Genomic DNA, 42,288 nt, shown 5'->3' on the forward strand with positions numbered 1-42,288 from the left:
CACGCAGCAGGATTTGTCCATGAAAGTTAAACGTTCTTTTTTGCATCTTGTAGGGCTTTTTGTCTGTGCGGTTTATGGTTCTGCGAACGCAGCGACAAGTAATCCGATATTGCAACAATCAAATATGTCACTTGCCTTGGCCAATCAATTAATCAATGCCACTTTAGCAGCCTGTCATGCCGACAATCGCTCTGCAGTCGTAACGGTGGTTGATCGTGGAGGTAATTTAATTGCAGTACAACGAGATGATCAAGTCGGTCCGCATAACACTGGAGCAGCACAGCTCAAAGCCTTTACGGCCTTGTCGACTAAAACACCAACTCGCCTACTGGCGGAGCGGGCACGCACTACACCGGACTCACAAAATCTAGCAACTCTGGATAGTCTCTTATTGATCGGTGGTGGCGTACCAGTCTTTAGCGGTAAAGAGATCATTGGCGCAATTGGCGTCGGCGGTGCAGGTGGTGCAGCTCAAGATGAAAGTTGTGCACTTCAAGCGATTCAACAAATTTTACCCACCTCTAACTGAACCAGGAAAAATCATGACTAAAATGAAATCAATATTAACTGGCATAATTTTTAGTAGCTTGTCGACTCTAGCTATGGCTGCAGCAAATCCACTAAGTGTGCACGTGCTTAATCTACAAGATGGATTACCCTCGGCTGGAGTCACAGTAAAACTTGAAAAGCAAGATGGTAAAAATTGGACTGCTCTCAATAGCGGCACTACGAACGAGCAAGGCCGGATTCCGGCGCTGTATCCCAACGACAAGAAATTAGAAAAAGGCATATATCGCGTTACTTTTCAAACAGGAGAATGGTTTGCTAAGCAAAATGCATCTAGCTTCTTTCCAGAAATTCCTGTGATTTTTACAGTCGATGCTGCGGTACAACACTACCATATTCCACTTCTGCTAAGTCCATATGGTTTTTCAACTTATCGCGGCAATTAATATAATTTAGATTTCATTTTATTAATTTAAGATCTGTATTTATGGGGCTATAGATAGAGATTTAAGTTTGATAACCAAAGGTCGTAACTCCATTAGATTACGGCCTTTGGGTATTCACACGCGAATGTGGTCAACTACTAGCCACCGCCAGGGTAATTCTCCCATATTTAAGCTCACTCAAAAGTAGAGCCTAGGCATGTAATGCCAGTTTTTGTTTCGGGGTGATGCCGCCCAATCCCATATTCGGGCGTTCGTTATTGTAAGTCCAAAGCCATTGTGTTGCAGTTTCTTGTACTTCAGCAAGGCTTTCAAAATCATCGCATGCCAGCCATTCATATCGCACGGTGCGATTATAACGCTCAATATATGCGTTTTGCTGTGGATTGCCAGGCTGAATATTGGCCAATTCAATCGATTGTTGTTCTGCCCAATTCTTTAATATGTGACTAATGTATTCAGGCCCATTATCTGATCGAATACGCTTTGGTTTGCCGCGCCATTCAATGATTTGATTCAGGCTGCGTATGACGCGCTCTGCTGGCAAAGAGAAATCAACTTCAATACCTAATCCTTCCCGATTAAAATCATCAATCACATGAAATAAGCGAATGCTGCGGCCGTCGGCCAATTGATCGTGCATAAAATCCCTCGACCACGTTTCATTTTTTGTCTCTGGCACCGCTAATGGCGCTGGCGTTTCACGATCTAAACGTTTTTTAGGCTTAATCCGCAAATTTAACTCTAAATCACAGTAAATCCGGTAAACGCGTTCATGGTTCCAGTGTTTTTTCCTGACATTGCGCAGATGCAAAAAGCAGAGGCCAAAGCCCCAGTTGCGATGCGTTTCCGTGAGCTGGACCAATCATCCGTTAAAATTAAGTTTTAACAGGCTCTAGGAGCTTGCATGTTTAAGAAAACTTTACTAGCAGCGCTACTCCTGGCTGCGGCGCCTGCCAGCTATGCGGCTGAGAGTGTTAAAACCGCAGCAGTGCGAAAAATTGATAACCGTTTAATCGAGCGCCTGTCGGCCGATGGCTCGGTACTGCTGGTGCGTAAAAATGGTGCGGAATTACAGCAGAGCGACGCAGAGATTCTGGAGCAGCTGACTACCCGGATGCCGGATACTTCTTTCTGGGCTTTGCAGCCTGCAAGGGGGCTGGCGCTCTATAACGGCGGCAAAGAAACCCCGCTGCCGCTACCGGCAGGAGCCTATTTCACCGCCGATGCCACGCGTTTATCGGCCGATGGCCAGGTTGTGGCGCTGGGCGCCGGGGTGGGCGGCAGCATGGAGGCCCTGCGCTGGCAGGCGGGCGGGCAATTGGAGCGGCTGGTGCCAAAGGCATGGCGCTCGGGCGTGGCGGATATGAGCGACGATGGTAATACCATTGTGGGCTGGCTGCTGGCCGATGAACAAGCGCTGCCACAAAGCTTTATCTGGACCGCCAGCTCGGGGTTTTCCCTGCTGCCAGAGGGCATGAGCACGCCACGAGCCATCTCAGCCGATGGCAAGCAGGTGCTGGGCGACCGTTATCGCGGCAGCATGAAGCAATTAATCCAGCGCGCTGCCCATACTTTTTTTGAGCAACAAACCCCGTTTGAAGATTTAGAAAATGCCGGCAGCTGGGAAGTAGTCGGGATCAGTGCTGACGCCCGTCAGCTGGCTGGTTTTATTGAAGTGAAGGGAGGAGATACGCCACTGAGGCAGAGCTTTCTATGGGATAAAGAAGCCGGTTTTGTAGAAGAAAACCCGCCGCTGCTGCTACGGGGCGGGAAGCCGGATTTGGATGCTTTTCGCCAGGCTATTCTGAGCAAAAACAAAATGGGAGAAGCGGAGCGCTTTAGCTTTATGCAAAACGATGCTGTGCTGTGGAAGGCAGATCAAGGGCTGGCAGTACTTCAGGCCGAAACCAATGCCACCGGCATGTCCCGCGATGGATCCACGCTGTTTGTATCGGGTGGCGGCTGGCCAACTCAGTTATGGCAGATCAATGCGGCGGGTAAAACTAATCCTCAAGGCAGAAGATAACTATCTGGGCCTATTGGCGGTTTCCGCTGATGGCAGCCGGGTCTGGTTGCTTTCCAATAATCCGGCAGAGATGTCAGGAAATGTCATGCTGCTGGCCAACGGAGTGCGTCAGCCTTTAAGTCAGGTGCATGCCGCCAGCTCACCACAGGCGTTTAGTGCCGATGGCCGCACCATTGCAGGGATCAGCGCCGATGAGAAGATTGCGGCAGGTTATCCGGCCACGGTCTGGAAGGAAAAAAACAAAAAGAATGTGATTTATCGCTGCCCGGGAGACATTCAAAGCAGCAGTAAAATGATTTTATCGGCGGACGGCAAAGTATTGGCAGCGGGCCAGGCCAACAGTAAAAAAAGCCTGATCTGTCTGAACCGGCTGGAGCCTTAAACCCGCTCTTTCGGGCGTTTATATCTGCAGCTTCAATTTCATACTGCACCCCGGCCTGCAAATCCTCATGCAGGCCGCCTTATCCAAGCTGTCCTTGCGTGTACTCCTGCCCCATTGCCATGTTTATCATCTTATGCTGAGCTAAACTGCCAGGCATAAAACACCTGTTCAATTTGCTGTCAGCCAGGGAGTGGCACTATGCACGTAATCAATATGCGCTCAGATTCACAAAGTATATGTATAGCGGCAACCCCGGCTCAGGTCTTTGCTGCGATAAACGATCCTGCCCGGCTTGCCCTTTGGTGGGGGCCGGAAGGCTTTAGTAATACAATTCACCAGTTTGATTTCCAGCCTGGCGGCAGCTGGCTGCTCACCATGCATGGCCCACAGGGTGAGGATTACCCAAACGAAAGCCGCTTCACCCGTATCGTACCGGACGGGCTGGTCGAGATAGAGCACTTGTCTGGCCATCACTTCATTTTAACGATTGAACTCAGCCCTGTTGAGGGCGGCACCCAGGTACATTGGCTTCAAACCTTCGATACAGTTGAACACTACGAACCCATCGCACAATTTATTTCTACCGCCAATAAACAGAATTTACAGCGGCTGGATGCTGAGGTGTTACGTTCAAAAAATACAAGCCAGTTAAGCTATAACTAAGCGGGGGTCAGAACAAACTTAAATGCTGCTATGCTTTAGTAATCATCGGGCATTGATGAATGAGTGGAGTCCAGATACCACTTTAAAAAACGGGGCGTAGCCGAAAAGCCTTACGAGTAGGACATGACAAGGAGATTTTTATGAGTGATGCCGCAATAGAAAGCTCGTCAGCTGAATATGAAGTCACAGTATCAAAACCCGCAACCACTGAGCAGGTTATTGACTACTTAAGATCTAAAGGCTTTACTGGAAATGTTGGCGTTAATCCCAATTATCCAGGCGTGATTTGGTTTGGTTCTTAAGGACTAAGCCATATATAGATATCAAAGCCCACTTTAGTGGGCTTTTTTGTCAGGGCGATTCACAAGATTAATGATATTGCCAGCAACGCAGCACAAACTGGATTACCGCCCGCATTACCCGGCCTGAATCGCCGGTGCCCCTGCCGTTATCAATCACTGCAACGCTTAGCTTTTGCGTTACTCCTGCCTTACGTCATCGCCGCCCCAACCGCCTGCCGCACCGGCACCCCGGCTGGATCAAAGCCTTCAAGGCAATGGACATTGATGCCAAAGTTGTCCGGGGTGACGCGTTTGCGGTGAAAGGGGTAGATGCCGCAGACCTTGCAAAAGAAATGGCGCGCAGTTTTGGTGTGAAATTGGTATTCAGTCAGCGCCTCTTCCCCGGCAATCAGCCGGAACTGGCTTTCATGCACTTTTACCATCAGCGCGTTTTTCTTGCGGCAGATTGAGCAATCGCACATGGTCAGCTCGGGGAAATCGGTTTCAATCTCAAAGCGAACAGCACCACAGTGGCAACTGCCGGCATATTTTTGCATTGGACGGGCAGACATAGATTCTCCGCAGTAAATGCCCACAGGATAACAACAGGCGGAATAAGGACCGAGTATTGCAGAAAGCCAGGAATAATAGACCCGAATGTATAAGTCTTAGCATCAGTTTGCAGCTCCCTCCTTTTACAAAGAGGGGGCCAGCGCTAGCTGGTTTAAATAATCAATGAAACTGACGAACTTCTACTGGTGCCCGGCAGGCTACTGCGGCTTTGCGGCCCCAGGCCATAGCTTCTTCAAGATTTGCCACTTGCAACACCCAAAAGCCGCCAACATGTTCTGTGGTATTCAGGTATGGCCCTTCGCTGACCTGCAGCTGGCCATTAGCCTGCATCCTGATTGATTTTGCGTGCTCTGCCGGATGCAAACCACCAACAAAAACCCTGACACCCGCGGCCACCATTTCATCATTCAGCGCGTCGATGGCAAGGCCCATGGCCGGGTCTTCTGAAACAGATGGATTGTAGCCACTGGGATGGTGAATAGATAAGCAATACATTGCCATAAGACCTCCTGCTGGTGATTGAGAAAAACGCTGATTGTTTCAGCTCAGTCATTTCTGCGCAGGCGGTAACTCCTGCTCAAAACCATTTTGAAAAAGCAACCCAGCCTGATCAGGCTGCACACTAAAGCCGAAATAATGATCAAGAATGTTTTGCAACTCATCAGAGGTCTGAATTATTTTAACGCTGCTATCCATTTTGCTGCGGACACTCAATTGCCGGTTATGCAACACCAGGCGTTGCATACCGTCGATACGTGTAACCATCAGATCATGCAAAAAAATGGATTCATTTGCAGTTGCAGCAAAATGATTACCAACATGGCAATCCGGCGGATAAGCAATGGCTAAATCAAACCAATATAAATTATTCCACTCGCCTTTTATTTCACGCTGCAAATACCAGCCTGCAGGCGTTTGCTCAGGCAATAAGCGATATTGATCAATGTCCTGATCAAACACAGTGCCTGCTTGCAATGGTACAGGCTCGCAAATCCCACCTCCGCCAAAGCCCGCGTCTAATAACCACCTTTGCCCATCTGGCTCTGCAGTCAAAACTAAGTGCGATCTGGGCCGCTCATGCACCCGCTCTTTATTCAGTAATACCCGCGCCATATGCAATGTGGTTTTCAAACCAAGGTGATTTAATAATGATGCAAACAGCGTATTAATTTCGTAGCAATATCCGGGGCGGCCTTGAATTAATAATTTTTCAACTAATGCATCATGATTCAGCTTAGGGGGGGTGCCCAGTAAGAGATCAACATTACCAAAAGCAATTGATTCAACATGCCGCCGGTGCAAAAAAGCCAGCCCTGCCTGATCAGGCGTTGGCCAGCTTGTCAGCGAAAGGCGTTTTAAATAGTGATCAAGCCAAGTCATAGCAATATCTTTTCAGGCGGCAGATGCCAAGGATTGTACTGATGAGTCAGTGCTTTGTAATTACATGGATTAACCCTCACTAAAGAATTCTCCCTGCCTGCAAATGAATAAAAGCATCCGCCTTAAATAAAATCAGCACATTGCAAAGCCACCGGCCCGCAAGCACAGGTGCAACTTCTACCACTAAATAGTCTTGAACCCTGAGCCGCGATTCTGGTCTATTTTCTTTTTCCAAACGCTGCACGCAAGAGGAATATTTTGCCTGATTACCCCCCAAGCTCCGCCCCTGCCAGCGATCCGGCCAGCTGGATGCTTATTTTTATTGCCTGGCTGATTGCCGCCAGCGGCACACTCGGTGCTTTATTTTTTGGCGAAGTGATGGGGCTTCCACCCTGCACCCTGTGCTGGTATCAGCGGATTTTTATGTTTCCACTAGCCATCTTCCTGCCGCTGGCGCTGTTTCCTCTCGATACTAAAGTCGCCCGCTATGCCCTGCCTTTGGCGCTGACCGGTCTTGGATTTGCAGTTTTCCACTGGTTTTTACAAATGGGCCTGATTTCGCCCGCCGCCAGCCCCTGCGCCCAAGGCTCATCGTGCTCTGAAATCGAAGCCAAATGGCTGGGTTTTCTGACTATTCCACTCATGTCGGTCTGCGCCTTTGCGCTGATCAGCATTTCTTTATTCGCTACATTGATTCAGGGTAAGAAATGAAGCAAAAAATCATTTTTATCATCGCAGCACTGATTTTATTCGTGCTGTTTATTGTCGGAACGCTGGCCTTTAAAAACAATCAGCAATCTGCCGCTCAAGCCAATATCCAGGTCAATCAGGAAGCCTTAATGCGCATGCATTCGCCCATCATTGGCGCGCAAAATGCAAAGGTGACGATTGTTGAATTTATTGATCCCGCTTGCGAAGCGTGTGCAGCGTTTTACCCTTTTGTAAAAGAGCTGATGGCCAAAAACCCGGAGCAAATTCGCCTCGTGATGCGTTACGCCCCATTGCATCAGGGCGCAGACCAGGTCATTGCCGTATTAGAAGCCGCACGCAAGCAAGGAAAATACTGGCCCGCACTAGAAATTGTGCTTGCTGCGCAAGATAAATGGACCCAAAACCACCAGGCCAATGCCAGCCTAGTGCTACCGCTGCTCGCCCCGCTGGGGCTGGATATGGCGCAATTACAAGCTGATATGCAATCAGACAGCATTCAAATGCTGATCCAGCAAGAAAAGGCCGACGCACAGGCGCTGGGCGTCAATAAAACACCAAGCTATTTTGTAAATGGCAAACCGCTGCTCAGTTTTGGCTATCAGCAATTAAGTGATTTAGTGAATGAAGCACTAAATCAGTAAGCAAACCGCAACAAAAAAACAGCCCCTGTGCTTACACAGGGGCTGTTTTTATGCCTTTTTGAGCCGCCAAACGGAGGCAGAGCACTGGCCTTTCCAATGAAACGAGCTAAAGTAAATAAAAATATGCTCAGGAGATGGCGATGCTAAAACCACTGCAAGAATGGATTTGCGATTGCTGCGACAAAACAATTACATCCCCTGACGAAGGCTATGTAATTTGGCAGCACGATAGCAATCAGCGTGACTTTGATTTCAAAATCATCCATAAATTTGTCTGCGAGCCGCCCTCCTATCCCTCATCTGTGCCCCTGAATGATTTCCTTGGCACCAAAGGCAGCACCTATCTGCTCTCATTTATCAGCCTTGGCAAAATCAAAGCACGCGGCCAGTACCGCAATTACTGCCATGTGCTCGATTTCGATGAATTTGTCGACCTGTACCGCCGCGTGCAAATTCCCTATTACGAAGAAGCACGCAGAAAATTCAACAATCCTCAATTACTTTCCGATATGGAAGACGCCAGCGAAGTACACCCTTATCAGGAAGATGTTCTGAAGCAGATAATTGAAAAATACTGAAGAATTTTTAATATAATTAAATTGGTAAACTAAAAAAATATGCAATAAGCTCCCCTTGCCAGCTGGTTTTCCCCAGGTGTGCAAGTGGGAGTTTTGATATACACAATTTATTTAATATTTTATACCCATAAAAAACAACCAAACCATTCAGTATAAATTACCCTGCAGTTAATAGTCTAAAAACTACCGTAGCCTAAACCAAATAAAACAAACCATGAGCAGGGTTAACCTTAAAAGTCATAATCAAAACAAGGTAAATAGCAATAGCTACAATGCTAATACAAGTTCCCCATGCAATCATGCTTGCTGATCTCCCGCTCTTCATATAATGTGTTTCAAGGACAATAATATTGGCGGCAGGAGGGAGAAGACAAATCAAATATAAAGTAAGAATATTTTCTTCAACTAATTTTACTTCGTAATATGTACATATTTGTATAAATAAATTTATTAAAATAAAAAACAAAGAAGATCTGGCAAAAAAATGTAATAATGAATTTTTGAAGTCTGCTTTTTCAAATGATGTTTCAGCCAGCCATACACCCAATATAACCATACCTAAAAAACTCATTATAAATTTAATTACTTCATAGCTTGGCTTACCATAATGCATAATTTGAATACTCAATGGAGACAGAGCCAGCCCAATAACTAAAGCCAAAACGGGAGGAGCTTTGAAAATTTTAATTATTCTAGCTCGCATATTTTCCCCTTGGGCCATCAACCCTAAACCCACTGAATTCCCAAATAAAGAGCTGCCTATATATGCAGCAATAACGATCATCGCTGCCCCGCCGCCAAAAAATGAGCTTGCAATCGGCAGGCCAAGCCAGCCAATATTTAAGTAGCAGAAACATAAATTTTTAACCGGGTCTTTATTAACAATTCGGATCATCACCAGCATCATCAGCATGATGATAACAATGCCAGCCATGATAATAAAAACACCAGACTGATATGTGGCAATATTAAAAACAATGACGAAAGGAATTATTGCCTTTGTAAGAAATGCAGATGCGCGGTCTTTTACGTCAAATGAAAACCGCCCAAGAATGAATCCTACCATTAAATATACAAAGGGGAACAAAATAGAAATTGGCATATTAATAAAAAAATTAGACAATATTTATATAAAAAGACTTTTCATCTTTCGCATTTTAATTTTCAAAAACACAGCTCTTGCAAGCTCTTAATGGCTGTAAGTTTAGAACAAACAAAGAAATTTATTTCCACAACTTAACAAAATAAAACTATATTCTTTCTTTTTGCTTTTTTGTATTGCCACTATCCATTATGCCAACAATAAGTTTATTTTGCGGGCATGTATGTTCAAGACTCCAAAAGATGCCCGCTTTACTGAATTCCACATACAAGAATGTGCGCTCGCTGAGCATTGCAAACATCGTACGCAGCGCGTATTAGGGCACTGCAACATCCAGCTTAATTTCATATAGTTTTAGATCAAGAAACAAGCCACGATGACTCGCTCATTTGGCCATCGCCCGCTCCCATAGTCCTAACGCCCACAAACCTCAAAAACCACGCCCCGCAGCCAGCGATGTGCGAGGTCGGCTTCCATTCGGGGGTGCCATAGCATAGAGATGGTGATTTCCGGGGCGGGGAAAGGCAGGGGGAAGCGGTGCATTCCGGCGCTCAACGCTTGGGTGTGGCGTTCTGGCACGGTGGCGATCAGATCTGTGGATCTGGCGAGTGCCAGCGCGGCAGAAAAATCGCTGACGATGGTGGTGATTGTCCGCGTGAGGCCCAGTGGCTGTAAGGCTTCGTCGATCAGCCCCCTGTCCAGCCCGCGCCTTGAAACCAGCACATGTGGGCTGGCGGCAAATCGCCCGGGGGTGATTTCCTGCTGGCTAAGCGCATGCCCCATCCGCACCACGCCGATAAAGTGATCCCTGAATAAGGCCCGGGTGCGCACCTCGGGGCCGGTGGTTTCGCTGATCACGCCGGTTTCTAAATCAACCAGGCCATCCCTTAGCGAAGTGCTGTCTTTATTCAGCTTTTGCACAAAGCGCAGCCGCACGCCAGGTGCTTCTGCGCTGATGCGGGCGATCAGCGCAGGGCCGAAGTTCTCTACAAAGCCGTCGCTGCTTCTCAGGGTGAATGTTCTGGCCAGCTGCTTAAGATCGAGTTGTCCGGCAGGGCGAAGCACAGCTTCTGTATCGTGAACGAGCTGGCTGACTTGCTCCCGCAGCTCAAGTGCGCGCGGCGTAGGCACTAGGCCGCGCCCGGCTCTGACCAGCAGCGGGTCGCCCATCGTTCCCCGCAAACGCGCCAAAGCGCGGCTCATCGCCGATGGGCTAAGCCCCAGTCTTTTGGCAGCTTTCGCAACACTGCCCTCGGCCAGCACGGCATTAAGGGTGATAAGCAGATTGAAGTCTGGTGTCGTCATTACTGGATATTAGCCTAGTTTGCCATGGCGTTAAACGCATGAATAAAGTGTATACCACGCGTCTTCCGCCATGACACGCAAGGGGCTATCTTGCTAGCCATAAGTATCGACACAACTTCTTGCCATCATTCCGTGCCACACCTCCCCCCTTGTAAAAGGGGGAACGCGCATATCAACTTGTGAAGATCCTTATGCCCACAGGGTGACTTAGGCTAGGCATGCATTAAAGAGGGTTGGTTCATTGTCGCCCTCTTTTTATCAGCGCCAGTGAGGGTTACGTCCGATACGAGCTCATCCTGAATAAAGTTACAGCGCGGCCTGAGCCACCCTGCGATATATAAATTGCCCTGTCTTTTTAGCACTCACTATGGAGCTTATTTTGAAACCAGGCCTATCCACACCACAGCGCACAGCCTCAGCGCGCCGGATACTCGCCAGCCTGTCGCTGGCTATTTTGCTGTCATCGCTGGGCACCAGCATCGCCAATGTAGGCTTGCCTGCTTTGGCGCAGGCGTTTAACGCGACTTTTCAGCAGGTGCAATGGGTGGTGATCGCTTACTTACTGGCGATGGCCACTTTGATTGTCAGCGTGGGCAGGCTGGGCGACCTGACTGGGCGCAGACGGCTGCTACTGGCGGGGATTTTGCTGTTTACGCTGGCCTCCATCCTGTGCGCCATCGCACCCACGCTCTATTGGCTGATTGCCGCCCGCGCACTTCAGGGTCTGGGGGCGGCCATGATGATGAGCTTAGCCATGGCTTTTGTGGGTGAGGTGATTCCAAAAGAAAAAACCGGCAGCGCCATGGGGCTGCTTGGCAGTATGTCGGCCGTGGGCACTGCGCTGGGGCCATCGCTGGGCGGGGTGTTGATTGCGGGGCCGGGCTGGCAGGCTATTTTCTTAATAAATATTCCGCTTGGCATTTTGGTTTTTGTACTGGCGCAGCGCTATTTGCCACTTGACCGGCCTGCTGCGCAGCGCCCTCGTTTCGATCACCTTGGCACGCTCTCGCTGGCCTTCACGCTTGCGGCTTATGCGCTGGCTATGACAATAGGGCGAGGCCATTGGGGGTTGCTGAATGTGGTCTTATTATTGGCTGCGGCTTGCGGAATCGGCCTGTTTGTACTTGTCGAAAAGAGTGCTGTATCTCCTTTGATCCGCTTAGATTTATTACATAACACCGCAGCAGGGCTTGCCATGAGCGCGCTGGTTGCCAGCGTAATCATGGCCACACTGGTGGTCGGGCCATTTTATCTGTCCCGCGCATTCGGGCTAAGCGCGGCGCATATCGGGCTGGTGCTCTCTGTTGGCCCTGTCGCCGCTGCTCTGACGGGTATGCCTGCTGGCAAAATCACCGATTATCTGGGCGCACAAGCCTCTACCCTGATCGGGCTATCTGGTATGGTAAGCGGCACTTTCTTGCTAACCCTGCTGCCCGTTTCGGTTGGCTTGGCGGGTTATATCGCCCCCATGGTCATCATCACCAGCTGCTATGCCTTGTTCCAAACAGCAAACAACACTGCGGTCATGGATAAGATTGCCAGTGATCAGCGCGGCATGATTTCCGGCCTGCTAAATCTGAGCCGTAACCTCGGCCTGATCACCGGCGCATCCCTGATGGGCGCGGTGTTTGCCCTGGCAGCAGGTACTAACGCCCTGAACACCGCCACTACTGAAGCAGTGGCTCAAGGCTTGAAAATCACATTCACCCTTGCCTCCCTGCTGATAGTGCTGGCGCTTGCCATTGCAATAAAAGATAAACGCAGCAATCGCGCAGCGTCTGCCCAACCCCGTACCCGCGCGGGCTGAGCAAGCTGGCCCGCCGGCAGTTTTAATGTTCAGACAAACTCTAAAACCCCGGCCAGGGGCTTTCTGGGTTTTTGCGGCCAGTTTGGCCCGGCCGCTTTTCCCACGGCAATCAGCATCACGGGGATATCTGCAGCACCAAGGCCAAAATGCCGTGTCAGCTCTGCTGCATCAAAACCAATCATCGCATACCCTGGGCTGCCAGCATCAGCGTCATACCCGCCAAAGATGCAGAGCGTATCGCTTCGTCCCGCTGCAAACCGGGCTGATCCTGATAAGCCTCTGTTGCGTAATGCACCATGGTTTGCAGCAAATCCGGCGTTAAAATCCCAGCAGCGCAGCTGGGGGCCAGGGTCTGGGCCAGCTGAGAATGCAAATCCAACCGCCCGCACACCACAAAACACACGGCCGCATCGGCCACTTTTTGCTGGCCACAGGCAATCTGTACCATAGCCTGCCTGGCTTCAGGAGTGCGCACCGCAATAAACCGCCAGTTCTGGCCGTTATATGCACTGGGTGCCCGCGTGGCCAGGCTGACTAATTCAGCGATTTGCTGATCGCTGAGGCTAAAGCTGGCATCAAAGTAATTGCAGGATATGCGTTGTTCAATCAGTGCTTTAATACTCATTGTTTACTCCCTGTTGAAGCCAGGTATGCATCCGCAGCCGGCTTTGTTGAATATGGCGCTCAATATCGGCCAAGGTTTTTCCAGCAACACATTCCAGATACATTGGCCCGCGAAAGTCATGCTGCTGCAGGCCGTGCAGCAAGCCAGCAAAATCGACCCAGCCATCACCGGGATTTATCTCCACACTTGGGCCGGATGGGCCAGGCACGAAGTCTTTCACAATAAAGTGGGCACAATGCGGGGCCAGCGCCTCCAAATGCGCCTCTGCTTTGATTTCACCCCGGCTGTAATAAAGTAAATTGCCCGGATCAAAGCTCAGCCTGAATACATCCGATGCCAGCCTTTGCTTTAAAGCGAGTAAATCCAACGCACTCGCCGTTATGCCGCCATGCGGTTTGATCGTGATCGTGATTCTGGCTTCGCTTGCAACAGGCTCAATCGCCTGCATCAATGCCAGATAATCGGCCAGCAAATCCACCTGCCCGCAGCCCAGATCCAGCAGCGTGCTGCAGCCTAATTGCCTGGCGTGCTCAATTAATCGCGCGTAATCACCAATGGCCGCAGCCAGCCCTTTTTCGGCCAAATCAACCCCGGCCAGCAGCAAAGAAGGCTGCAACCCCGCCGCCGCGCAAGCCTGCTTAAGCGCTGCAATTTGCCGTGGCGTGCTCGCCGCTGTAACCGGGATACATGGCCCGGCCTGGCTGTGGCTGTAAAACAGCGCCACATCACTAAACCCAGCCCCGGCAATCACCGCACAAGCATGGCTAAACTCCAGAAACTGCAGCGGGCGGGTGGCGCAGCCTAATTGCATGGTTTTCTCCTGATTCAGAACAGCACTGATTCAAAACAAATCCATTGTTATGTAAATCGATTATTCAATAAACCCCGCTATAATTTATTCATTGCATACTATTAGTTAGTAATCATGGATAAATTTCGTGCTATGCAGGTGTTTGTTGCCGTGGTGGAACAGGGCAGCCTGAGTGCCGCCGCTAATGAGCTGGGTATTTCGGCAGTGATGGTGGGCAAGCATATTCAGCAGTTAGAAAGCCTGCTTAACACCCGCCTGATTGAGCGCACCACACGCAGGCAAAGTGTGAGCCGCGCCGGAGCCAGTTATTTTGAAAATTGTAAAAAAGTACTGGAGCAGGTGCGCTGGGCAGAAAGCTCGGTGGAAAGCCTGCAGTTGCAGCCCAGAGGGCTGCTGCGGGTCAGCGCCCCGATCAACCTTGGCTCTATGCTGATTGCCCCGCTTATTGCCCGCTATCTGGCCCAATATCCGAAAGTCCGTCTGGAGCTGATTTTAAGCAATAGCCGGGTGGATTTAATTGAAGACGGCTTTGATCTGGCGATCCGTACAGGGGATTTAGGCGAGGCCCATTTTGTAGCCAAACCTATTGGCCAGTATCAGTTACAGCTTTGCGCTTCACCACAGTATCTGCAGCAATACGGCACACCACTCAGCCCGGCAGATTTATCCCGGCACCACGGCTTAACGCATCTGGTTTGGGGCAATGAGTGGCCCAGTCTGGTTTTGCAGGATGATCAGATCTGGCCCATTAAAAGCCGCTTTGCCAGCAATGACAGTCAGGCCTTAAGGCAGGCAGCATTAAATGGTGCTGGAATTATTTTGCAGCCCCAGGCGCTGCTGGCTGAGGATATTGCGGCGGGGCGGCTGATTCCTCTCTTACAAGAGCACCTGCCGGTCGCTAAACCTGTGCACCTGATTTATCTGCCCGATACCCGGCCAAGGCCAAAGCTGTCCAGCCTGCTGGATTTCTTACTCGCAGAGCTGCCCGCAAAGAAATAGCCACTAAATTTTCCCGTGCCCAAAGAAGGGTAAAACCCGCGTATTTCTCAATATGATCCCGCCGGTTTTACCCTTACTCATCAGCATTTAAGATAGACAGGCCTTACTTCACCAACACCTGCCCCATCATGCCCTGCCCTTCATGCTCCAGAATATGGCAGTGGTACATACGCAGGCCCAGGTGTTTTTGGGTGATTAAAATACGGGCGCTTTGATAGGGCTTCAGATTAAAGGTGTCTTTTTGTGCCCGCCACGGCGCAGGCGTGGTTTTACCTTTGAGCGTGGTATCCAACACCTCAAACTGCGTGCCATGAATATGGAAAGGATGATCCATATGTGAATCATTCACAATCTCCCATAGCTCGGTATCGCCAAGGCGGCTGGTCAAATCCACCCGCTGCATATCGTAGCTTTTGCCATTCACTAAGAATTGCATGCTGTGCTGGCCACCTTCCATACTCATGATCTCGCTAAACACTACACGTTTTTTTGCCACGGGCTTGATCCTGGGCGGCAGGGTGCGTAAGCGCTCTGGCAGTTTGGCTGCGCTATCCTGGCTAAATTGAATGCTGGCCAGCCTGATATCTTGCTCAGGCGCTACCTTGCCCATTTTGCTTCTGTCGTAAGCCAGCGCCATCAGGCTGACGGCACCCGCTGGCCCTGCCACTATCCATTCAGCCCGCTCGCCGGGCGCAAGCAGCAGCTCGCTCACTTCTTGCGCCCGCTCTAAAAGACCACCGTCGCTGCCTGCCAGGATGATTTTTCTGCCAAGAATAGCCAGCCGTAAATAACGGGCGCTGCAAGCGTTCCAGATGCGCCAGCGCTGCGCTTCACCCACTGTAATCACAGGCTCACGCTGGCCGTTTACCAAGGCAAACTGCCCTTCGCGGCCATTCATCCAGTCGTTCATATTGTTGTCCGGAATACTGGCATCACTTGCGAGGCGCAAATCAGAAATCACCAGATGCTGTTCAGGCAGATGTGCCAGCACATCGTTTTTAGCCCGTACAATAAAGAGGCCCGCTAAGCCGCGATACACCTGCTCGGATGTATCGCCATGCGGATGCGGGTGATACCAGTAAGTGCCTGCCGAACCGACAGGCAGGGTAAAGCGATAAAGCCGCTCACCCCCCGCTGGTACAGCATCCTGCGGATTGCCATCCTGATCGGCGGGCACGGGCATGCCGTGCCAGTGCACAGTTGAAGCCTGCGTCAGCTTGTTTACAAAGCGAATTTCTACCGTGTCGCCTTCAAAAGCCTCAATCAGCGGGCCGGGAATACTGCGGTTATACGCCCAGACCACAGTTTTTTTGCCAGGGATCAGCTCTGCCTCATAGGGCTCGGCGGTAATGGTGGCCGCAACCACGGCAGGTTTAGAGCTGAGATTAGGCAGGCGGAACAAAATAGCGTGCGGCTGACCGGCTGGCAGGGCATTGACTGGCAATAAGCTGATATTTTCTGGCGCCATTTTAAGCGGCATGGCTGGCGAGCCAGAGGCGTGTCCGGCGTGCCCGCCATGATTTATCGCCGCCCAAAGCGGATTTGAAGCCAAAGCCAGGCCCGCCGAGCCTAATGCTGCATGTAAGAAGTGTCTGCGATTCATGATGCTTAGCCCTTATTCAACAGAAAATAGCTTAGGCACGGCAGCATCGCCCAGCTGATAAATCTTTAAAGTGCCTTTAATTTCCGGCCCCATGCCAGGTGCGTTTTGCGGCATACCCGGCGCGCTAATCCCCACAATGGCGGGCTTTTCACGCAGCAATTTTTGAATCGCCGCCACCGGCACATGGCCCTCTGCTGTGTAATTGCCTATACGGGTGGTGTGGCAGCTTGCCAGACTGGACGAGCCATACTGCGCTTTAATCGCCGGCATATCGTTGCTGTTAATGGCTTTGACTTTAAAACCGTTTTTTTCCAGATACTTCACATATTCTTCGCAGCAGCCGCAAGCCGGGCTTTTATACAAAGTGGCGTTAATGGCGGCCAGCGCAGGCTGCGCCAATAAAGTTAATGCAAGGATAGATAATAATTTTTTCATGACGGATTTCCCATAAGCCAGCCAGCCGCAAGCGGCCTGCAATGGCAGGTTATTCAATAAATTGAGGCTTAATCAGCGATCAGGCTGATTTGGGCGGCTTATCGGGGGATTTAAGCAGAGGATCTGGCAGGTGCAGCTCCGCCACGGCATTGAATACCGGCGGCAATAGGATTGGAGGAGCAAAACTAAAAGCGACGGGTAAACCCGTGTAATGGCTCATGCAAGATTGCAGGCAATCGCCCATTAACAAAGACTGATCCATCTGGCATTTTTCAGCGGATGGCATTTGCATCATGTGGCAAGCCTTGCCGGGCGGAGGCGCAAGCCAACCCGCCATGGCTGTATTCAAGGCCAGGAAGGACAGCAACAAAAAGAAAAGCCACACTTTTTTCATGGCTTTGATTGTATCACCACAAGATTTGATCGCTAGTTTTAAAAGTAACGCTGAACTTACATTTAAAAAACAAGCAAGACTGGATCGGCTTCAGCTAATTTCAGCGCTTTCCACCCGAAACAACTCACAAGCACCCGCGCCAGTATCATCACGCGTCAGCGAAGACTGCCAGCGCCAGCCATCGGGCGCACTCACTTCAACAAGCTTGCCGTGTAAACGAATGATTTGACCTGGCCTGACCGCTTTCAATGTTTTCTCGATCTGAGCATCCGCCGGGATCATATGCATATTAGCGCTGTGACGGGCGATCTCCTCTGGCGGGCGTGGCGGCTGGTTTTCCCAACGATAAAAATAAAAACGATTGCTCTGCGAAATACTTAATTCAGACAAGACTTCAGAATCGGACATTGGCCCCCAGCCTAAAGCCAGATCGACCGGGGACAAATCAGCTTCGCGCCCACTGGAGTACGTTTCTTTAGACAATACACGGGCTTCAATATCAAAATCCGCCAGGGCTCTGATGGTGTAATCATCTTTCTGCCATACCTCACCACGATCAAGCATGCTTTGCACAGGGTCACCCTGCACCAAAACGCCATTGGCCTGATGAACCGGCTTCTGCGCTCGATGCTGGCATTGATACCAAGCCCCCAATACAAGTACCACAACAAAAAACCAGCGCCAGGAAAACATTTGAGTTCTCTTTAAACCAAATCACTCATCATACCAAAGCCATAGATCACTTTCGCTAAGTGTCTCTGAAACCCCGCCTGCAAGTAAGTTACTATGATCAAAGCCTGATAAAAATTCTCAGCAGCATCAATTTGATGTACTTGCCCCCCTTTTTTAAAGGAGAGAAACATCAAACTGATGCTGATACTTATCAGCCAAGGGGATTTTTGCACAACCCGGGCGGTGGTTGTCGTTTCAACCTCCTCTTTTATCCGTAAAACTCCACGTTCTCTGCAAGCTCCGTGGATCAGGGTTCAGGCTTCCACTACATAAATTACTTACTAAAACTGGCACTCACGCTTAAAGCCGAATACGCGGCGTAGCCGTAGATGCTTAAGTAATATTTACCGGCAGCGGGCTGATTAAGGCTGCATGTTTCATTGCTGGTGCTGCCATCCGATTTACAAAGGTAGCTCGTCGCCGTAGCGCGAGCGCCCAGCTGGGCATAAAGATCTGCATCGCCATTGCCCCCGGCAATACTGAACTGCAGCTTAGCCATACCTGTCGGCACATCGATTACATAATGCTTCCAGCCGCCCGTTGCTCCTGTCTGCCCCGTCAGCGGCACGCCACTACTTAATACAGGATCCGTATCAGCCACCTTACCCAGCAAAGAGCCTTTGATGGCGTAATAGCCCAGGGACGAATAGTTCGAAAAACCATTTTGTGGCGTACCCTCGGCACCGCCTTTAATCACCAGGCGATAATTGCCCGCAGCTAAAATCAGATTATTAAATTCAGCCGAGCGATTTACCGCTAAATTACTCCTGGCCACCACTTTATCGCCGCTGTCATAAACCAGCGCCTCAACATCAAGCATCCGCAAATATTCAATCGGATCAATTCTTGCGTTCAAAGTACCCGCCGAACTCAAACTAAACATAAAACTATCGCTGTCTGTATTTCGCTCAATCTGGCCAAAATTGCGCTGTGGATTAATATCCCCATTTGCCTCCAGCAATAAAGGCTTGCCACTTGGATTATCATCTGTGGCATAGGGTACTGATTCGCCAGAATTCATAATATTTAAATCATCTTCAAAATTAGTTGCAGTGTTATATTCGCCCTTGCTCCAGGTAAATAATTGATTAGCCCAGCTGCCCCCCATCCAGTAATTGCCCATAATCGGCCCCCACTGAAATGCTGCAATTCCTTCAAAATATTCACCGCCTTTACCACCATGGTCATGCTGCATACCCATCTGATGCCCTATTTCATGCGCTGCCGTCATCCCGATACCATAGCCATAATCAAAACCCGCCGAAGGATTACGATATAAAGTACCCGCAGCCGTCGTGCCAAATGAATGGACCGGTGCATTAGATCTGCCATCCTGATTGACATAATTAATCACCCCGGTACGAAGCACATTACTGGCCTTGGCCGCGTTATAAACAGCCAGATTAGTGGTGATATTCATATTGAGCATTGAATACTGATCAGCAACCGATTGCCATGTGCGATACATTTGTTCTTTCGTTACGCCATTTAAGGGTGTTGATCCATTCATCACAGAGGCTGTATTTAAATAAAACACATAGGAGCTGCCCGGTTTACTTTCTAATTTAGTAACATCTTCATTCTGATATGGGCCGATATGCGGGGCCTGGCGCAGAGCCATAGTGCTATATTGAGGATGAGCCACAGTAAGATTGGCAAACGCTTGGGTTTGCATAGGAAAACGCTCATCCAGATCAGGATATATTTTGCTAAGAGGCACTTCTGTTACAGATACAATGCCCTTGCTGTTGGTGGTATATTCAAATGCTTTTTTACTATCGTGTAAAACCAAATAGCCATATAATTTTTGCTTGCTGCCCTTTAATACAAACACAGAATTTTTAGAATCAATCGCCGTACCCGTTACCGAAATCAAACCATTTTTATAAAAGTAGTCGCTGACATTAGTGCCTAAATTAACCCCGCCCAATGATCGGCTCAATACAGACTGAGGATTAATATTCTGTGCAATAAAATGATTAATCAGCATTTCTGTACTGCCAATATCAAGGCTGGCCCCTTCCTGGGCAGATACGCCAATACTTGCAAAGGTCGTGGCGATTAGTATGGCAAGCTTGCTCATTGCAATTCCTTTTAAAGAAAGTGGACTGATACTTCAGCGCTGCTGTTTATTGATGTATGGTTAAGATTCCATCAATAGTAATTAGCAATTAACCCTAGCAGAACGCACTCTCTAAGCAAGAATTCCCCTGACACACAAACCCCAGGCCGCACTTATTCTCTAAAAAAATATTTACATTAAAATCAATAGCTTGCTCTTAAAAAAAATCAATCAAACGATTTACTTACAATATCTTCAGCCATTTAAATGACAAACTAAAAGAATATTTAGCATTCAATATTTATTCATTATCCATTTAAGATTTTTTATGCTATCACAATCAATTACACCGAAACATTTCCCCGTACAGACACACGTTCAGAATGGCAGTTTTTTGAGATGATGATGAGAAGATAAACACAAGAGCCTGCCAGCCAGGAAACACTGACTTTTTCATCGCAAATTTAAGCAGAAGATCTATATGCAACTCTTTGGCAGCACCGATTCCGGCCATTCTTACAAAATCAGATCATTTCTTCTTTTAACCAACACGGCCCATGATTACCAATGGGTTGATTTAAGCAATAAGCCCACCGCATTTTTAGCCATCAGCCCTTTTGGCGAAGTGCCCGTACTGCTTGATCAGGGGCAGGTGTTTTGCCAATCGAATGCCATTCTTATTTATCTGGCACAAAGAAGCAGGCAATTCACAGGCGGGGAAGAATGGCAAGCTGCGCTGGAATGGCTGTCATGGGAGGCCAACCGGATTGGCTTTAGCCTGCCCAATTACCGCTTTGCCCTGCATTGGCAGCCCCAGCCGCCGGAAGTGATGCGCTATTTGCAGCAGCGCCTATTAGCTGATTTAAATACGCTGAATGAAAAACTGGCGGCGCGGGAATTTCTTTTGAAATCAGGGCCAAGTATTGCAGATATCAGCTGCTCGGCTTATTTATTCTGGCTGGATCAGACAGGCATAGCCGTAACTGATTATCCCAATATTCAACGCTGGCTGGCGGCTATTTGCCTGCTGCCCGGCTGGTGCCATCCTGATCAGGCGATGAAAAGCATGCCAGGCCCTGATTAAATTTAACTCTATATGGAAAAAACAGCTAAATAAGTGTTTTAGCTGTGGTGGCTTTAGCCGCGAAAGCGCCGCCTGTAACAGTCGCGGCTAAAGCCACGGCTACGGTTTTAAATAACCTGCAGCAGCACTTTGCCAATATTTTGATTATCTGCAATATATTGATGGGCTATCGCCGCTTCCTGCCAATTAAAAACACGATCAACCGTTACTTTTAATTGCCCGGCTGCAATAGCGGGTGCAATTTTATCTCTGAGTGCTGCGGCTAGTCTTGCTTTTACATTTAATGGCTGGGCTCTGAGCGTTGATCCGGTGAGGCGCTGGCGTTTCATTAAAAGCTGGCCCAGATTAATTTCTGTGCTGATGCCCCTTAATAAGCCAATCAATACAATTTGCCCGTCGGTATTCAGGCAGGCCTGATTTTTTGCAAGGTAATCCCCGCCTACCCCATCCAGAATCAAATCCACACCGCCCGCTTCTTTGATCAAGGCGGCAAAATCTTGCTGCTTATAATCCACCACCAAATCTGCCCCCAGCTGGCGGCAAAATTCCGTTTTCTTTGCCCCGCCTGCGGTAGTGGCTACCCACGCGCCCAGATATTTGGCCAGCTGAATGCTGGCCGCGCCCACGCCGCTTGCCCCGGCATGGATCAACACCCGCTGGCCTGCTGCCAGCTTGCCGATTTCGACCAGATTAAACCATGCCGTCATCCACACTTCTGGCAGGCTGGCGGCATCAGTAAATGACAAATTTGCTGGCTTTTTGATCGCCAGCGCGGATTCCAGCAGGCAAAGCTCTGCATAGGCACCACCGCCCACCAAACCCAAAACCTCATCGCCCACGGCAAAACCGGCTACGCCCTCGCCCAGCGCCTCTACTACACCGGCCACTTCCAGCCCCAGAATATTTGAATCGCCAGATGGTGGCGGATAGCGGCCTGCAGCTTGGGCTAAATCGGCGCGATTAATCCCGGCGGCGTGTACACGAATGAGCAATTGCCCGGCTGCAGCTTTTGGCAATGCCGCGTCCCCCAGCAATAAAGTTTGATTTTCTTGAATGACAGCGCGCATAGCAACCTGCTTGTTAAGGAAGGAAAAGAGAGAGATCGCTGACCTCTGCCTCAAAGATGGCGACGAAAATCTGAAAATCAATTGCCAGCACCCTGTCAGTTTTTCATTACAAAATAATTGCTGTTTTAAATGGGATTAATTTAAAAAATATTCTATGACGTAAGCAAGCAGATAAAACACACGTTTAACTCTGTTTTAAACGCGCCGCTCCGGCGCCCCGGTACGCTCCATATCATGAGGATTTTAGAATGAAATTTGTGCTGAAATGCTTCGCGCTGATGTTCTCTCTTGCTATGCCAGCCCTTGCAACGGGCTACACCGAAACACGCTATCCCATCGTTTTAGTCCATGGTTTATTTGGTTTTGATCAGCTGCTGGGGGTCGATTATTTTTATAAAGTGCCGCAAGCCTTACAAGCTGATGGCGCCAAAGTATATGTAGCGCAAGTTTCAGCAACGAACTCCAGCGAATTACGCGGTGAGCAGCTTTTAGCACAGGTGAAGCAAATTTTAGCCATCACAGGAGCCAGTAAAGTAAACCTGATTGGCCACAGCCACGGCGGGCCAACCACACGTTATGTGGCTTCGGTAAGACCTGATCTAGTGGCATCAGTTACCAATATTGCAGGGGTAAACAAGGGCTCTAAAGTGGCGGATGTCGTCAGAAAAACCGCAGCACCCGGTACGGTCAGCGAATCGGTAGCTATATTAATTGCCGAAGGCCTGGCCAAACTCATCGGTCTGGCCTCAAAAGATGGCTCCCTCCCCCAAAATGCCAATGCAGCGCTTGATGCACTGACTACCCAGGGCTCCGCAAAATTCAACGCAAAATTCCCCGAAGGCCTGCCGCAAGGGGCTTGTAATGAAGGTGCTTATCAGGTGAATGGCGTGCGCTATTACTCCTGGAGCGGTGCCAGCCCGGTCACAAATATTGTTGATGTCAGCGATGCCGCCATGGGGTTGACTTCACTGGCTTTTAAAGAAAAAAATGACGGGCTGGTTTCATCCTGCTCCAGCCATTTGGGCCAGGTGCTGCGAGATGATTACCAGATGAATCACCTGGATGAAGTAAATCAATTTGTGGGCATCGTCAGCCTGTTTGAAACCAACCCGGTCAGCGTCTTCCGCCAGCACGCCAACCGCCTGAAAAACGCAGGCCTCTGATGCTGCGCTGGCTCTTTGCAGGCATGGCCGCCACCGTTATTCTGGTGGCGGCTGCGGCCTGGTCACTCAAACCCGCCCCGGCCAGCCTCACCGCGCTGCCACCAGCAAAGCCATCGATTGCCTTTGCGCCTTCTTTATCCGGCACCGCGGCCGATGGAGAAATCGCGCAGGGCAAGGGTGATTTGCAGCTGAATCAGGCGCTGTTAATGCGCTTTGATTATTATCTGTCCGCCACAGGAGAGCGCCCGCTGGCCGACATCATGGCCCAGATCAGCCGGGATTTAGACCATGAGTTAAATCCCGGAGCCGCCAAAGAAGCACGGCGGATTCTGGCGCAATATCTGCAATTTAAGCGGGCCTTAGCCGAGCTGGCTAAAAACCCTGCGCTGGACGGGCAAGCCTTAGACACCATTCGTTTGCGTCTTACCGCCATCCAAGACACGCGCAGCCGCTTTTTTAGCCGCCAGGAAATCGCAGCCTTATTTGGTGAAGACGATCAGCAGGATAATCTGCTGCTGGAGCGCTTAGCCATCAGCCAGAATACACGGCTAAGCACAGCGCAAAGAGCACAAAAACTTGCAGCACTCGACGCCCAACTCAGCCCGGCCGCGCAGCAAGCAAGGGCAGAACTGGTGCAGCACCTCACGCTGGCCGCACGCATTGACACGGCCAGGCAAGCAGGTGCCAGCGCCGGACAACTGCATCAAATACGCAGCCAAAGCCTAGGGGAGGATGCCGCAAACCGCCTTGCCGCTTTAGACAAGGAAGAAAGCCAGTGGCAAAGCAAAATAGAAACTTACCTGGCCGCCAGAAATAACGCCCTCAGCACCCTGCCTCTGGCTGATCAAAACACCGCCATCCAAAAACTGCGTGATCAGTACTTCTCGGTGCAGGAGCAAAAACGTTTGGGAGCGTTTGAGTAGGGGCATTGGATAACGAAGGTGGCATAACCCAGTTTTTTAAAATTATGTCTGTATTAACAGTTAACAACTGAAATCAAGGTTTGTTATTAGCAAACAGCGGTGAATGGGATAAACGCGCTCTTTGCACGGGGCTTTAGGGTCCCCTTGAAGCACGCCGAAGCGAGGAACAAGCGGGGCGGGGTTTCGGCGAGGATGTTTGAGCGAGCGAAGCGAGTGAGTCCCGCAGCAGCCGCCTCGATTGTCCGCAGTGAGGGGCCTTCGTGCTGGTCGGGGCGGCCTTCTTTGGCTTCGTTTCTTGGCCGTTCAAGAAAGGAAGGCCCCCGCGGTGGCTACCGCCCCAAAAACCATGTGCCGAAGGCACTAAAAAGGCCTTTTTGTTTTTTGCTTAGTGGCAATGCCCCTTTACGGCAAAAGCGGAGCGAAGAAAAACGACTTACCCCCTAAGTCTCACTAATCCCCGTCAGCTGCGCCGCAATCGACTGATGCGGCAGGGCCAGATATTCCTCAGCCTGCATTTCAGTCAAACGGCTGGCCGTGCGGAAAAATTCACTGGCCTGCACGCCATCCTGGTAAAGATCATCTGCAGGCACTTCCGCTGAGATAATCAGCTTCACGCGGTGGTCGTAAAACACATCCACCAGCCAGGTGAAGCGCCGCGCTTCGGATGCCTGATTACTGGCCAGTTTAGGAATATCAGACACAATCACGGTGTGATAGGTATGCGCTATTTGCAAGTAATCGGCCTGCCCGCGGGTATCGCCACAAATTGCAAAAAAATCAAACCACACCACGCCTGCCGCTACTCGCTTAGCTTTAATGGTACGGCCTTCAATTTTTAGCTGAGGGGCCCCGTCTTTGCTAGTGGCCATCGCCGAAAACAAGGCATCCAGCTCTGCGCTGCTTTCTGCCGTATTGGGCGTGAGATAGGTTCTGGCTTGGGTGAGCGTACGCATACGGTAGTCATGACCGCCATCCAGATTAAACACATCCAGCGTGCTGTTGAGTAAGGCAATCGTTGGCAAAAAATTATTACGCTGCAGGCCATGCGGATACAGGCCATCAGGCGGGTAATTAGAGGTGGTCACCAGCACCACGCCGCGCTTAAATAAATGCTCCATCAGGCGGCCCAGAATCATGGCGTCAGCAATATCAGAAACATGAAATTCATCAAAACACAGCACACGCACCGATTTGGCAATCTTACTGGCCACCGCCGCAAGCGGATCTGTTTCGCTTTTTAGCTGACGCAATTCATGATGAACTTCTTGCATAAACTGATGAAAATGCAGCCTTTTCTTACGCTTATAAGGCAGAGCCGCATAAAACGCATCCATCAAAAAGCTTTTGCCCCGCCCCACTCCACCCCAGAAATACAGGCCACGTGGTAAATCAGGCTGCGGCAGCAATGATTTACCAAACAAGCGGCTGCGCTTGGTTTTGAAAAGTAATAGCTGATGGTAAAGCGCATCCAGCCGCTCAATGGCTTCAGCCTGAGCCGGGTCTGGTATAAAACTGGGGCTGGCGCTCAGGCCCTGATACCAGGCCTTTGGGCTGGTGCCTTGCGCGGGCGGGGCAATCACATGCTGGGACATTACTAAAACCTGTCAGAGAACAAGCCTCGATTATAAAGCCAGCGCGTTATTTAGCCATTTGATTCTGTCTTTAAAAACTGGTTGCTTTTCACTCTTTCAGCTCAAAAAGCGCATGCAGTTTTATCAGCAGCCGGGTACTGAGGTGAAATGGCCCAACAACACAGCACTTCTGTAATGCATTTCGGCTGTGCTCATTTACACCGGGTGACGTATCCTCACCCGGCCACTTCAATAATTACGCTGCATCACGATACTTTGCCATCAGGCGCACATAATGCGCGGCTGAATAATTAAAATTGGCCAGCTCTGCATCATTTAACAAGCGTTTTTTCTCTGCCGGGCGGCCCATATATAACCAGCCCGATTCTAAAACACGATTAGGCGGCACCAGTGATCCGGCTCCAATCATTACTCTGTCTTCAATCACCACCCTGTCCAGCACAATGGTGCCCATACCAATCAGGCATTCATTGCCAATCGTGCAGCCATGCAGCATCACCCCATGACCAATCGTCACCCGATCGCCAATCACCAATGGCGCGCCTTCCGGATCATCGGCGCGTTTATGGGTAACATGCAAAACGGCACAATCCTGCACATTGCTGTCTTTGCCGATGCGGATCGCATTTACATCGCCCCTAATCACCGCGCCCGGCCATACCGAAGCGTTTTCACCCAGCACCACATCGCCAATTACTTGCGCCGAATCATGCACCCAAGCACCCGCTTTTACTTCGGGCCTGATGCCATCGAATAAGCCTATTGCCATGATTTTTATCCCCTGAAAACGCTTATTGTAAGTGATCATTCACAATATATTTTTAATAATGTATTGCATACATCATAAGAATCATTATCATTCAATTTTTATGCCATCTGCCTGAGCTTATTAAATGAAACGATTGAATCAGATTCTTTGCGGCGTCATTGCTGCGGGCCTTTTTGCAATGCCTGTTACCTCCCAGGCCGCAGACATTACAAGCAGTGCCGTACTCGAACACTATTCAAGCGTGGTTTATGCCAGTTACAGCGATAGCATTGCTGCAGCCCGTGAAATGCAAACTGTAATTGACGCCTTTTTAGCCGCACCAAGTGAAGAAAGCCTTGCTGCCGCACGCAAAGCCTGGCTGGCCGCCCGTGAATTCTATTTGCCAACCGAAGCCTACCGCTTTTATTCCGGCCCGATTGATGATGCCCAGGGCCCGGAAGCGCGGATCAATGCCTGGCCAATCGATGAAAGCTATATTGATTATGTGAAAGGCAAAGCCAAAGCAGGGATTATCAACAATCCTAAAGTGGCCATCACCAAAGAAAAGCTGAAATCTCTGAATGAAAAAGGCGGCGAAGAAAACGTATCCACCGGCTGGCACGCGATTGAGTTTTTACTCTGGGGCCAGGATTTTAATGCCAAAGGCCCAGGTGACCGTCAGTTTACTGACTTTGTTGACGGTAAAGCCCCCAATGCAGACCGCCGCCGTCAGTACATGAAAGTAGTTACCAGCTTAATGATCGAAGACCTGGAAAACGTGGCCAAGCAATGGGCCCCTGCGGAGCAAAACTACCGCAGCAAGTTTGTAGCCGGTGATAAAGAAAGCCTGAAAAAAGCCCTCACTGGCCTTGGCGTGCTCACCCGTGGCGAGCTGGCTGGCCAGCGCATGGAAGTGGCAATGGATACCCAAAACCAGGAAGACGAGCACTCCTGCTTCTCTGACAACACCCACCGTGACGTTGTGGGCGATGTCATCGGCATGCAAAATGTGTGGGAAGGCCGCTACACCACAAAAGAGGGTAAAACTCTGGAAGGAGCCAGCCTGAAAGCACTGGTCGCACAAAAGAACCCTGCTGTTGCCGATCTGGTGAGTGCAGATATTGCACAAAGCTTAAAACTCGCCAATGAAATTCAGGCTCCATTTGATCAGGAAATCATCGGCAAAAAAGATGCGCCAGGCCGTAAACGCGTGCAAGCCGTGATTGATGCGCTTAAAAAACAGGGTAAAGATCTGGTGGCTGCAGCTGAAACACTGGGAATTAAACGCTTAACGACCAAGCAGCCTTAAGCAAGTACCTCGCAGAAAGTCCCTTGCAAAAACCTAAACCTTAAACCACAAAATGAAGGTGAACACGGAGAAAAACATCAGTACAGGGTTTTTATCCGTGAAACGCCGTGTTGTGTGATTTCGGTTTTGCATGAACAGATGCGCAAACAGATCCTCTAATTCAGCCCTGCCAACGATCACTCGTGGCAGGGCCTTTGCCATTCATGAGCCGACTATGATTTTCAAGACCACCCCCATTCGCCTTGCTGCTTTTTGCAGCACGCTGTTTGCAACGGCCGCCATTGCTTATGGCACAGCTCCCCTTGCCCTGTTTGAAGCAGGCGAAGACCGCCCGGGCGGTGAGAATGCAACCAGCGAAGACCATGGACGCAATGCTTTTTCGCTGGATGCAGAGGCGCTGAGCGAGCAGCAAAAAACAGACTTTGCCATAGGCAATTCATTCTTTAAAAAACCTTGGGTGGCATCCCCATCGTCCACCACGGCCAGAGATGGCCTCGGCCCGCACTTTGTCGCCCGCTCCTGTGGCGCCTGTCATACCGAAGATGGCCGTGGCTCGCCGCCCAGCTTCAGTAATGGCGTACAGGATGAGCAGCCGCTCTCACTGCTGCTGCGCCTGTCTGTCCCCGGCAATAAGCCCGATCCGCGCTATGGCGGCCAGTTTAATAATGATGCGGTGGATGGCGTAAAGCCTGAGGGAAAAGTTCAAATCACTTACCGTGAAATCGCCGGGCAATTTGCTGACGGCGAAAAATACAGCCTGCGGGCCCCCACTTACACGCTGACAGATCTGGCCTATGGCAAAACCCACCCTAAGCTGATGATCTCGCCCCGCGTAGCCCCGCAAATGATCGGCCTTGGCTTACTTGAAGCCATCAGCGAAAAAGATATTCTGGCTAATGCGGCAAAGCAAAAAGCAGAAGGCTTGGGCATTAAGGGCCAGCCCAATTATGTGCATGATGTTTACGCCAATAAAACCATGCTGGGCCGCTTTGGCTGGAAAGCCAATGTCGCCACCGTGGCACACCAGTCTGCAGGCGCTTTTAATGGTGATATTGGCATTACTTCCAGGCATTTTCCTAAGGAAGAATGCATGCCAGCCCAAAAAGACTGCCTGCGTGCACCCAATGGGGGCAACCCTGAAATCAGTGAAAAAACGCTGGATAAAGTAATTTTATACAGCCGCACTTTAGCCGTGCCCTCGCGCCGTGATCCGCAAAACCCGGATGTGCTGCGCGGCAAGCAAATCTTTAAAGAAAGCAACTGCGTAAGCTGCCATACGCCCAGCTATACCACAGGCAACTTTAAACCTGTGCCCGTCTTATCTGCACAGAAAATCTGGCCCTATACAGACTTGCTTTTGCATGACATGGGCACTGGCTTAGCCGATGGCCGCCCTGACGGCAAAGCCAATGGCCAGCAGTGGAAAACCCCGCCGCTCTGGGGGCTGGGGCTGGTGCCTGCAGTGAATGAGCACAGCAATTATCTGCACGATGGCCGTGCGCGCAATTTGATGGAAGCGGTGCTTTGGCATGGTGGAGAAGCCGAAAATGCCAAACAGGCCGTGTTGAAATTATCCAGTGCCGACAGAGACCATTTGCTGAAGTTTTTACAGTCGCTGTAAAGCGCACAAAAACCTGAATATTGAACCACGGAGGACATAAAGAACGCGGAAGTTGCACGGAGAAAACCTGTGTGTTTGCGTCTTTTATGTTGTCCATGGAGCAAGTTTAATTTAGAAATAAGTTTACCTTACACTGGGTACCCCCATGCAACTTAAACAATGCATCACTGCCGCCCTGATGATTTGCGTGACTCAAGCCTATGCAGAGCCTGTTCTGCCCTCGCCTGAATTCAGCGTACGCTGGCTGGATGAAGCCTATTTGCCGCGCCATCAGGCATTGGTAAAAGCCAGCCATGCTTTTGCTACAGAGAGCAAAGCCTTTTGCGCGGCCCCAACAGAAAAAAACCTCATCAGCACCCGTAATACCTGGAAAAAAACGGCCTTAGCCTGGCATGCCATGGACGCAGCCCCGGGCGGGCCGATTATTTTAGAAAGAACCGGCCGTAAGATCGACTTCTGGCCAACCCGGCCGGATGATATTGAAGCCATGATCCCCAAGGGTTTGGACGAGAGAAATGTAGGGGCACGCGGCCTGCCCGCCGCCGAATACCTGCTCTGGGGGAATAATGAGCCTAAAGCGCAACTGGCAAAGCTGAAAGAAAAACAGCGCTGCCTTTATCTTGTGGGTATCAGTGAGCGCATTGTCAGCGACATCGCACTGCTCAACGATGGCTGGGGCTATTACCGCGAGCAATTGGGCGCTGAAAACCCATTTTTCCGCCAGAATTTACTGCCAGAAACACTCAACCTGATGCTGGGCGCGCTGGACAGCCAGGCTAAACGCCTGCCCAAAGAAGCACAACGGACCGCCTTTGCCGAATGGCGCAGCGGCACAGGCAAAGCAAGCTCTGCAGCCGTGCTGAATGCCATCGGCAGCACCTTGTTTAGCCCAGGCGGTGGCATCGCCAGCTTGCTTGCCGATAAACCCGATGTAATCGCCAAAGTAAAACAAGCTCTTAGCCAGGCCAAATCAGCCCAGGCCAGCATTCCGGATACATTCGACAGCCCCGCAGCAAGCACTGCGCGCAGCAATTATCTGGCCAGCATTAAGCTGCTGAAACACAGCATAGAAACCGACGTAGCCGAAGCTTTAGACCTGACTTTAGGACTGTCTGAATCTGATGGCGATTAACCTGCCCCGCCGCCGCCTGCTGCAAAGCCTGGCGCTGTTAGCCCTGCCTTTACCAGCCTGGGCGGCAGGCGAAACAGCAGCGGTTTTGCTCGCCGCCCAATTGGGTAAAAACTTTGGCGCAGTGGGAAGTAAAACAATCGCCACGCCCACACGCGGCCACGGCATTATTGCGCTGGGCGGCCATGAGGCCATCCTCTTAGCCCGCCGCCCCGGCTACTGGATGATGCGGATCAACTGGCAAACGGGTGAGATTATCCGGCAGGTGGCAGCGGCAGAAAACCGCCATTTTTTTGGTCACGCCGTACTCAGCCCCGATGGCCACACCCTGCTCACCAGTGAAAACAATATCCAGACTGGCCAGGGACTGATCGGTCTTTACCACCCGCAAACCCTGCAAAGACTAGGCGAGCTGCCCAGCCACGGCATTGGCCCGCACGAGCTGCTGTTTATTGACTCCCACACCCTGGCGATTGCCAACGGCGGCATCCTCACCCTGCCTGCCAGCGGGCGTGAAAAGCTGAATCTGGCCGCCATGCAGCCCAGCGTCGTGCTGCTAGCCTGGCCATCCGGGCAAAAGAAAAGCGAGCATATTCTGCCCGACACCACCCTCAGCCTGCGCCATCTGGCCGTCAGCCACGATGGTGCGCTTGGCATTGCCATTCAGGCCGAATCACCAAGGGGTGACAGCGTGGACGATGCGCCACTCTTAGCCATCTTGCGGAACGGCAAGCTGAGCCTTGCTGAAACCGTGCCAGGCCTGGGGGGCTACGCCGCCAGCATCGCCGCCGTCGGCTCGCAATTTATTCTGAGCTGCCTGGAAGGCAATGCACTGGCGATTTGGGACAGCCATGGCAAAGCTCAAAAACAATGCGGCTTGCTGCGCCCGGCCGGAATCGCGGCTTGGGGCGATAAAGCCTATGTCAGCACCGAGCTGGGGGTGATTACCCTGCTTGACCCGCAAAATGGCACGCTCACCCCGGTATCCAGCCACACTGGCGTCAAATGGGATAACCACCTGATTCTGGCTTGAAAACTAAGTTATTCAGTGAACTAATTGGGTGACAGCTTGAAATAAAGGCAAATCGCTCGCATCTACGATACAAATATCCACACCACTACACACGAGCCAGCCGAATGACTAATCCACTTCTCGATCTAAGCGGTAAATTACCTGACTACCCAAGCGTTAAACCTGAACACGTCAGCCCGGCGCTGGACACGCTCTTAGCCAGCTCAGCTGCCGCTGTTGCCGCTGCCGAGCAAGTGCAAAACCCAACATGGGCAAGCTTTGTAGAGCCGCTGGATGCTGCACTGGAAAAACTAAACCTGGCATGGGGTGTGGTTGCACATCTGGAAAGCGTGGTCACCTCGCCCGAGCTGCGTGAGGTTTACAATGCCAATATCGCGCGCGTTTCCAACTTTTATACCGAGCTGGGCCAGAATGAGCTGCTGTATGCGCAATACAAGCTGATTGCCGCCAGCGCCGAATTCGCAGGCTACAACGCAGCAAGAAAAACCATTATTGAAGACACGCTCCGCGATTTTCGCCTGAGTGGTGCAGAGCTGCCCGAAGCACAAAAACAACGCTTTGCTGAAATCGCCGAAGAGTTATCCGAGCTAACGGTTAAATTTGGCCAGAACGTGATGGATGCCACGGATGAGTGGGCTTTATATATCGAAGACCTAAGCGAACTGGATGGCCTGCCACAAGACTGGCTTTCTGCCGCCAGAAACGCCGCCGAAGCCGATGGCAAAACCGGCTACAAAGTCACGCTAAAGCAGCCCAGCCAGGGCCCGGTGATGCAGTTCTGTAGCAACCGCACACTGCGCGAAACGGTTTACCACGCCAATACCACCCGTGCCTCCGAGTTTGGCCCGGCTGAGCGCGACAATGGCCCGCTGATTAACCGCATCCATGCCTTACGCACTGAAGCCGCCCAGTTACTGGGTTTTAATAACTACGGCGAAGAATCACTGGCCACCAAAATGGCCGATACCCCCGCTGAAGTGGCAGCGTTTCTGCGTAATCTGGGCCACGGTGCCAAACCTTTTGCTGCCAAAGATCGTGCAGAACTCAAAGCCTTTGCCAAAGAACAACTGGGCTTGGACGAGCTGGAAGTCTGGGATTATGGCTTTGCTGCCGAGAAACTATCCGAAGCAAAATACGCCTTCTCTGCCCAGGAAGTGAAAGCCTACTTTACCGAGCCAACCGTTTTATCCGGCCTGTTTAAAGTGATTGAATCGCTATACAGCCTGCGCTTTGTGAAAGCCAGCGCCCCGGTATGGCACCCGGATGTCAATTACTACGCCCTGCAAAACCTGGATGGCAGCGCCGTGGGTGGCCTCTATCTGGATCTCTATGCGCGCACCGGCAAGCAAGGCGGCGCATGGATGAACGATGTACTCAGCCGTGATCGCAAAGGCGACGACTTACAAAACCCCGTAGCGCTGGTGGTATGTAATTTCTCTGCTGGCGTCGATGGCAAACCGGCACTCTTGACGCACGACGACGTAATCACCCTCTTCCACGAATTTGGCCATGCCCTGCATCATCTGCTGACCGAAGTGGATGAATCCGGCGTATCCGGCATCAACGGCGTGGAATGGGATGCGGTAGAGTTGCCCAGCCAGTTTATGGAAAACTTCTGCTGGGAATGGCAGGTATTGCCTGATCTGACTCACCATGTAGACAGCGGCGCAGCCCTGCCGCGCGAGCTGTTCGACAAAATGCTGGCGGCCAAAAACTTTATGAGTGGCAGTGCCATGGTGCGCCAGGTCCTGCTCTCATTGTTTGATATGGAGCTGCACGCCAGCACCGGGGCAATTGACGCCACAGCACAAAATGCCGCGCTGGTTGCCGAATTCGAAACCCCGGTCGCCCCAGACTATAACCGCTGGTTTAACACCTTCAGCCATATTTTTGCAGGTGGCTATGCAGCGGGTTATTACAGCTATAAATGGGCGGAAGTGCTGTCTGCCGATGCCTATTCTGCGTTTGAAGAAGCCGCTGCCGCTGGCAAATCCATTCTGGACCCCGCCACTGGCGCGCGCTTCAGAAAAGAAGTGCTGGCCATGGGCGGCAGCCGCCCTGCCATAGACTCCTTCACGGCTTTCCGTGGCCGCAAACCGGAAGTCGCGGCTTTGCTGAGACATAATGGTTTGAATTAAGGGGATGGCTTGGGTTTAAAACCCAAGCTTAAAATCCCTTTAGCTTAAGTATTTACATATGTTTAAAGCACTTACTCCCCCTTTGATAAAGGGGGGAGCTAGAGGAAAAACAAGTTGGGATTGGGGTTTGTCACCCCCATTCCCAATAAAAAACGGGCCATTCGGCCCGTTTTCTTTACCCCCTAAACCACCTCCTACTTCAAATACGCCTCCAAAAACCGAATCGTATGCCCAATCGAGTAAACGCGGTTTTCGCGTTTGGCCGCGCCGTGGCCTTCGTCAGCAAACAGCATCAGCTCGGCAGGCACATTGCGGTTTTTTGCTGCTTCATACATTTGCACCGCTTCACCCACCGGCACACGCGGATCACTCACGCCCTGGATCAGCATGAGCGGGGCGATCAGTTTATCGATATGGTTAATGGGCGAAAGCTGGATTAAAGCATCCCGATCTTTCACCGGATCGCCATATTCAGCAATGCGCAGCGCGCGGCGGTAAGGCGCAGTGTTTTGTAGGAAGCTCATAAAATTAGAAATGCCCACGGTAGAAACGCCTGCGTCATAGCTGCCCGCAAACATGGTCATCCCCGCCAGAGTGGAATAACCACCGTAGCTGCCACCGATAATCCCGACTTTAGGCACCTGGCCGCCCTTGCCCCACTTAGCGCGGATATAGCGCGATGCGTCTTCGATATCACTCACCACTTGCAGGCGTTTTGGGCCGTCGTCCATCGCCAGCCACGCTTTACCATAGCCATCCGAGCCACGCACATTCGGCTCGACAAAGATAAAACCGGCATCCACATAAAGCTGCGCGACCGGAGAGAAGCCTGCCTTAATTTGCCCTTCCGGCCCGCCATGAAAATGCACCACCACCGGGCAAGTCACTGTTGCGCACTGCGCGGGTCTGCGCACAAACATCGGAATCGGCGTGCCATCCCTGGCCGGATAAGACTCTAAGCTGGCCCTGGCAAAGCGCTGTGTATCAACTTCCGGGCTCATGGCCTGCTGCCACTGCAGCAGCTTGCCAGTCGTCCATTCGTAGCGATAACTTAGGCGTGGCGATTTAGCCGTTTCAACGCTGATCAGGCTAAAGCGCCCATCCGGGCTATGCCCGCTGATAATGACATGGTCGGCGTCTTTAAATGCGGGCAGCTTAATCGGCAGCAAACTATTAGCATCCAGCGCAAAGCTGCGGGTATAGCCTGCTTCGTTCACGCTATAGCTGATATGCCTGCGCGATTGATCCAGCTGAAAACTGCTCACATCCCAATTAATCTCTGGGGAAACCGGCTTGAACTGCCCTGCTTTCCATTGATAAAGCCTGCGGAAATTGCCAAATTTTGAGATTTGCACAATCAGCTCATCGGGTGCCGCGCCATAAGCGGCCTGGTATTCTTCTTTTTCATTTTGCCCGAACAGCGGTGTTAGCTCGCCATTATTCAACTCGTAATATTCTGCGGCCAGATTGGTGATGGTTTTCTCCAGCAAGATGCGCCCATGGCGCTGATCTGCAATATTCCATAAGCCCGGCTGATCAAACACGACCTGCTTAGAGCCACTGGCAATGTGGTAGCGGTAAATGGTGTAGCTGTCTTTTTGCTTATCGTTGGCGCTGAAATATACGTATTGGTTATCATCCGAAACAAATGCAAAGCGGCTTTGTACGCCGGCAATATGCTGGATTTCTTTAAGTGCTCCACCCGCTGCGGGCTGCAAATAGAGCCCCGGGTTCTCTTCACCCTTGCGATCACGCTGAATCACCAGGGTCTGCCCATCCGGGCTAATCCCTGCAATTTGCGTGGCGTCTTCTCCGCCCGTCATTTGCACAGGGAAACGCTGCGGGCCATCCAAGCGCCATACCTGGCTCACCCCCGTTACCCGCCAGTTAAAATACAGCCGCGTGCCATCGGGGCTTAAGAGGCCCGCCGAGGGGCTGGAAATATCCAGCATGCTTTGAATCCGCCGTGATAAAGCAGGCTCAAGTGGCTTAGGGCGAAACGCTTCGATGGTTTCTTTGCTGACACTTTCAGCGCCCAAACCCGCATAATCGGCTGCAAAGACAGGGCTGCTGAGCAAAACGCCCAAGAGCAAGGAGTGAATTTTCATTTGCTTCCTATTTAATAGAAACGATTCAGATAAACACAAAGCGGAGATCTGCAGGCGCACACGAAGTTTAAAAGCAGAGCACCGAAAAAACGACAAGTGCACAATGAGGCCAAGAAGCGAAAGTCAGCTGCATCGGTGTATTACATCAAAATAACCATCATCCCAGCCTGTTATCAGCCAGATTAAAGAAATATCGATCTTCCGGCAACTGCGGCAAGCCGCAGGAGCGCGGCATACAGCGAGAACACTATGAGCTCAGAAACACACCTTTCGCTCGCCCTGATCAGCCAGCAAACACTGGCGCACTATCAGGCAAATGCAGAAAGCTTTAAAGCAGGCACGGCAAACCATGATGTCAGCCAGAATATTGCAGCGCTGCTGCGCCATATCCACACAGCTGCACCTTTCGATATCCTGGATTTTGGCTGCGGGCCCGGCAGGGATCTGAAGCAGTTTGTGGCACTGGGACATCGCCCCGTGGGGCTGGACGGCACGGCCCGTTTTGTAGAAATGGCGAAGGCAGACAGCGGCGCAGAGGTGTGGCAACAGGATTTTCTGGCGCTCGATTTGCCAGCAGCCCGCTTTGACGGCATCTTTGCCAACGCCGTTTTATTTCATATCCCCAGCCAGGAGCTGCCACACGTTTTAAACCAGCTCCACGCCACACTCAAACAGAACGGCGTGCTGTTTAGCTCCAACCCACACGGCGATAATGTGGAAGGCTGGAATCAAGGCCGCTACGGTGCTTATTACAATCTGGAAACCTGGCAAAGCTATTTAACCGCCGCAGGATTTACCGAGTTAGAACACTACTACCGCCCAGAAGGTTTGCCACGTGAACAGCAGCCCTGGCTGGCCAGCGTGTGGCGGGCTGTTTAATCTGAAAGCACAGCAAAATACCCAAGTGTTTAGCTGCACTTCCCCGCTCTTTACTGGATAATCCCCCCTTTCTTTCGCCCAGCCATTCTTACATGCACATACTTTCACAACTTCGCTCCGGGCAACTCAAAGGCATTAAGCGGCTGGATTTATCTTGTGGCCTGGCTACTTTTCCAGAAGAGATTTTCTCTCTGGCAGATTCCTTAGAGATTCTGAATTTATCTGGCAATGCACTATCCAGCCTGCCTGATGATTTACCACGGCTAAAGCATTTGAAAGTGATATTTTGCTCGGATAATCAATTTGATCATTTACCAGAAGTACTGGGGCGCTGCAGCAGGCTCACTATGGTGGGATTTAAAGCCAATCAAATTCAAACAGTCAGTGCCGCCGCCCTGCCCTCTGAACTACGCTGGCTGATCCTGACCGACAATCAAATCAGTCATTTACCAGATGAGCTGGGCCGGTGCCATGCCCTGCAAAAACTCATGCTGGCCGGTAACCGGCTGCAATCCTTACCCGATACACTGGCGGCGTGTACCAATCTGGAGCTGATCCGCATCTCTGCCAACCTACTGCCTGCCTTACCCAACTGGCTGTTGGGCCTGCCTAAGCTGGCATGGCTCGCTTTTGCGGGCAATCCGTTCTGCCAGGAGGCAACGGAGCAAGCTTCAGTCCCTGTCCGCTGGCAAGATCTCAGTATCCAAGAAAAGCTGGGGGAAGGCGCTTCTGGCGTGATTTATAAAGCCCACTGGCAGCATGCCAATGGCTCACCTGTGGCAATCAAGCTATTTAAAGGCGCTCTTACCAGCGACGGACTGCCACAATGTGAAATGGCCGCATGCGTTGCAGCCGGGCAGCACCCTAATCTTATTGGCTCTATTGGCAAAATAACGGATCATCCCGATAACGCCACCGCACTGCTGATGCCTTTTATTGATAAGCACTATCGCAATTTAGCAGCTCCACCAAGCCTGGAATCATGCACGCGGGATATTTACACTGAAAATCAGCGCTTTAAACTAGCAACCACATTGAATATCGCCCTCAGTATTGCAGATGCAGCAGCCCACCTGCATGCCTCATGCATTTTGCATGGCGATTTATATGCGCATAATATTTTAATCAATGGGGAAGGTAAAACAAAGCTGGGAGACTTTGGTGCAGCGTCTTTCTATACCCCCGGGCAAACGCTGCTGCAAAATATTGAAGTACGTGCGTTTTCTTACCTGCTTGAAGAATTAATCAATATCACAGACACAGCAGATGCAGGCGCGTTAAAACAATTACAAACAGACTGTGCTCATCCCGATATAAAAAAACGCCCTTTATTTGCATCAGTCAAAACTCAGTTAAATGAGCTTTTATCAGCAAACAAACAAGCCCCCCAATAAATAATTTCAAATCAATGATGCGGCTCTGATTCATCATCCGCAAATACAACAGAAATATCAGGAAAAGAGAATTGAATTCGTAATAAAGCCCCTACAACAGCGGGGTCAAAATGCGAGCCACCGCCTTTTACAATAATATTCATCGCCTCATCATGCGAAAACGCAGGCTTATACACACGCTTGGAGACCAGTGCATCATAAACATCGGCCACCGCCATTAGCCTTGCCGATAATGGAATCTCTTCACCCTTCAAGCCCTGCGGATAGCCACTGCCATCCCATTTTTCCTGATGGCTGTATGCAATTTCCCGCGCATAATGCAAAAATTTATCTTCTTTTGTACCTAAATAACTCTCTACCGAAGTAATGACATCCCGCCCGTAAACAGTATGCATTTTCATTAAATTAAACTCTTCATCTGTCAATTTGCCCGGCTTTAACAAAATATGATCAGGCACCCCCACTTTGCCAATATCATGCATAGGTGCAGATTTATAGAGCCACTGTATATTGGCTGGCGTTAATTCATCGCTATAGCGTGGATCATCCGATAACTCCAAAGCCAGCAGCGCCACAAAATGCTGCGTACGCCGTAAATGCTTACCCGTTTCGTTATCCCGCGTTTCAGCCAATGACGCCATCGCCAGAATCGTTGCTTGCTGTAAATGGGCCAGCTCACGCGTTCTCTCCTGAACTAAATGCTCCAGATATTGATTCTGATTTTTTAAGAACACCTGAGCGGCTTTTAAAGCTAATTGCGTTTGTACGCGTGCCAGCAAAATAGAAGGAATAATTGGCTTGCTTATATAATCAGCGCCCCCTACTGAAAAACCTTCTTCCTCGTCTTCAATCGCTGTTTTAGCGGTCAGAAAAATAACCGGGATATCTTCTGTCTCATGGTTTGCCTTTAATTTTGTACATACCTCGTAGCCATTCATATCCGGCATCATTACATCTAATAAAATGAGATCAGGCCGGGGATCAGCAAGTACCAGCCGTAAAGCAACTTCGCCATGATTCGCAACTTTTACACGATATTTGTCCCTCAACAAACCATTGAGCAACATCAGGTTATCAGGCGTATCGTCAACAACCAGAATTGTTGACCTGTTTTCCGGCATATGCAGCTGTTCCATATTGACCCCTTACATCTTAAACATTTTCATACAATTAAATCGGAAATTTATTCATCCATTCAAGCGCATCATTAAATGCAAACTGATTAATAAGCCTTAATAAGTCATGACTTTGTCCTGGCCATAAATGCTGAAATGCCCGCTGATTCTCTTCAAAAAACTCGACAGCGGAAGCATCACCTTCTTGCAATAAACGTTTTAAATCCTCAAACAACTTCTTTTTTTCATCCTGGTCCAAAGATAGCTCTTCAGTATTGGCAAGAGATACGGTTGCAAGACTAAGATTGTCTTGTGGAAAATAAAATGAATTCAAAGCACCAACCAGCTTATTAATAACTAAAGAAAGCGCGCATTGCAATTTGTGAGCCTGCTCACTAATTTCACCCTTATCCAAAGCAAGCTCAAGCTCTGCGGCTATTTTTTGTAAAACATCCGCCCCTATCGTTGCAGCAATTCCTTTTAAGGTATGTGCATGCCGCCTGGCATCCATTCCGTTTTCTGTATTAAGTGCATCAACTAAGCTCAATTGAATTTTTGGCATTTCATCCAGTACTTTAATTAATAAACGCCGATAAAAATCAGGATTTCCCATTGCATATTTAAGTCCAACTTCCATATTTAGCCCAGTAATACAGGAAGGCAAGCCCGCAACCGCCGTGCTATCACTTACAACGGGGCCAGCTACTTTTTCAACAAACTCTCTTTTAACTTCCGGCAACCATTGAATCAGCTTTTCCATCAATAAACCGGGGTCAATTGGTTTAAGCAAATGATCACTCATCCCTGATTCTTTGCACTTTTGCTTATCTTCATCCATCGCTAATGCAGTGAGCGCAATAATAGGTACCTCTTTTAAATACTGGCCAGCACGTATTGCCGCTGAAGCACGCCAGCCATCCATGACCGGCATCTGAATATCCATAAGGATCAGATCAAATGTTTCTTTTTCTATAATCTGCAAGGCCTGTTGCCCATCGCCAACTACTGCAACCTGCATCCCGGCATCAACCAATATCTCACTCGCCACCTGCTGATTTAATGCATTATCCTCAACTAATAAAATACGCGATCCATAACGGCTTGCTAAGGCATGCTGCTGCTGATTTCTTAATACAGAAGGTGAAATACTTTCCACATCCTGCTTATTTTTCTTTAAAGGAACACTAAACCAAAAACAGCTTCCTTTATTTTCTTCGCTGATTAATCCAATACTGCCATTCATTAAGTTAACTAATTGCTTGGAAATAACCAGCCCCAGGCCTAAACCGCCAAACTTCCGGGTTGCAGAGGTATCTGCCTGAGTAAAAGCCTGAAACAATTGAGCCTGCTGCTCCTTGCTTATTCCAACGCCTGTATCAACAATTGAAAACTTAACGTTTAATTCATTTTCATCCTCTGATTCAAGATCAACAATCAGCTCAATCTTGCCCTCTGATGTAAATTTCACCGCGTTTTCAATTAGATGTAATAAAATTTTCTCTAAACGCTTAGCATCTCCCATTACAGAAGAAGGTAATAAAGGAGAAATTTTGGAAAGTAAAATCAGCCCTTTTGCTCTGGCCTCAACACCAAGCCTGTTCAGCACATCATCTAAAATAGTATGTAAATAAAACGCGGAAAATTCTAATTTAAGCTTTCCTTCCTCCATCTTTGAAAAGTCGAACATATCATTCACAATACTTAATAAATGCTCACTTGATCTTTGAATCACCTCTATATAATTTTTTTGTCTTATATTCAAATCAGTTTTTAACACCAAATGAGTCATACCAATAATTGCATTCATTGGTGTGCGAATTTCATGACTGATATTAGCTAAAAAATCCCTTTTTATTTTTAATGTTTCATCTAATATTTGTTTAATGCGCCCTTGCACTTTCGTTGCATCACTAAGCAAAGGGTTAACTGAAATGAACAAACAGATACTTGCGCCCTCTTCACTCTGATGCGGCAGTAAATTCAAACGCATTTCAGCATTAAACACTTCACTATTTAAATATTGCCAGGAAAAAGCAGCACTATCACTCAACTGCTCCCCGTCACTCATCAAAGTAAAACTATCCAGCTGCTCTAAAAATGCTTTTCTCTGATCAGCCACCAGCAATTGCTCAGCTCCTACCCCCTCAAAAACAGAGGGTGAAGATGAAAATAAAACGGCAAAAGCCTGGTTTGCCCAAATAATTTTTCCATCGGTATTAATCAGAAGTAATGCTTCTGATGAAAGATTCAAAATACTCTTATAATTTGCATCCGTTTCCCGTTGTTTCTCTTTACTCTGCTCCAAGGTACGAAGATGCACATCAGAAACTGCAGCAAGCTTTTGCTGAAATTCTGACGATACCTCTGCGCCCGAAAGTAATTTTATTTTAGTTTGCACACCACGTACCCCACTCATCAGCCCCCCTATACCCTCGCCTCAATATTTATTGATGCGATCCGTAAGAATGAATGCCCATCACCAGCGATCATCCCAATAGATAAGACACGGCACTCTCTTACAGCCAAATGTAGACACAATTAATTCTAGTTCAAAAATTTGGATAATTCTGAAGTTGGGGGAGTACAAAACCTTGAGACAACTTGGACCTCTGCATTTTTAAAATACAGGGCAATAGAAAATACCCAGGAATAAAGAATAAATAACTTAAGCAACTTAAAACTTAAACACAGTTTTGCCGTGAGCAGGACTGAAAAACCAAACGGGCAGACCGGGATAACCGCTTTATGCATAGCCCGACAGCAAACCACTGGTGGTTGCTGCTCCATTTTTTCCACGCAAAGCAAAACCCCCGCCTCTTTCGAGTACGGGGGTCTTGTTACGGCTTAGGGTGTCTGGCAATGACCTACTTTCACACAGGTAATCTGCACTATCATCGGCGCTAAGGTGTTTCACTGTCCTGT

At 49.9% G+C, this 42,288-nt stretch carries 40 protein-coding genes and 1 pseudogene; 21 read left to right on the plus strand and 20 right to left on the minus strand.

Annotated features, from left to right (window positions below; all coding sequences use genetic code 11):
* Positions 1–19: 19 nt before the first annotated feature.
* Positions 20–529, plus strand: a complete 510-nt coding sequence (locus HA050_RS10145) for a GlcG/HbpS family heme-binding protein (protein WP_166825363.1) — start codon at positions 20–22, stop codon at positions 527–529.
* Between the two features lie 13 nt (positions 530–542).
* Positions 543–953: a hydroxyisourate hydrolase gene (uraH, locus tag HA050_RS10150; RefSeq protein WP_166825366.1), complete on the plus strand. Its 411-nt coding sequence runs from the start codon at positions 543–545 to the stop codon at positions 951–953.
* 190 nt (positions 954–1,143) lie between these two features.
* Here the strand turns inward: uraH and HA050_RS10155 are convergent.
* Positions 1,144–1,815 (minus strand): annotated as a pseudogene (locus tag HA050_RS10155) (IS3 family transposase); the annotation flags it as partial.
* A gap of 42 nt (positions 1,816–1,857) precedes the next feature.
* Here HA050_RS10155 and HA050_RS10160 point away from each other — a divergent pair.
* From HA050_RS10160 to HA050_RS10175, 4 genes are all read left to right on the plus strand, one after another.
* The gene (locus HA050_RS10160; protein ID WP_166825369.1) at positions 1,858–2,979 is read left to right on the plus strand and encodes a hypothetical protein; all 1,122 of its coding nucleotides are present in this window, start codon (positions 1,858–1,860) and stop codon (positions 2,977–2,979) included.
* Entirely contained in the window at positions 2,942–3,361 is a 420-nt protein-coding gene (locus HA050_RS10165; RefSeq protein WP_166825371.1) for a WD40 repeat domain-containing protein, read from the plus strand. Before HA050_RS10160 ends, HA050_RS10165 begins: the two co-directional genes overlap by 38 nt.
* A 198-nt stretch (positions 3,362–3,559) precedes the next feature.
* Positions 3,560–4,024, plus strand: a complete 465-nt coding sequence (locus HA050_RS10170) for an SRPBCC domain-containing protein (protein WP_166825374.1) — start codon at positions 3,560–3,562, stop codon at positions 4,022–4,024.
* Positions 4,025–4,164: 140 nt separating this feature from the next.
* Entirely contained in the window at positions 4,165–4,326 is a 162-nt protein-coding gene (locus HA050_RS10175; RefSeq protein ID WP_166825377.1) for a hypothetical protein, read from the plus strand.
* 188 nt (positions 4,327–4,514) lie between these two features.
* Here the strand turns inward: HA050_RS10175 and HA050_RS10180 are convergent, their stop codons facing one another.
* The 3 genes from HA050_RS10180 to HA050_RS10190 all read right to left on the minus strand — a co-directional run bounded on the left by HA050_RS10180 (position 4,515) and on the right by HA050_RS10190 (position 6,258).
* The gene (locus HA050_RS10180) at positions 4,515–4,877 is read right to left on the minus strand and encodes a GFA family protein (RefSeq protein WP_205836387.1); all 363 of its coding nucleotides are present in this window, start codon (positions 4,875–4,877) and stop codon (positions 4,515–4,517) included.
* A 160-nt stretch (positions 4,878–5,037) separates the two neighbouring features.
* Positions 5,038–5,379: a YciI family protein gene (locus HA050_RS10185; protein WP_166825380.1), complete on the minus strand. Its 342-nt coding sequence runs from the start codon at positions 5,377–5,379 to the stop codon at positions 5,038–5,040.
* A gap of 48 nt (positions 5,380–5,427) precedes the next feature.
* On the minus strand, positions 5,428–6,258 hold the full coding sequence (locus HA050_RS10190; protein ID WP_166825382.1) for an arylamine N-acetyltransferase family protein: 831 nt from the start codon (positions 6,256–6,258) through the stop codon (positions 5,428–5,430).
* 258 nt (positions 6,259–6,516) lie between these two features.
* On the opposite strand from HA050_RS10190, the gene HA050_RS10195 reads away from it, so the two are divergent.
* From HA050_RS10195 to HA050_RS10205, 3 genes are all read left to right on the plus strand, one after another.
* On the plus strand, positions 6,517–6,969 hold the full coding sequence (locus HA050_RS10195) for a disulfide bond formation protein B (protein WP_205836388.1): 453 nt from the start codon (positions 6,517–6,519) through the stop codon (positions 6,967–6,969).
* Positions 6,966–7,610 carry a DsbA family protein gene (locus HA050_RS10200; RefSeq protein WP_166825385.1) on the plus strand — a complete coding sequence of 215 codons (645 nt, stop codon included), beginning with the start codon at positions 6,966–6,968 and terminating at the stop codon, positions 7,608–7,610. The genes HA050_RS10195 and HA050_RS10200 overlap by 4 nt, the downstream gene beginning before the upstream one ends.
* 140 nt (positions 7,611–7,750) lie before the next feature.
* Entirely contained in the window at positions 7,751–8,188 is a 438-nt protein-coding gene (locus tag HA050_RS10205) for a hypothetical protein (protein WP_166825387.1), read from the plus strand.
* 193 nt (positions 8,189–8,381) lie between these two features.
* Here the strand turns inward: HA050_RS10205 and HA050_RS10210 are convergent, their stop codons facing one another.
* Entirely contained in the window at positions 8,382–9,254 is an 873-nt protein-coding gene (locus HA050_RS10210) for an AEC family transporter (protein WP_240929025.1), read from the minus strand.
* A 450-nt stretch (positions 9,255–9,704) separates the two neighbouring features.
* The gene (locus HA050_RS10215) at positions 9,705–10,595 is read right to left on the minus strand and encodes a LysR family transcriptional regulator (protein WP_166825390.1); all 891 of its coding nucleotides are present in this window, start codon (positions 10,593–10,595) and stop codon (positions 9,705–9,707) included.
* Positions 10,596–10,974: 379 nt separating this feature from the next.
* Here HA050_RS10215 and HA050_RS10220 point away from each other — a divergent pair, with 379 nt between their 5' ends.
* Positions 10,975–12,402 (plus strand): MFS transporter, encoded by a 1,428-nt coding sequence (locus HA050_RS10220; protein WP_240929026.1) that lies wholly within the window; start codon positions 10,975–10,977, stop codon positions 12,400–12,402.
* Between the two features lie 29 nt (positions 12,403–12,431).
* Here the strand turns inward: HA050_RS10220 and HA050_RS21950 are convergent, their stop codons facing one another.
* The 3 genes from HA050_RS21950 to HA050_RS10230 are packed head-to-tail and all read right to left on the minus strand — an operon-like array spanning position 12,432 to position 13,838.
* Positions 12,432–12,584, minus strand: a complete 153-nt coding sequence (locus HA050_RS21950) for a nitroreductase family protein (protein WP_205836390.1) — start codon at positions 12,582–12,584, stop codon at positions 12,432–12,434.
* On the minus strand, positions 12,581–13,027 hold the full coding sequence (locus tag HA050_RS10225) for a nitroreductase family protein (protein WP_205836391.1): 447 nt from the start codon (positions 13,025–13,027) through the stop codon (positions 12,581–12,583). The genes HA050_RS21950 and HA050_RS10225 overlap by 4 nt, the downstream gene beginning before the upstream one ends.
* Complete coding sequence (locus HA050_RS10230) at positions 13,017–13,838, minus strand: sugar phosphate isomerase/epimerase family protein (RefSeq protein ID WP_166825394.1); 822 nt, start codon at positions 13,836–13,838, stop codon at positions 13,017–13,019. The genes HA050_RS10225 and HA050_RS10230 overlap by 11 nt, the downstream gene beginning before the upstream one ends.
* 114 nt (positions 13,839–13,952) lie before the next feature.
* Between HA050_RS10230 and HA050_RS10235 the strand changes: the two genes are divergently transcribed.
* Entirely contained in the window at positions 13,953–14,837 is an 885-nt protein-coding gene (locus HA050_RS10235) for a LysR family transcriptional regulator (protein WP_166825397.1), read from the plus strand.
* A 103-nt stretch (positions 14,838–14,940) separates the two neighbouring features.
* Here the strand turns inward: HA050_RS10235 and HA050_RS10240 are convergent, their stop codons facing one another.
* The 5 genes from HA050_RS10240 to HA050_RS10260 form a co-directional block, all read right to left on the minus strand.
* The gene (locus HA050_RS10240) at positions 14,941–16,440 is read right to left on the minus strand and encodes a multicopper oxidase family protein (RefSeq protein ID WP_166825399.1); all 1,500 of its coding nucleotides are present in this window, start codon (positions 16,438–16,440) and stop codon (positions 14,941–14,943) included.
* 12 nt (positions 16,441–16,452) lie between these two features.
* Positions 16,453–16,875, minus strand: a complete 423-nt coding sequence (locus HA050_RS10245) for a DUF411 domain-containing protein (protein ID WP_166825402.1) — start codon at positions 16,873–16,875, stop codon at positions 16,453–16,455.
* Positions 16,876–16,954: 79 nt separating this feature from the next.
* A complete protein-coding gene (locus HA050_RS10250) occupies positions 16,955–17,170 on the minus strand; it encodes a hypothetical protein (RefSeq protein WP_166825404.1) in 216 nt (71 codons plus the stop codon).
* 189 nt (positions 17,171–17,359) lie between these two features.
* A complete protein-coding gene (locus HA050_RS10255) occupies positions 17,360–17,962 on the minus strand; it encodes a hypothetical protein (RefSeq protein WP_166825407.1) in 603 nt (200 codons plus the stop codon).
* A gap of 313 nt (positions 17,963–18,275) precedes the next feature.
* Positions 18,276–20,084: a pre-peptidase C-terminal domain-containing protein gene (locus HA050_RS10260; RefSeq protein ID WP_166825410.1), complete on the minus strand. Its 1,809-nt coding sequence runs from the start codon at positions 20,082–20,084 to the stop codon at positions 18,276–18,278.
* A gap of 460 nt (positions 20,085–20,544) precedes the next feature.
* Between HA050_RS10260 and HA050_RS10265 the strand changes: the two genes are divergently transcribed.
* Positions 20,545–21,147 carry a glutathione S-transferase family protein gene (locus HA050_RS10265; protein ID WP_166825413.1) on the plus strand — a complete coding sequence of 201 codons (603 nt, stop codon included), beginning with the start codon at positions 20,545–20,547 and terminating at the stop codon, positions 21,145–21,147.
* 107 nt (positions 21,148–21,254) lie between these two features.
* Here the strand turns inward: HA050_RS10265 and HA050_RS10270 are convergent, their stop codons facing one another.
* The gene (locus HA050_RS10270; protein ID WP_166825416.1) at positions 21,255–22,214 is read right to left on the minus strand and encodes an NAD(P)H-quinone oxidoreductase; all 960 of its coding nucleotides are present in this window, start codon (positions 22,212–22,214) and stop codon (positions 21,255–21,257) included.
* Between the two features lie 248 nt (positions 22,215–22,462).
* Between HA050_RS10270 and HA050_RS10275 the strand changes: the two genes are divergently transcribed.
* Together HA050_RS10275 and HA050_RS10280 are read left to right on the plus strand one after the other, a co-directional pair.
* Positions 22,463–23,377 carry an esterase/lipase family protein gene (locus HA050_RS10275; RefSeq protein WP_166825419.1) on the plus strand — a complete coding sequence of 305 codons (915 nt, stop codon included), beginning with the start codon at positions 22,463–22,465 and terminating at the stop codon, positions 23,375–23,377.
* On the plus strand, positions 23,377–24,300 hold the full coding sequence (locus tag HA050_RS10280; RefSeq protein WP_166825422.1) for a lipase secretion chaperone: 924 nt from the start codon (positions 23,377–23,379) through the stop codon (positions 24,298–24,300). Before HA050_RS10275 ends, HA050_RS10280 begins: the two co-directional genes overlap by 1 nt.
* A gap of 440 nt (positions 24,301–24,740) precedes the next feature.
* On the opposite strand, the gene zapE is transcribed toward HA050_RS10280, so the two are convergent.
* Positions 24,741–25,892 (minus strand): cell division protein ZapE, encoded by a 1,152-nt coding sequence (zapE, locus tag HA050_RS10285; RefSeq protein WP_166825425.1) that lies wholly within the window; start codon positions 25,890–25,892, stop codon positions 24,741–24,743.
* Positions 25,893–26,127: 235 nt separating this feature from the next.
* Positions 26,128–26,661, minus strand: a complete 534-nt coding sequence (locus HA050_RS10290; protein WP_166825428.1) for a gamma carbonic anhydrase family protein — start codon at positions 26,659–26,661, stop codon at positions 26,128–26,130.
* Between the two features lie 124 nt (positions 26,662–26,785).
* Here HA050_RS10290 and HA050_RS10295 point away from each other — a divergent pair, with 124 nt between their 5' ends.
* From HA050_RS10295 to HA050_RS10315, 5 genes are all read left to right on the plus strand, one after another.
* The gene (locus HA050_RS10295; protein ID WP_166825431.1) at positions 26,786–27,949 is read left to right on the plus strand and encodes an imelysin family protein; all 1,164 of its coding nucleotides are present in this window, start codon (positions 26,786–26,788) and stop codon (positions 27,947–27,949) included.
* 214 nt (positions 27,950–28,163) lie between these two features.
* Positions 28,164–29,570 (plus strand): di-heme oxidoreductase family protein, encoded by a 1,407-nt coding sequence (locus HA050_RS10300; protein WP_166825434.1) that lies wholly within the window; start codon positions 28,164–28,166, stop codon positions 29,568–29,570.
* A gap of 145 nt (positions 29,571–29,715) precedes the next feature.
* Entirely contained in the window at positions 29,716–30,702 is a 987-nt protein-coding gene (locus HA050_RS10305) for an imelysin family protein (RefSeq protein ID WP_166825436.1), read from the plus strand.
* Positions 30,692–31,732 (plus strand): DUF1513 domain-containing protein, encoded by a 1,041-nt coding sequence (locus tag HA050_RS10310; RefSeq protein ID WP_166825439.1) that lies wholly within the window; start codon positions 30,692–30,694, stop codon positions 31,730–31,732. The genes HA050_RS10305 and HA050_RS10310 overlap by 11 nt, the downstream gene beginning before the upstream one ends.
* Before the next feature lie 104 nt (positions 31,733–31,836).
* The gene (locus HA050_RS10315) at positions 31,837–33,870 is read left to right on the plus strand and encodes a M3 family metallopeptidase (protein WP_166825441.1); all 2,034 of its coding nucleotides are present in this window, start codon (positions 31,837–31,839) and stop codon (positions 33,868–33,870) included.
* Between the two features lie 194 nt (positions 33,871–34,064).
* Here the strand turns inward: HA050_RS10315 and HA050_RS10320 are convergent, their stop codons facing one another.
* The gene (locus HA050_RS10320) at positions 34,065–35,978 is read right to left on the minus strand and encodes a S9 family peptidase (protein WP_166825444.1); all 1,914 of its coding nucleotides are present in this window, start codon (positions 35,976–35,978) and stop codon (positions 34,065–34,067) included.
* Positions 35,979–36,227: 249 nt separating this feature from the next.
* On the opposite strand from HA050_RS10320, the gene HA050_RS10325 reads away from it, so the two are divergent.
* Both HA050_RS10325 and HA050_RS10330 read left to right on the plus strand, forming a co-directional pair.
* Entirely contained in the window at positions 36,228–36,857 is a 630-nt protein-coding gene (locus HA050_RS10325) for a class I SAM-dependent methyltransferase (RefSeq protein ID WP_166825447.1), read from the plus strand.
* 92 nt (positions 36,858–36,949) lie between these two features.
* Entirely contained in the window at positions 36,950–38,251 is a 1,302-nt protein-coding gene (locus HA050_RS10330; protein ID WP_166825450.1) for a leucine-rich repeat-containing protein kinase family protein, read from the plus strand.
* 11 nt (positions 38,252–38,262) lie between these two features.
* On the opposite strand, the gene HA050_RS10335 is transcribed toward HA050_RS10330, so the two are convergent.
* Both HA050_RS10335 and HA050_RS10340 read right to left on the minus strand, forming a co-directional pair.
* Positions 38,263–39,387 (minus strand): HD-GYP domain-containing protein, encoded by a 1,125-nt coding sequence (locus HA050_RS10335; protein ID WP_166825453.1) that lies wholly within the window; start codon positions 39,385–39,387, stop codon positions 38,263–38,265.
* A gap of 34 nt (positions 39,388–39,421) precedes the next feature.
* Positions 39,422–41,782 (minus strand): response regulator, encoded by a 2,361-nt coding sequence (locus tag HA050_RS10340; RefSeq protein WP_166825456.1) that lies wholly within the window; start codon positions 41,780–41,782, stop codon positions 39,422–39,424.
* Positions 41,783–42,288: the final 506 nt, after the last annotated feature.

It is taken from the genome of Iodobacter violaceini (assembly GCF_011601265.1).
Lineage (GTDB): Bacteria > Pseudomonadota > Gammaproteobacteria > Burkholderiales > Chitinibacteraceae > Iodobacter > Iodobacter violaceini.

Coding starts and splice junctions, on each gene's coding strand:
- HA050_RS10300 (WP_166825434.1), top strand. CDS start 28,164: ATGATTTTCAAGACCACCCCCATTCGCCTTGCTGCTTTTTGCAGCACG.
- HA050_RS10230 (WP_166825394.1), bottom strand. CDS start 13,838: ATGCAATTAGGCTGCGCCACCCGCCCGCTGCAGTTTCTGGAGTTTAGC.
- HA050_RS10295 (WP_166825431.1), top strand. CDS start 26,786: ATGAAACGATTGAATCAGATTCTTTGCGGCGTCATTGCTGCGGGCCTT.
- HA050_RS21950 (WP_205836390.1), bottom strand. CDS start 12,584: ATGATTGGTTTTGATGCAGCAGAGCTGACACGGCATTTTGGCCTTGGT.
- HA050_RS10185 (WP_166825380.1), bottom strand. CDS start 5,379: ATGGCAATGTATTGCTTATCTATTCACCATCCCAGTGGCTACAATCCA.
- HA050_RS10305 (WP_166825436.1), top strand. CDS start 29,716: ATGCAACTTAAACAATGCATCACTGCCGCCCTGATGATTTGCGTGACT.
- HA050_RS10160 (WP_166825369.1), top strand. CDS start 1,858: ATGTTTAAGAAAACTTTACTAGCAGCGCTACTCCTGGCTGCGGCGCCT.
- HA050_RS10205 (WP_166825387.1), top strand. CDS start 7,751: ATGCTAAAACCACTGCAAGAATGGATTTGCGATTGCTGCGACAAAACA.
- HA050_RS10145 (WP_166825363.1), top strand. CDS start 20: ATGAAAGTTAAACGTTCTTTTTTGCATCTTGTAGGGCTTTTTGTCTGT.
- HA050_RS10190 (WP_166825382.1), bottom strand. CDS start 6,258: ATGACTTGGCTTGATCACTATTTAAAACGCCTTTCGCTGACAAGCTGG.
- HA050_RS10315 (WP_166825441.1), top strand. CDS start 31,837: ATGACTAATCCACTTCTCGATCTAAGCGGTAAATTACCTGACTACCCA.
- uraH (WP_166825366.1), top strand. CDS start 543: ATGACTAAAATGAAATCAATATTAACTGGCATAATTTTTAGTAGCTTG.
- HA050_RS10175 (WP_166825377.1), top strand. CDS start 4,165: ATGAGTGATGCCGCAATAGAAAGCTCGTCAGCTGAATATGAAGTCACA.
- HA050_RS10280 (WP_166825422.1), top strand. CDS start 23,377: ATGCTGCGCTGGCTCTTTGCAGGCATGGCCGCCACCGTTATTCTGGTG.
- HA050_RS10255 (WP_166825407.1), bottom strand. CDS start 17,962: ATGTTTTCCTGGCGCTGGTTTTTTGTTGTGGTACTTGTATTGGGGGCT.
- HA050_RS10340 (WP_166825456.1), bottom strand. CDS start 41,782: ATGAGTGGGGTACGTGGTGTGCAAACTAAAATAAAATTACTTTCGGGC.
- HA050_RS10180 (WP_205836387.1), bottom strand. CDS start 4,877: ATGTCTGCCCGTCCAATGCAAAAATATGCCGGCAGTTGCCACTGTGGT.
- HA050_RS10250 (WP_166825404.1), bottom strand. CDS start 17,170: ATGATGCAAATGCCATCCGCTGAAAAATGCCAGATGGATCAGTCTTTG.
- HA050_RS10270 (WP_166825416.1), bottom strand. CDS start 22,214: ATGCGCGCTGTCATTCAAGAAAATCAAACTTTATTGCTGGGGGACGCG.
- HA050_RS10200 (WP_166825385.1), top strand. CDS start 6,966: ATGAAGCAAAAAATCATTTTTATCATCGCAGCACTGATTTTATTCGTG.
- HA050_RS10235 (WP_166825397.1), top strand. CDS start 13,953: ATGGATAAATTTCGTGCTATGCAGGTGTTTGTTGCCGTGGTGGAACAG.
- HA050_RS10320 (WP_166825444.1), bottom strand. CDS start 35,978: ATGAAAATTCACTCCTTGCTCTTGGGCGTTTTGCTCAGCAGCCCTGTC.
- zapE (WP_166825425.1), bottom strand. CDS start 25,892: ATGTCCCAGCATGTGATTGCCCCGCCCGCGCAAGGCACCAGCCCAAAG.
- HA050_RS10165 (WP_166825371.1), top strand. CDS start 2,942: ATGCGGCGGGTAAAACTAATCCTCAAGGCAGAAGATAACTATCTGGGC.
- HA050_RS10290 (WP_166825428.1), bottom strand. CDS start 26,661: ATGGCAATAGGCTTATTCGATGGCATCAGGCCCGAAGTAAAAGCGGGT.
- HA050_RS10325 (WP_166825447.1), top strand. CDS start 36,228: ATGAGCTCAGAAACACACCTTTCGCTCGCCCTGATCAGCCAGCAAACA.
- HA050_RS10335 (WP_166825453.1), bottom strand. CDS start 39,387: ATGGAACAGCTGCATATGCCGGAAAACAGGTCAACAATTCTGGTTGTT.
- HA050_RS10265 (WP_166825413.1), top strand. CDS start 20,545: ATGCAACTCTTTGGCAGCACCGATTCCGGCCATTCTTACAAAATCAGA.
- HA050_RS10245 (WP_166825402.1), bottom strand. CDS start 16,875: ATGAAAAAATTATTATCTATCCTTGCATTAACTTTATTGGCGCAGCCT.
- HA050_RS10225 (WP_205836391.1), bottom strand. CDS start 13,027: ATGAGTATTAAAGCACTGATTGAACAACGCATATCCTGCAATTACTTT.
- HA050_RS10330 (WP_166825450.1), top strand. CDS start 36,950: ATGCACATACTTTCACAACTTCGCTCCGGGCAACTCAAAGGCATTAAG.
- HA050_RS10310 (WP_166825439.1), top strand. CDS start 30,692: ATGGCGATTAACCTGCCCCGCCGCCGCCTGCTGCAAAGCCTGGCGCTG.
- HA050_RS10215 (WP_166825390.1), bottom strand. CDS start 10,595: ATGACGACACCAGACTTCAATCTGCTTATCACCCTTAATGCCGTGCTG.
- HA050_RS10275 (WP_166825419.1), top strand. CDS start 22,463: ATGAAATTTGTGCTGAAATGCTTCGCGCTGATGTTCTCTCTTGCTATG.
- HA050_RS10170 (WP_166825374.1), top strand. CDS start 3,560: ATGCACGTAATCAATATGCGCTCAGATTCACAAAGTATATGTATAGCG.
- HA050_RS10240 (WP_166825399.1), bottom strand. CDS start 16,440: ATGAATCGCAGACACTTCTTACATGCAGCATTAGGCTCGGCGGGCCTG.
- HA050_RS10260 (WP_166825410.1), bottom strand. CDS start 20,084: ATGAGCAAGCTTGCCATACTAATCGCCACGACCTTTGCAAGTATTGGC.
- HA050_RS10210 (WP_240929025.1), bottom strand. CDS start 9,254: ATGGTAGGATTCATTCTTGGGCGGTTTTCATTTGACGTAAAAGACCGC.